The organism is Streptomyces sp. NPDC059897, assembly GCF_042730865.1.
In the GTDB taxonomy this organism is placed as follows: domain Bacteria; phylum Actinomycetota; class Actinomycetes; order Streptomycetales; family Streptomycetaceae; genus Streptomyces.
Genome location: NZ_JBHWKQ010000032.1, coordinates 1 through 55532 on the forward strand (window position 1 = coordinate 1; position 55532 = coordinate 55532).

Annotated in this window: 56 protein-coding genes and 1 pseudogene (1 of these 57 running past the window's edge); 27 read left to right on the top strand and 30 right to left on the bottom strand. The window is 70.8% G+C overall.

Annotated elements, in window-relative coordinates; translation table 11 throughout:
• The 6 genes and pseudogenes from ACFV9W_RS28515 to ACFV9W_RS28540 form a co-directional block, all read right to left on the bottom strand.
• A pseudogene (locus ACFV9W_RS28515) lies at positions 1–539 on the bottom strand (type VI secretion protein); the annotation flags it as partial.
• Positions 540–572: 33 nt separating this feature from the next.
• Positions 573–1985: an ATP-binding protein gene (locus ACFV9W_RS28520; protein WP_385766191.1), complete on the bottom strand. Its 1413-nt coding sequence runs from the start codon at positions 1983–1985 to the stop codon at positions 573–575.
• A gap of 96 nt (positions 1986–2081) precedes the next feature.
• A complete protein-coding gene (locus ACFV9W_RS28525; RefSeq protein ID WP_385766194.1) occupies positions 2082–3641 on the bottom strand; it encodes an SCO6880 family protein in 1560 nt (519 codons plus the stop codon).
• Positions 3638–4999 carry a hypothetical protein gene (locus ACFV9W_RS28530; RefSeq protein WP_385766197.1) on the bottom strand — a complete coding sequence of 454 codons (1362 nt, stop codon included), beginning with the start codon at positions 4997–4999 and terminating at the stop codon, positions 3638–3640. The genes ACFV9W_RS28525 and ACFV9W_RS28530 overlap by 4 nt, the downstream gene beginning before the upstream one ends.
• A complete protein-coding gene (locus ACFV9W_RS28535; protein WP_385766199.1) occupies positions 4989–5789 on the bottom strand; it encodes a hypothetical protein in 801 nt (266 codons plus the stop codon). Before ACFV9W_RS28535 ends, ACFV9W_RS28530 begins: the two co-directional genes overlap by 11 nt.
• Before the next feature lie 118 nt (positions 5790–5907).
• Complete coding sequence (locus tag ACFV9W_RS28540; RefSeq protein ID WP_327662290.1) at positions 5908–6216, bottom strand: hypothetical protein; 309 nt, start codon at positions 6214–6216, stop codon at positions 5908–5910.
• 340 nt (positions 6217–6556) lie between these two features.
• Here ACFV9W_RS28540 and ACFV9W_RS28545 point away from each other — a divergent pair, with 340 nt between their 5' ends.
• Positions 6557–7573, top strand: coding sequence for an NlpC/P60 family protein (locus ACFV9W_RS28545; protein ID WP_385766202.1), 1017 nt, complete (start codon positions 6557–6559; stop codon positions 7571–7573).
• A 197-nt stretch (positions 7574–7770) separates the two neighbouring features.
• Entirely contained in the window at positions 7771–8496 is a 726-nt protein-coding gene (locus ACFV9W_RS28550; protein ID WP_385766205.1) for a phosphatase PAP2 family protein, read from the top strand.
• A gap of 102 nt (positions 8497–8598) precedes the next feature.
• Here the strand turns inward: ACFV9W_RS28550 and ACFV9W_RS28555 are convergent, their stop codons facing one another.
• Both ACFV9W_RS28555 and ACFV9W_RS28560 read right to left on the bottom strand, forming a co-directional pair.
• On the bottom strand, positions 8599–10206 hold the full coding sequence (locus ACFV9W_RS28555; protein ID WP_385766209.1) for an FAD-binding oxidoreductase: 1608 nt from the start codon (positions 10204–10206) through the stop codon (positions 8599–8601).
• 69 nt (positions 10207–10275) lie between these two features.
• The gene (locus ACFV9W_RS28560) at positions 10276–10437 is read right to left on the bottom strand and encodes a hypothetical protein (RefSeq protein ID WP_385766212.1); all 162 of its coding nucleotides are present in this window, start codon (positions 10435–10437) and stop codon (positions 10276–10278) included.
• Between the two features lie 118 nt (positions 10438–10555).
• On the opposite strand from ACFV9W_RS28560, the gene ACFV9W_RS28565 reads away from it, so the two are divergent.
• Both ACFV9W_RS28565 and ACFV9W_RS28570 read left to right on the top strand, forming a co-directional pair.
• Complete coding sequence (locus ACFV9W_RS28565; RefSeq protein ID WP_385766215.1) at positions 10556–11401, top strand: hypothetical protein; 846 nt, start codon at positions 10556–10558, stop codon at positions 11399–11401.
• 151 nt (positions 11402–11552) lie between these two features.
• Entirely contained in the window at positions 11553–11747 is a 195-nt protein-coding gene (locus tag ACFV9W_RS28570; protein WP_385766218.1) for a hypothetical protein, read from the top strand.
• Positions 11748–11829: 82 nt separating this feature from the next.
• On the opposite strand, the gene ACFV9W_RS28575 is transcribed toward ACFV9W_RS28570, so the two are convergent.
• A complete protein-coding gene (locus tag ACFV9W_RS28575; RefSeq protein ID WP_385766221.1) occupies positions 11830–12189 on the bottom strand; it encodes a metal-sensitive transcriptional regulator in 360 nt (119 codons plus the stop codon).
• Positions 12190–12395: 206 nt separating this feature from the next.
• On the opposite strand from ACFV9W_RS28575, the gene ACFV9W_RS28580 reads away from it, so the two are divergent.
• Together ACFV9W_RS28580 and ACFV9W_RS28585 are read left to right on the top strand one after the other, a co-directional pair.
• The gene (locus ACFV9W_RS28580) at positions 12396–13016 is read left to right on the top strand and encodes a DUF47 domain-containing protein (RefSeq protein WP_306321513.1); all 621 of its coding nucleotides are present in this window, start codon (positions 12396–12398) and stop codon (positions 13014–13016) included.
• 7 nt (positions 13017–13023) lie between these two features.
• On the top strand, positions 13024–14022 hold the full coding sequence (locus ACFV9W_RS28585) for an anion permease (RefSeq protein ID WP_385766224.1): 999 nt from the start codon (positions 13024–13026) through the stop codon (positions 14020–14022).
• Between the two features lie 190 nt (positions 14023–14212).
• Here ACFV9W_RS28585 and pstB read toward each other — a convergent pair whose 3' ends face one another.
• The 12 genes from pstB to mshD form a co-directional block, all read right to left on the bottom strand.
• On the bottom strand, positions 14213–14989 hold the full coding sequence (pstB, locus tag ACFV9W_RS28590) for a phosphate ABC transporter ATP-binding protein PstB (protein ID WP_385766227.1): 777 nt from the start codon (positions 14987–14989) through the stop codon (positions 14213–14215).
• Positions 14990–15036: 47 nt separating this feature from the next.
• A complete protein-coding gene (pstA, locus tag ACFV9W_RS28595) occupies positions 15037–16119 on the bottom strand; it encodes a phosphate ABC transporter permease PstA (protein WP_385766229.1) in 1083 nt (360 codons plus the stop codon).
• A complete protein-coding gene (pstC, locus tag ACFV9W_RS28600) occupies positions 16116–17126 on the bottom strand; it encodes a phosphate ABC transporter permease subunit PstC (RefSeq protein WP_385766232.1) in 1011 nt (336 codons plus the stop codon). Before pstC ends, pstA begins: the two co-directional genes overlap by 4 nt.
• Before the next feature lie 109 nt (positions 17127–17235).
• Entirely contained in the window at positions 17236–18363 is a 1128-nt protein-coding gene (gene pstS / locus ACFV9W_RS28605; protein ID WP_385766234.1) for a phosphate ABC transporter substrate-binding protein PstS, read from the bottom strand.
• Between the two features lie 228 nt (positions 18364–18591).
• The gene (locus ACFV9W_RS28610) at positions 18592–19029 is read right to left on the bottom strand and encodes an NUDIX hydrolase (RefSeq protein WP_385766236.1); all 438 of its coding nucleotides are present in this window, start codon (positions 19027–19029) and stop codon (positions 18592–18594) included.
• Positions 19026–20114 (bottom strand): CHAD domain-containing protein, encoded by a 1089-nt coding sequence (locus ACFV9W_RS28615; RefSeq protein ID WP_385766238.1) that lies wholly within the window; start codon positions 20112–20114, stop codon positions 19026–19028. The genes ACFV9W_RS28610 and ACFV9W_RS28615 overlap by 4 nt, the downstream gene beginning before the upstream one ends.
• On the bottom strand, positions 20095–22521 hold the full coding sequence (locus ACFV9W_RS28620) for an RNA degradosome polyphosphate kinase (RefSeq protein ID WP_385766241.1): 2427 nt from the start codon (positions 22519–22521) through the stop codon (positions 20095–20097). Before ACFV9W_RS28620 ends, ACFV9W_RS28615 begins: the two co-directional genes overlap by 20 nt.
• 2307 nt (positions 22522–24828) lie before the next feature.
• Complete coding sequence (locus ACFV9W_RS28625; protein WP_385766243.1) at positions 24829–25773, bottom strand: ABC transporter permease; 945 nt, start codon at positions 25771–25773, stop codon at positions 24829–24831.
• Positions 25770–26768 (bottom strand): hypothetical protein, encoded by a 999-nt coding sequence (locus tag ACFV9W_RS28630; protein ID WP_385766246.1) that lies wholly within the window; start codon positions 26766–26768, stop codon positions 25770–25772. The genes ACFV9W_RS28625 and ACFV9W_RS28630 overlap by 4 nt, the downstream gene beginning before the upstream one ends.
• Positions 26765–27664: an ABC transporter ATP-binding protein gene (locus tag ACFV9W_RS28635; RefSeq protein ID WP_385766249.1), complete on the bottom strand. Its 900-nt coding sequence runs from the start codon at positions 27662–27664 to the stop codon at positions 26765–26767. The genes ACFV9W_RS28630 and ACFV9W_RS28635 overlap by 4 nt, the downstream gene beginning before the upstream one ends.
• Positions 27661–28071, bottom strand: coding sequence for a GntR family transcriptional regulator (locus ACFV9W_RS28640; RefSeq protein ID WP_385766251.1), 411 nt, complete (start codon positions 28069–28071; stop codon positions 27661–27663). Before ACFV9W_RS28640 ends, ACFV9W_RS28635 begins: the two co-directional genes overlap by 4 nt.
• A gap of 133 nt (positions 28072–28204) precedes the next feature.
• Positions 28205–29131, bottom strand: coding sequence for a mycothiol synthase (mshD, locus tag ACFV9W_RS28645; RefSeq protein WP_385766254.1), 927 nt, complete (start codon positions 29129–29131; stop codon positions 28205–28207).
• Between the two features lie 296 nt (positions 29132–29427).
• Here mshD and ACFV9W_RS28650 point away from each other — a divergent pair, with 296 nt between their 5' ends.
• Together ACFV9W_RS28650 and ACFV9W_RS28655 are read left to right on the top strand one after the other, a co-directional pair.
• On the top strand, positions 29428–31236 hold the full coding sequence (locus ACFV9W_RS28650; RefSeq protein ID WP_385766257.1) for a bifunctional metallophosphatase/5'-nucleotidase: 1809 nt from the start codon (positions 29428–29430) through the stop codon (positions 31234–31236).
• 117 nt (positions 31237–31353) lie between these two features.
• The gene (locus ACFV9W_RS28655; protein WP_385766260.1) at positions 31354–32574 is read left to right on the top strand and encodes a DUF2993 domain-containing protein; all 1221 of its coding nucleotides are present in this window, start codon (positions 31354–31356) and stop codon (positions 32572–32574) included.
• 19 nt (positions 32575–32593) lie between these two features.
• Here the strand turns inward: ACFV9W_RS28655 and ACFV9W_RS28660 are convergent, their stop codons facing one another.
• The 5 genes from ACFV9W_RS28660 to ACFV9W_RS28680 all read right to left on the bottom strand — a co-directional run bounded on the left by ACFV9W_RS28660 (position 32594) and on the right by ACFV9W_RS28680 (position 37888).
• Complete coding sequence (locus ACFV9W_RS28660; protein WP_385766262.1) at positions 32594–34015, bottom strand: ATP-binding protein; 1422 nt, start codon at positions 34013–34015, stop codon at positions 32594–32596.
• Positions 34012–34743, bottom strand: coding sequence for a response regulator transcription factor (locus ACFV9W_RS28665; protein WP_385766265.1), 732 nt, complete (start codon positions 34741–34743; stop codon positions 34012–34014). The genes ACFV9W_RS28660 and ACFV9W_RS28665 overlap by 4 nt, the downstream gene beginning before the upstream one ends.
• Positions 34744–34853: 110 nt before the next feature.
• A complete protein-coding gene (locus tag ACFV9W_RS28670) occupies positions 34854–35837 on the bottom strand; it encodes a S1C family serine protease (protein ID WP_385766268.1) in 984 nt (327 codons plus the stop codon).
• A gap of 112 nt (positions 35838–35949) precedes the next feature.
• On the bottom strand, positions 35950–36972 hold the full coding sequence (locus ACFV9W_RS28675) for a LacI family DNA-binding transcriptional regulator (RefSeq protein WP_385766271.1): 1023 nt from the start codon (positions 36970–36972) through the stop codon (positions 35950–35952).
• Between the two features lie 76 nt (positions 36973–37048).
• Complete coding sequence (locus ACFV9W_RS28680; RefSeq protein ID WP_385766274.1) at positions 37049–37888, bottom strand: response regulator transcription factor; 840 nt, start codon at positions 37886–37888, stop codon at positions 37049–37051.
• 249 nt (positions 37889–38137) lie between these two features.
• Here ACFV9W_RS28680 and ACFV9W_RS28685 point away from each other — a divergent pair, with 249 nt between their 5' ends.
• The 11 genes from ACFV9W_RS28685 (at position 38138) to ACFV9W_RS28735 (ending at position 45335) form a co-directional block, all read left to right on the top strand.
• On the top strand, positions 38138–38962 hold the full coding sequence (locus ACFV9W_RS28685; RefSeq protein WP_385766277.1) for an alpha/beta hydrolase: 825 nt from the start codon (positions 38138–38140) through the stop codon (positions 38960–38962).
• Between the two features lie 45 nt (positions 38963–39007).
• Positions 39008–39262: a MoaD/ThiS family protein gene (locus ACFV9W_RS28690; RefSeq protein WP_385766280.1), complete on the top strand. Its 255-nt coding sequence runs from the start codon at positions 39008–39010 to the stop codon at positions 39260–39262.
• A complete protein-coding gene (locus ACFV9W_RS28695; RefSeq protein WP_385766283.1) occupies positions 39198–40223 on the top strand; it encodes a hypothetical protein in 1026 nt (341 codons plus the stop codon). Before ACFV9W_RS28690 ends, ACFV9W_RS28695 begins: the two co-directional genes overlap by 65 nt.
• 97 nt (positions 40224–40320) lie before the next feature.
• Positions 40321–41067 carry a DUF2993 domain-containing protein gene (locus tag ACFV9W_RS28700; protein WP_385766286.1) on the top strand — a complete coding sequence of 249 codons (747 nt, stop codon included), beginning with the start codon at positions 40321–40323 and terminating at the stop codon, positions 41065–41067.
• A 212-nt stretch (positions 41068–41279) separates the two neighbouring features.
• Positions 41280–41360: a putative leader peptide gene (locus ACFV9W_RS28705; RefSeq protein ID WP_352133573.1), complete on the top strand. Its 81-nt coding sequence runs from the start codon at positions 41280–41282 to the stop codon at positions 41358–41360.
• A gap of 116 nt (positions 41361–41476) precedes the next feature.
• Positions 41477–42322 (top strand): sulfurtransferase, encoded by an 846-nt coding sequence (locus ACFV9W_RS28710; protein ID WP_385766289.1) that lies wholly within the window; start codon positions 41477–41479, stop codon positions 42320–42322.
• A gap of 32 nt (positions 42323–42354) precedes the next feature.
• A complete protein-coding gene (locus tag ACFV9W_RS28715) occupies positions 42355–42642 on the top strand; it encodes a DUF1416 domain-containing protein (RefSeq protein WP_266712503.1) in 288 nt (95 codons plus the stop codon).
• Between the two features lie 111 nt (positions 42643–42753).
• Entirely contained in the window at positions 42754–43014 is a 261-nt protein-coding gene (locus tag ACFV9W_RS28720) for a DUF3099 domain-containing protein (protein WP_385766293.1), read from the top strand.
• Between the two features lie 246 nt (positions 43015–43260).
• Positions 43261–43833 (top strand): FABP family protein, encoded by a 573-nt coding sequence (locus tag ACFV9W_RS28725; RefSeq protein ID WP_385766296.1) that lies wholly within the window; start codon positions 43261–43263, stop codon positions 43831–43833.
• A gap of 40 nt (positions 43834–43873) precedes the next feature.
• The gene (locus ACFV9W_RS28730) at positions 43874–44320 is read left to right on the top strand and encodes a Fur family transcriptional regulator (RefSeq protein ID WP_385766298.1); all 447 of its coding nucleotides are present in this window, start codon (positions 43874–43876) and stop codon (positions 44318–44320) included.
• 34 nt (positions 44321–44354) lie between these two features.
• Positions 44355–45335, top strand: a complete 981-nt coding sequence (locus tag ACFV9W_RS28735) for a YgfZ/GcvT domain-containing protein (protein WP_385766301.1) — start codon at positions 44355–44357, stop codon at positions 45333–45335.
• A 12-nt stretch (positions 45336–45347) separates the two neighbouring features.
• Here ACFV9W_RS28735 and dtd read toward each other — a convergent pair whose 3' ends face one another.
• A complete protein-coding gene (dtd, locus tag ACFV9W_RS28740; protein WP_266712508.1) occupies positions 45348–45773 on the bottom strand; it encodes a D-aminoacyl-tRNA deacylase in 426 nt (141 codons plus the stop codon).
• Positions 45774–45973: 200 nt separating this feature from the next.
• Between dtd and ACFV9W_RS28745 the strand changes: the two genes are divergently transcribed.
• Both ACFV9W_RS28745 and ACFV9W_RS28750 read left to right on the top strand, forming a co-directional pair.
• Complete coding sequence (locus tag ACFV9W_RS28745; RefSeq protein WP_385766305.1) at positions 45974–46582, top strand: ABC transporter substrate-binding protein; 609 nt, start codon at positions 45974–45976, stop codon at positions 46580–46582.
• Between the two features lie 183 nt (positions 46583–46765).
• Positions 46766–48049 (top strand): GNAT family N-acetyltransferase, encoded by a 1284-nt coding sequence (locus ACFV9W_RS28750; protein WP_385766308.1) that lies wholly within the window; start codon positions 46766–46768, stop codon positions 48047–48049.
• A 71-nt stretch (positions 48050–48120) separates the two neighbouring features.
• Here the strand turns inward: ACFV9W_RS28750 and ACFV9W_RS28755 are convergent, their stop codons facing one another.
• Positions 48121–48306: a hypothetical protein gene (locus ACFV9W_RS28755; RefSeq protein ID WP_385766310.1), complete on the bottom strand. Its 186-nt coding sequence runs from the start codon at positions 48304–48306 to the stop codon at positions 48121–48123.
• A 165-nt stretch (positions 48307–48471) separates the two neighbouring features.
• On the opposite strand from ACFV9W_RS28755, the gene ACFV9W_RS28760 reads away from it, so the two are divergent.
• Complete coding sequence (locus ACFV9W_RS28760) at positions 48472–49431, top strand: winged helix-turn-helix domain-containing protein (protein ID WP_385766313.1); 960 nt, start codon at positions 48472–48474, stop codon at positions 49429–49431.
• Positions 49432–49460: 29 nt separating this feature from the next.
• On the opposite strand, the gene ACFV9W_RS28765 is transcribed toward ACFV9W_RS28760, so the two are convergent.
• Positions 49461–49652 (bottom strand): hypothetical protein, encoded by a 192-nt coding sequence (locus ACFV9W_RS28765; protein ID WP_385766316.1) that lies wholly within the window; start codon positions 49650–49652, stop codon positions 49461–49463.
• Positions 49653–49866: 214 nt separating this feature from the next.
• On the opposite strand from ACFV9W_RS28765, the gene ACFV9W_RS28770 reads away from it, so the two are divergent.
• From ACFV9W_RS28770 to ACFV9W_RS28780, 3 genes are all read left to right on the top strand, one after another.
• Positions 49867–50754: a GntR family transcriptional regulator gene (locus tag ACFV9W_RS28770; protein WP_385766413.1), complete on the top strand. Its 888-nt coding sequence runs from the start codon at positions 49867–49869 to the stop codon at positions 50752–50754.
• Positions 50703–51539: an HAD family hydrolase gene (locus ACFV9W_RS28775; protein ID WP_385766319.1), complete on the top strand. Its 837-nt coding sequence runs from the start codon at positions 50703–50705 to the stop codon at positions 51537–51539. Before ACFV9W_RS28770 ends, ACFV9W_RS28775 begins: the two co-directional genes overlap by 52 nt.
• A 110-nt stretch (positions 51540–51649) precedes the next feature.
• Positions 51650–52537, top strand: a complete 888-nt coding sequence (locus tag ACFV9W_RS28780) for a winged helix-turn-helix domain-containing protein (RefSeq protein ID WP_385766322.1) — start codon at positions 51650–51652, stop codon at positions 52535–52537.
• A 1-nt stretch (position 52538) separates the two neighbouring features.
• Here the strand turns inward: ACFV9W_RS28780 and ACFV9W_RS28785 are convergent, their stop codons facing one another.
• Positions 52539–52730 carry a hypothetical protein gene (locus ACFV9W_RS28785; protein WP_385766324.1) on the bottom strand — a complete coding sequence of 64 codons (192 nt, stop codon included), beginning with the start codon at positions 52728–52730 and terminating at the stop codon, positions 52539–52541.
• Between the two features lie 160 nt (positions 52731–52890).
• Here ACFV9W_RS28785 and ACFV9W_RS28790 point away from each other — a divergent pair, with 160 nt between their 5' ends.
• Both ACFV9W_RS28790 and ACFV9W_RS28795 read left to right on the top strand, forming a co-directional pair.
• Positions 52891–53769: a GntR family transcriptional regulator gene (locus ACFV9W_RS28790; protein ID WP_385766327.1), complete on the top strand. Its 879-nt coding sequence runs from the start codon at positions 52891–52893 to the stop codon at positions 53767–53769.
• 214 nt (positions 53770–53983) lie between these two features.
• Positions 53984–55532, top strand: the 5' portion of a protein-coding gene (locus tag ACFV9W_RS28795) for a phosphotransferase (RefSeq protein ID WP_385766329.1). 638 nt of this gene lie beyond the right edge of the window; the window shows 1549 of its 2187 coding nt (coding positions 1–1549); it begins with the start codon at positions 53984–53986; the stop codon falls past the right edge of the window.

Consider the following 55532-nt stretch of genomic DNA (forward strand, 5'->3'; position numbering starts at 1 on the left):
GCGGCCTCGGGGCTCTGCCCCGGACCCCGCTGCTCAATCGCCGCAGGGGCTTGATACAGCCGCTCCGTGGCAGGAGGGGGCGTTTTTTCAAGCCCCGCCGGCGATTGAGGCGCGGGGTCCGGGGCAGAGCCCCGAGGCGTGGGCTTCGGCTCCCGCTGCTTACGGACCGCGCGCCAGCGGGCGAACGTTCCCGCTACGAAGACCGTGAGGACCACCAGGATCATCAGCTGGCCGATGACCAGGCCCCAGACGAGGCCGTAGCCGGAGAGCTCCGACGCGGGGGTGCTCGGCCAGGCGCCGGGGATGTCGTGCGGGCGGGTGATCAGGGAGCGCAGGGCCAGCGGCGTATGGCCGAACGTCACGCCGGTCGGCCACGCGCCCTTCGAGAAGAGCCCCGCGAGGCCCGTCGCCGTCCACACCAGGATCGTCATGCCCAGCAGAAACGCCAGGAGCCCGACCAGCAGCCCGTCGGGCACACCGCCCCGGCCGCGCCCCTCCCGGTAATCGCGCTCCATCCGGCGCCCCCGCTCGTCCCGCATAGCTGTCATGCCACCGTTCTCATGCCGCCGTTCTCACGCCACCGTGGACTCGGAGCCGCCCAGGCGCTGCTCCACGAACGCGGCCGCCCGCTCCTCGGCCTCGAGCTCGGCCGCGTACAGCGCGTCGTCCACGAGCGGCTCGGCGGACGCCTCCGTCATGGCCCGGTCGGTGAACACCAGTGGGCGTTCGGTCTCGGTGACCAGGTGTTTGACCACCTGTACGTTGCCGTTGACGTCCCAGACGGCGATGCCGGGGGAGAGCGTCGGGATGATCTCGACCGCCCAGCGGGGCAGGCCTAGAACCCGCCCTGTGGCCCGGGCCTCGTCCGCTTTCTGGGCGTAGATCGTTCTCGTGGAGGCCATCTTCAGAATCGCGGCCGCTTCCTTGGCCGCCGCCCCGTCGACCACGTCGGACAGGTGGTGGACGACCGCCACGAAGGACAGGCCGAGGCGGCGGCCGAACTTCAACAGGCGCTGGAACAGCTGGGCCACGAACGGGCTGTTGATGATGTGCCAGGCCTCCTCGACCAGGAAGATGCGCTTCTTCCGGTCGGGGCGGATCCAGGTGTGCTCCAGCCACACGCCCACGATCGCCATCAGGATCGGCATCGCGATGGAGTTGCGGTCGATGTGGGAGAGGTCGAAGACGATCAGCGGCGCGTCCAGGTCGATGCCCACCGTCGTCGGGCCGTCGAACATGCCGCGCAGGTCGCCGTCGACGAGCCGGTCGATGACGAGCGCCACGTCGAGGCCCCAGGCGCGGACGTCCTCCAGGGCCACGTTCATGGCCTCCGCGGACTCCGGTTCCGGGTGGCGCAGCTGCTCGACGATGTCGGTGAGCACCGGCTGCCGCTCGACGATCGTCTCGTTCACGTACGCGTGCGCGACCTTCAGGGCGAAGCCCGAGCGCTCGTCGAGGCCGTGCCCGAGCGCCACCTCGATGATGGTGCGCAGCAGTGCGAGCTGGCCGGTCGAGGTGATCGCCGGGTCCAGCGGGTTGAGGCGGATGCCCATGTCGAGCGCGGCCGTCGGGTCGAGCCGGATGGGAGTTATGCCCAGCTCCTCGGCGATGAGGTTCCACTCGCCGACGCCGTCCTCGCCCTGCGCGTCGAGGACGACGACCTGACGGTCCTTGAACCTCAACTGCCGCAGTACGTACGTCTTCTCCAGGGCCGACTTGCCGTTTCCGGACTCGCCGAGGACCAGCCAGTGGGGGGCCGGGAGCTGCTGACCGTAGAGCTGGAAGGGGTCGTAGATGTAGCCCTTGCCGGAATAGACCTCGCGGCCGATGATCACGCCGGAGTCGCCGAGGCCGGGCGCGGCCGTCGGCAGATAGACGGCCTGCGCCTGCCCCGTCGACGTACGCACCGGAAGCCGGGTCGTCTCCACCTTCCCGAAGAGGAACGCGGTGAAGGCGTCGGTGAGAGCGGTCAGCGGATCCCGCATAGTGCAGCGCCTACCTTCCGGCCGTGTCGGCGGACATCAGGAACATCGGGATCGTCGGGGGCGTAGGGGACATCGGGCTCGTGGGGACCATCGGGGTCACCGGCGGATGCCGGTGGCGAACGGCAGGGTGTTCACGAACGCCCGGTGGTGCTCGCGGTCGCACCACTCCAGCTTCAGGTACGACTTGCCCGCCGAGGCGCGGATGGTGCGCTTGTCGCGGGCGAGCGAGTCCGGGTTGCGGGAGGAGACCGTGATGTAGCCGACGAGGTTGACGCCGGCCGCGCCGCTCGCGAGGTCCTCGCCGCGCTGGTCGAGGCGGCCGTGGGCGGCGATGTCGCGGGGGTCGACGGTCCGGTTCATCTTGGCGGCGCGGGACGCCTCCGCCTCGTCGTTCGTCTTCTCGGTCAGCATCCGCTCGATGGCGACCTCGGTGGGTTCGAGGTCCATCGTCACCGCGACGGTCCGGATGACGTCCGGGGTGTGGACGAGGAGCGGGGCCAGGAAGTTCACGCCCACCGGCGTCATCGGCCACTCCTTCACCCACGCCGTGGCGTGGCACCAGGGCGCGCGGGTCGCCGACTCGCGCGTCTTGGCCTGCAGGTACGTCGGCTCCATGGCGTCGAGCTCGGCCGGCCAGGCGTTCCGCTTCGACATCGCCTGGATGTGGTCGATGGGGTGGTCCGGGTCGTACATGGAGTGGATCAGCGACGCGAGCCGGCCCTGCCCGAGCGGCTGGCGCACCCGGATGTCGGCCTCCTGCAACCGGGAGCAGATGTCGGTCAGTTCGCGCGCCATGACGACGGCGAGCCCGGCGTCCTTGTCGACCTTCTTGCCGCCCTTGGGGCGGGTGGCGCGGGCCATCGCGTTGGCCTCGGCCGCCAGGTCGCGGGTGTAGTGCATGCAGGCCACGAGGTACGCGCGGTGCTGCTCACTGCTCGTCGACACCATGGACTGGAGCTGGTCGTACGACTTCTGCAGCCAGCCCAGCGAGCGGTCGTCGCCGCGCACGGCGACGTCCTTGGCGTGCGCGTCCGGGTCGGCGGGCAGCGTGCGGGCCAGCATCTGGAGCCGGGTCACGAACCCGTCGCCGTTCGCCACGTGCTTGAGGAGTGTGCCGAACCGGTCGACCAGCGCCTCCTGGTCCTCGGAGTCGCGCAGGCCGACGCCGGGGCCCTCGATCTCGATGGCGGCGGTGACGGTGCGGCGGTCCGCGTGCAGCAGCACCGCGATCTCGTCCGGGCCGAACGGCGCGGCCAGCCACGTGAGCCGGCCGATGCCGGGCGGCGGGCCGATCTCGACCTCACGCCCGTCGAGCCGGGTGCCGGCCTCCATGGTGGAGGAACGGTAGGCGGTGCCGCGCTTGAGGGAGCGCTTGTAACTGCGGTTGATCTCGAACCACTTGTAGAAGGTGCGGCCCTTGAAGGGGACGTAGACCGCGGCCAGCGCGAGCATCGGGAAGCCGGTGAGCAGCACGATGCGCAGCGAAAGCACGGGGACGAGCAGTCCGCACATCATGCCGAGGAACGCGCCCACGACGATCATCGCGATCTCGCCGGACTCACGATTCTTGCCGACGATCGCGTTCGGCCGGGCGCGGCCGATCAGATATGTACGGCGGGGCGTGACCGGAGGGGACACGTGGGACTGGGTCGTCAACGCCCTGCACCTCCTTGCCAGTTGCCGTTCTTGCCGGTGTTACCGCTGTTGCTCCCGCGGTCGTTGCTCGCGTGCGGGGTCTTCGACGGGCTCGTACGGGGCGGGGGTGCGGCGGAGGGGACAGTTCCGCCGCCTCCCCCTGACGCGGCCGGGCGCGAACTGTGCGCGGCCACACCGCCGGACGCGGGGTTGGCGGGGCGGGCCTGGGACGCTCCGCCACCGCCCGAACCCCCGCCGTCCTGACGGCTGCTGTGGGTCTTGATGCCCTGCGAGACGAGGGCGGCGGGCGAGGACATGACGGCGGCCGCCTTGCCCTCGGCGCCCTGCATGAGCCGGTTCTTGCGCACGTTGGCCATCTCGTCGCCGAAGCCGGGCACGAAGCGGTAGATCATGCCGCTCGCGAAGATGGCGAGCAGCACGATGGCGAGGCCGGAGACGACCGCGGAGAGGGAGTCGGGGCTCTTGCCGCCGCTGGACAGGGCGCCGGCGAGCCCCAGCACGATCACGATGACCGGCTTCACGAGGATGACCGCGATCATGATTCCGACCCAGCGGCGGACGTGGCCCCACAGGTTCTTGTCGACGAGCCCCGCGTAGACGACGACGCCGAGCAGCGCGCCCACGTAGAGCAGGACGGCGCGCAGGTACAGCTCCAGGTAGAGCACGCCCGCCGCGACGATCGACACGAGCGACACGACGATCAGCATGATCGGTCCGCCGCCGATGTCGTCGCCCTTCTTCAGGGCCTCGGAGAACGTCCCGAAGAACGCGTCCGTCTGATTGCCCGTCGCCTTCGCCAGTACGTCACTGACCCCGTCGGCGGCCGACACCACCGTGTAGAGGATCAGCGGGGTGAAGGCCGACGCGAGCACGGTGAGCCAGAGGAAGCCCACGGCCTCCGAGACCGCGGTCATCAGCGGTACGCCGCGGACGGCGCGCTTGGCGACGGCGAGCAGCCACAGCACGAGCGTGAGGATCGTCGAGGCGGCGAACACCACGGCGTACTGCTGCAGGAACTTGGGGTTGGTGAAGTCGACGTCGGCCGTCTTCTGCACGGCGTTGCTGAGCTGGTCGACGGTCCAGGACGCGGCCTCGGCGCAGCCCTTGGCGAGGCTGGAGAGGGGGTCTAGGGGGTTGGAGACGTCGGACGTCCCGCCGTCACTGGGGCTTGTGCCGGAGGAGTCGTTGCCGCGTTCGCAGTACTTCCTCGCGGCGCCGCGGATGAGGTCGCAGGGGTTGTCCGACGGGTCGGGTTCCGGGGCGGCCCAGGCCCGGGAGGCCAGGAGGACCGCCGTGCCCTGCATGCCGGTGACCACGGCGGCGAGGGAGAGTGCGCGGCGTCGCCGGTTAGCGGGCATAGCTGAAGCCTCCGTACTCCTTCACGGCCTTCGCCATGTCGTCGGCCGTGGAGGCCCGCTGGTCGCGGCCGACCGGGACGGGGCCGTCCTTCTGCGAGAAGTCCTCCACCTTCCAGTCACCGTCCACCCAGCGCAGCTTGTAGCTGTTGGTGTACCAACTCTCGGACACCGGGTTCTGCGTGCCCTCGCCGGCGAGGCCGAACAGCGACGAGTACCAGATCGACACGGTCGCCGTGTCGCCCTTGTAGGCAGTCGCCTTGGTGCCGACCGGGATGACCCGGGAGACGAACGTGCTCCCGTTCGGAGCGGTGCCGTCCTTGTCGAGGCCGATGCCCGTCAGGAAGCTCTCGCTGGAGTAGACCTTGTCGAGGTCTCCCCGCCGGGCGTCGGCGGCCGACGGCGTATAGACGTCGTCCACGATGCCGTCCCGTTTCGCCTTGTCGAACATGTCGGCCGAACCGAGCCGCACCGCATAATTCGCCGCAGCCGACTGCGCGCCCTGTTCGTCGTGGGCGAAGCCGGAGGACACCGGCTTCGAACCGGTCGGCGCCGTGGGGGCCGCCGCCGGCTTCGTGCCGGTGGAATCGGACCCGGACCCGCCGGAGGCGTCCCCGCCGCGGTTCGCGAACGCGATCGCCGCGATGAGCAGCACCACGACGCCGACCACGGTCACCAGGGACCGGGACGACGACCGCCCCGGTCTGCGGGCGCCGGAGGTCTCCGGGAGCCGCGTCCGGGTCTGGCCGGTACCCCCGTAGAGCTCGTCGTCCTGTGGACCGTCAGGACTCATTGCGCGCACGCCCCCTCAACCTTTCGCCGAACCACCGCATACGACGGTAGCCGTGCTGGTTTCCGCGCGGGCGCGGTGTGGTGACTCGACATCAGGGAGACGCAACCTCAGCGGGGAGCTAGACGGCCATGCCGTACACGATGGTGAACAGCGTGCCTAGTGAGCCGATGATGAACACCCCGGTCAGGCCGGCGATGATGAGGCCCTTGCCTTGTTCGGCGCTGAAGGTGTCGCGCAGGGCCGTCGCCCCGATCCGTTGCTTCGCGGCGCCCCAGATCGCGATGCCGAGGCACAGCAGGATGGCGACCGCCATCACGACCTCGATCATCACGCGTGCCTCGTTGCCCAGGCTCCCGAACGGGCCCCAGTCCGGGGCGATCCCGCCGATGATGGTGGAGATATCGCCCTTTTCGGCTGCCAGCAGCATGTGTAACTCACCGCCCCATGTGGGTAGTTCTGTCGCCTCTGCCGCAGCGCAGAGGTCAGACCCATTCTTGCCCAGATTGGCTCCGATGCCTGCACACTTGGCGCCATTCCTTGGCCGAGTTCCTACGGTCCCATGCCTGAGGGACCGCCCCGGAGGGACGGTTCCGGATGCGAAGGAACGTACGGTTACTCTGTGTATCATGCCTGGTCACGCCGGGCAATGAAGGCTGGTCGCGGATAGTTCGGCACAGTCGCCGACGGGGTGGCCCACCCGACCGTAAACTGAGCGCTCGTGTGTCCGGCCGTGGGTCGTGCCCGGACTCCCCCGTGGCGAAGGGCGGTTGACGGTGCGTAAGGCGTGGATGATCGCGGGCTCGGCCGTCGCCGGGGGGACGGCGTTCGTGGCGCTGCTCGTCTTCGGGACGTACATGGCGGCGGGGAGCCTGAGCAGCGGGGCAGGCAAGGGTGCCGTGGGGCTCGCGAAGGGCGCCGTACCCGCCGCGTATCAGCCACTCGTACAGAAGTGGGGCAATCTGTGTCCCGCGATCAACCCGGCGCTGCTCGCGGCGCAGCTGTACCAGGAGAGCGGGTTCAACCCGAAGGCGACGTCGCCGGCGAAGGCGTACGGCATCGCGCAGTTCATCAGCGGGACCTGGGCCGCGCACGGCGTGGACGGGGACGGTGACGGGGACAGGGACATCTGGGACCCGAACGACGCGATCCCGTCCGCCGCTTCGTACGACTGCAAGCTCGCCTCGTACGTGAAGGACGCGCCGGGCGACAAGACGAAGAACATGCTCGCCGCCTACAACGCCGGTTCGTACGCGGTCATCAAGTACGGGGGCGTCCCGCCGTACCGCGAGACGCAGAACTACGTGAAGGTCATCACGACGCTCGAGAAGTCCTTCGCGAAGCCCGTCGGGCGCGTGCAGCCCTCGCAGCAGGCGGCGGCCGCCATCTACTTCGCACAGAAGAAGCTCGGCACCCCTTATCTGTGGGGCGGCAACGGCACGGCGGAGCAAGATGGCCGATTCGATTGCTCGGGTCTGACCAAGGCCGCGTACGAGACGGTGGACATCGAGCTGCCGCGCGTGGCCAACGACCAGTACAACGCGGGGCCGCATCCGAAGCGGGACGAGCTGCTTCCCGGGGACCTCGTGTTCTTCTCCAAGGACCTCAGCAACAGCCGGGCCATTCACCACGTGGGCCTTTACGTGGGCGGCGGGTACATGATCGACGCGCCGCGGACCGGTGCCGTCATCCGCTTCGACCCCATCGACACCGCCGAGTACTTCGGGGCGACCCGGGTCACGGAGGACGGCGCGAAGGCGCTGCCGACCGGATCGCCGGAGGTCTGAGCCCGGCGGTCCGAGGGCCGGGTTGGCTGGAACTCTCTGTTATCCCGTGGCCCTGAGCTGCGGGTTTGTGTTTCTCTTCGATAACGTCTGGGTGATCGTTCGGTGGATTGCGGAACGTGGAGGGTGGGACCGTGCGTTCCTCTACCTGAATCGAAAACAACCACGGGGGTGGCTGAAGACGAAGGGGCCGCTGAACTATGGCTGGACTCGTGGCACTCGAAGCGCCCGGGACATCCGGATCCAACCCCGACGTCACGCTGCTCTACGACATCAACGGCCTGGCCGATGACGCTCCGCGCTGGTTCGACCGGACCATGGAGTTCGTCGGCGAGTACGGGATCCTGCTCGCGCTCGTGCTCGTCGTGCTGTGGTGCTGGTGGGGCGCGAGGAAGCGCGGATCGCTCGACGACGCGGCGTCCGCCGTGGCCGCCGTGGTGTGGGCGCCGCTCGCCGCCGGCGTCGCCGTCCTCGTGAACGTGCCGATCCGGTCCTTCGTCGAGCGGCCGCGGCCCTTCATGGACCACGACGGGCTCGAGGTCCTGGTCAAGGGGAAGACCGACTTCTCGTTCGTCAGCGACCACGCGACGCTCGCGATGGCCATCGGGGCGGGCCTCTTCATCGCCCACCGCAAGCTCGGGCTCGCCGCCATAGGGCTCGCGGTGCTCGAAGGGTTCTGCCGGGTCTTCATGGGCGTGCACTACCCGACGGACGTCGTCGGCGGGTTCGCGCTCGGCACGGCCGTCGCGCTGCTGCTCTCGCCGCTCGCCTCGGCGCTGCTCACGCCGCTGGCGCGGGCGATCGGGCGGGCTTCCGGCTGGGTCTCCCGGCTCGTGTGGGCGCCCGGCGCGGTGGCGTCGGCGGTGGAGTTCTCCGGGGCCGGCGACTCGGCGGAGCAGCCGGAGGAGCGGGACCTGGCGGCGTAGCGCTCCGCGTGGGGCCGGTGCCGGTAAATCAAGCCCCGCCGGCGATTGAGGCGCGGGGTCCGGGGCGGAGCCCCGTGGCGTAGGGCCGGTGCGGGCTTCCGGTCACAGTGCCTGCGGAAAATCGAAGAAGCTCGACGGGTCGTACTGGCGCTTCACTTTGGCCAGCCGATGCGCCGCAGGCCCGTAGTAGGCCTGCTTCCAGTTCTTCAGGGTCGGGTCCGCGTAGTTCTGGTACGCCGCGCCCGAGGCGTACGGGCGCATCGCGGCGTGGGCCGAGGACAGCCAGCCGCGGGCCGCCGAGCCCGATGTGTTCGGCTGCCACGACACGATGTACTGCGCGAGCATCCGGGAGCGGCGGTGCACGAACGCCGTCGCCGTCGGGTCCACGCGGTTGATCGCGCCGCCGAGCGCCGTGAGCGCCACCGAGCCGGCTCCGGACGTCACGTTCTCCAGCTGCTTCAGGAGTGTGCGGGCGCCCGCGTCCGAGAGGTTCCGGTCGAAGAAGTCGGAGGCCGCCGCGTACGTCTCGCGCTGCAGCGCGCCCTGCGGGGAGCGGCCCGGAGCGGCGCCCGGCAGATGGCACTGGGCGTCCTCCGCGAAGGCCGAGCAGCCCGCGTACACCTCCATCGACTCCTCGTACGAGCGGCGCTTGAGGGAGACCGAGGCGGCCGGGCCCGGGCCGCCGGGGCCGTCGGCGAGGCGGTCGACCGCGTTCTGCAGCTCGGTGTACGAGCCGAGGGAGAACGCCGCGACCGAGACCGTCGGGTTGCCGCCGCGCGCGCCCGCGATGTGCAGCGAGGACCAGATCTCGTCGGCCTGCTCGGGGCCCCACTTCTGCCAGGCCTTGAGCACCGTCGCCGCCTTCGACCAGGGCCAGCTCATGTACGCGGAGACGGCCTGCGGCGCGGGGTGGGTCTTGAAGCGGAGCTCCGTCACGACGCCGAACTGGCCGTTGCCCGCGCCCCGCAGCGCCCAGAAGAGGTCCTTCTCGGACTTCGCGTTCGCGGTCAGTTCCCTGCCGTCGGCCGTGATGACCGTGGCCTGGGTGAGGCTGTCGCAGGTGAGTCCGTAGGCCCGCGAGACGACGCCGTGGCCGCCGCCGAGGGTGAGGCCGGAGACGCCGACCGTGGGGCAGGAGCCCGCCGGTATCGTCACGCCCTTGGCGGCCAGCGAGCGGTAGACGTCGATGAGCTTCGCGCCCGCGCCGACGACCGCCTCGCTCCCCGACGCGCGGACGGACTTCAGCCGGGAGACGTCGAGTATCAGGTGCCCGTCGCCCGAGGACCAGCCTCCGTAGGAGTGGCCCCCGTTGCGTATGGAGAGCGGGACCTTGTGCGCGCGGGCGTACGCGAGGGTCGTGCGGATGTCGTCGGGCCCCGCGACGTACGCGACGGCGCGCGGCTTCAACGTGTCGTAGCGGGTGTTGTAGAGCTGGCGGGCCGCCGCCCAGGCGGACTCTCCGGGGCGTACGAGGGAGCCGTCGAGGTCCTTGGCGAGACCGGCGAGGTTCGCCGCGGCCCGCGCCGTGCCGGACGCGCTCGCGCTGGTGGAGCGGATCGGGGTGGAGGAGCCGGCGGACGAGGACATGGAGGCCCCGCCCGTGGAGCCGGAGCCGGAGCCGGAGCCCGGTCCGGAGCAGGCGCTCACCGCGCCGCCCGCCATGACTGCCGCGACCGATGCCGATGCCGTGATGAACGTGCGGCGTTCCATGCGGTTGTCCCCTCGGTCACCCGTTCGCTTCCCGAGATACGAGACGTCATCCGGGAGGCGTGGGTTCCGTCAGGTGCCCTGGCCCGCCGAGCCGACGTGGTCGTCCGCGTCCGAACGGGCCTTGCTGCGGGCTCTCCTGGCCGGTCCCCGCCAGCCGCAGCTGCAGCGGGCCAGACAGAAACGTCCCTGTTCCACGACGGTGGTCGTATGCGAGTGCTGCTGTTGTGCCACGCGGCCACGGTAGCGACTCCATGTAAACCCCCCGTTCGCGTGACGGTCGACCCTACTCGTCGTTAACCCCGACGACAGGGGCCGCACACGCACGGAGAGGCTTGGGGGCGGACCAGCGATGGTGGTGCAGCACGGGAGCGCGGCCGCTTCGGCGCGGGCGGCGGTGGCGGCTGTCGCGGTCGCGTCGGTGGTGGCGGGCGCGGGCGGGTGCGGCGGTGGGGCCGCGGGCGGGGAGCGGAACGCGGACCCGACACAGACCGTGCGCGGGGCGGCCGACCGGCTGGTCCGCGAGGGCAGTTCACAGGCGCGTACGTCGATGGAGATGGCCAGCGGCGGGACCCGCGTCACCATCCACGGCGAGGGCGTCTACGACTACCGCAAGGGCGTCGGCGAGCTGCGGGTGCGGCTCCCGCAGGACGCGGCGGGCGGCGAGGAGCACCGGCCGATCACCGAACTGCTCGCGCCCGGCGCCCTGTACATGAAGAACCGGGGCGCCGGCGTCCCCGCCGACAAGTGGGTCCGCGTCGACGTCACGGCGTTGACGGACGGGAACCTGGTCACCGGCGGCGCCACCGATCCGCTCGCGGCGGCCGAACTGCTGCGCGGCGCGCGGAATGTGACGGAGCGGGGCGAGGGCGAGATCTCGGGCGTGCACACCCGGCGCTACCAGGGGAGCGTGGAGCTGAGCGCCGCCGCGAAGGCCGCGTCCGCGGGGCAGAAGGGGGCGCTCGCGGCGGCGGCGAAAGGGTTCCGCAAGGGGCGGGTGCCGTTCGTCGTCCACGTCGACGACCAGGGGCTGATCCGCAAGGTCGTGCACCGGTTCTCCTTCGCCAACGGGCAGCCGTCGAAGGACGTGGCCGTGACGTCGACGACCCTGTACCGGGGCTTCGGGAAGCCGGTGAAGGTGCGGCTTCCGGCCAAGGGGGACATCTTCGCCGGGAAGGTCGCCGAGCCCGGTCCGTAGGACCTGCCCGGATCGCGGAGCCCGGTGTCCGTAGGCCTGTCGGGGGCCGGAAATGGTTCTTCCGTGCCATGCGCGGGGCGTGAGCCGGTCCCTACTCTAGGAAGTCGGCCATCGCGGCCACCGGCTGATGGGTACGCGGCAGGAAGAGGTGATGAACGTGGCTCCCGTGGGTGGTACGGCGGTTCAGGACCACGTCGCCCTCGCCGAGATCGAGCTGTGCGGTGAGTTGATCATCGCTGCGTCCGCCGTCTCCGAGGGGCGGCTCAGCGTGGACCGGATCGACGAGGTGCTGCGGGTCGCCGAGGCGTTGCCCGGCGGGCCGGAGGGCGACCGGGACCGAACGTGAGGAACGAAAAGGGTGGGGCCGCCGGATCCGGCGGCCCCACCCTCACGTATGGCACGTGCGCGGACGGCACGTGTGCGAGATCTCAGGTGCGCAGCAGGCGCGCGATCGCCTTCGTGGCCTCTTCGACCTTCTCGTCGATCTCGTCCCCGCCCTTGAGGGCGGCGTCGGCGACGCAGTGCCGCAGGTGCTCCTCCAGGAGCTGGAGCGCGAAGGACTGCAGGCCCTTCGTGGAGGCCGACACCTGCGTGAGTATGTCGATGCAGTAGACGTCCTCGTCCACCATCCGCTGCAGGCCGCGGATCTGGCCCTCGATCCGGCGCAGCCGCTTGAGGTGTTCTTCCTTCTGATGGTGGTACCCGTGGATGCCGCGGTCGTGGTCGGTCACGATCTCGGCCTTGTCCGGCACAGCAGGCTTTTCCGTCTGTGTCGCGTCAGTCGTCATCGCGTCCGTCCTCCCGTGGTCTTATACCCCCAGTGGGTATATGGTACCGGATTTCCCTGGGATCGTTCCGGTTCGTCCCGGCTCGAGCGGGCCCAGTGCTGATCACTGTGCCCGATGGGCGACACTGGTGTAACGCCGGTTAGCCGTGGCCGGATGATGCGCCTAGCATCAGCCTGACCGAATCCAAAGCACCCCGAGGACCCCACGTGCGCTTTCGTCTGACCCCCAGGGAGACGAGCTTCTACGACATGTTCGCCGCGTCCGCGGACAACATCGTCACGGGCTCGAAGCTCCTGATGGAACTGCTCGGTGCGGACTCCTCCGCCCGGGCCGAGATCGCGGAGCGGATGCGGGCAGCCGAACACGCCGGTGACGACGCCACCCACGCGATCTTCCACCAGCTCAACTCCTCGTTCATCACGCCGTTCGACCGCGAGGACATCTACAACCTCGCGTCGTCCCTCGACGACATCATGGACTTCATGGAGGAGGCCGTCGACCTGGTCGTCCTGTACCAGGTCGAGGAGCTTCCCAAGGGTGTGGAGCAGCAGATCGAGGTCCTCAGCCGAGCCGCCGAGCTCACCGCCGAGGCCATGCCGAATCTGCGCACCATGGACAACCTCACCGAGTACTGGATCGAGGTCAACCGCCTGGAGAACCAGGCCGACCAGATCCACCGCAAGCTGCTCGCACAGCTCTTCAACGGCAAGTACGACGCCATCGAGGTGCTGAAGCTCAAGCAGATCGTCGATGTGCTGGAAGAGGCGGCCGACGCCTTCGAGCACGTGGCCAACACGGTGGAGACCATCGCCGTGAAGGAGTCCTGACCGGCTCATGGACACCTTCTCCCTGATCGTGACGATCGGCGTCGCGCTTGGATTCACGTATACGAACGGTTTCCACGACTCCGCGAACGCCATTGCCACTTCCGTTTCCACGCGTGCCCTGACGCCCCGTGCGGCGCTCGCCATGGCCGCGGTGATGAACCTTGCCGGTGCCTTCCTCGGCAGCGGCGTCGCCAAGACGGTGAGTGAGGGGATCATCGCGACCCCGGTGGGCGACAAGGGGATGGGAATCCTCTTCGCCGCGCTCGCGGGCGCGATCGTCTGGAACCTCATCACCTGGTACTTCGGGCTTCCCTCGTCCTCCTCGCACGCCCTGTTCGGTGGAATGGTGGGTGCCGCCCTCGCGGGCGGGACCACCGTCTACTGGTCCGGGGTGTGGGAGAAGATCGTCATCCCGATGTTCACCTCGCCGGTGATCGGGCTCATCGCCGGTTACCTGGTGATGACCCTCATCATGTGGATCTTCCGGCGCTCCAACCCGCACAAGGCCAAGCGCGGCTTCCGTATCGCGCAGACCGTCTCGGCCGCCGGTATGGCGCTCGGTCACGGTCTGCAGGACGCGCAGAAGACCATGGGCATCGTGGTCATGGCGCTCGTCATCGGCGGCCACGAGACCTTCGAGGACCCGATTCCGGTCTGGGTCAAGATCGTGTGTGCCGTGATGCTGTCCGCCGGTACGTACGCGGGCGGCTGGCGCATCATGCGGACGCTCGGGCGCAAGATCATCGAGCTCGACCCGCCGCAGGGCTTCGCCGCCGAGACCACGGGCGCGTCGATCATGTTCGGGTCGGCGTTCCTGTTCCACGCGCCGATCTCCACGACCCACGTCATCACCTCGGCGATCATGGGTGTGGGCGCCACGAAGCGGGTCAACGCGGTTCGCTGGGGTGTCGCCAAGAACATCATCCTGGGCTGGTTCATCACGATGCCGGCGGCCGCGCTTGTCGCTGCCGCGTCGTACGGGGTGGTCTGGCTGGCCTTCGGCTAGGCGGCCTTGCCGGTGGCCGGTCGTCGCCGGGTTTCGCTCGGCCGTGGCTGAGGTCGCGCAGTTCCCCGCGCCCCCAAGATGCCCACCCGGAAAACACCACATGAAAGGGCCCGCCCCATCCGGGGCGGGCCCTTTCTGGTCCCCGTGGTGGCACCGCCATGCAGCACCACGGGGCGTCGGGGGAGTCGGGTCAGCCGAAGCGGCCCGAGATGTAGTCCTCCGTGGCCTGGACCGACGGGTTGGAGAAGATGCGCTCCGTCTCGTCGATCTCGATCAGCTTGCCGGGCTGGCCGACCGCCGCCAGGTTGAAGAACGCGGTGCGGTCCGAGACACGGGCCGCCTGCTGCATGTTGTGCGTCACGATGACGATCGTGAAGCGCTCCTTCAGCTCCCCGATCAGGTCCTCGATCGCGAGGGTGGAGATCGGGTCGAGCGCCGAGCACGGCTCGTCCATGAGCAGCACGTCCGGCTCGACCGCGATGGCGCGGGCGATGCACAGACGCTGCTGCTGGCCACCGGACAGGCCCGACCCGGGCTTGTTCAGGCGGTCCTTGACCTCGTTCCAGAGGTTGGCGCCCTTCAGGGACTTCTCGACGACGTCGGCGAGCTCCGACTTCTTGTACTTGCCGTTGAGCTTCAGACCCGCCGCCACATTGTCGAAGATCGACATCGTGGGGAAGGGGTTGGGGCGCTGGAACACCATGCCGACCGTGCGGCGCACGGCCACCGGGTCGATGTGGGAGCCGTACAGGTCCTCGTCGTCCAGGAGCACCTTGCCCTCGACACGGCCGCCGGGGGTGACCTCGTGCATCCGGTTGAGGGTGCGCAGGAACGTCGACTTGCCGCAGCCGGACGGGCCGATGAAGGCCGTCACCGAACGGGGCTCGACGGTCATCGAGATGTCTTCGATCGCCTTGTGGGCGCTGTAGTAGGCGGTAAGTCCGCTTACGTCGATTCGCTTGGCCATGACTGTTACTTCACTTCCGATACGTCGCTGAGTTGGTGTGGGCCGCGTCAGCGACCGGCCTTCGGGGCCTTCCAGCGGGCTACGCCGCGGGCCGCGAGGTTGAGGATCATGATGAAGGCGATGAGCACCAGGGCCGCGGCCCAGGCGCGGTCGTACGCCGCCTGGCTGCCGCCGCTGCTCGCGTACTGCTGGTAGATGTACAGCGGCAGCGAGGCCTGCGGGCCTTCGAACGGGTTGCCGTTGATCAGCGGGTTGCCGAAGACCAGCAGCAGGACCGGGGCGGTCTCACCGGCGATACGGGCGACGGCCAGCATGACGCCGGTCGTGATGCCGCCGATCGACGTCGGCAGGACGACCTTGAGGATCGTGCGCCACTTCGGGACGCCGAGGGCGAGGGAGGCCTCGCGCAGCTCGTTCGGGACGAGCTTGAGCATCTCCTCGGTGGAGCGGACCACGACCGGGATCATCAGGATGGACAGGGCCATCGAGCCGGCGAAGCCGGAGAAGCCGAAGCCGAGGATCAGGATCCAGAAGGACAGGATGAACAGGCCGGCGACGATCGACGGGATGCCGGTCATGACATCCACGAAGAACGTGACCGCCTTCGCGAGCTTCCCGCGCCCGTACTCGACCAGGTAGATCGCCGTGAGGATGCCGATCGGCACCGAGATCACGGTGGCGATGCCGACCTGTTCGAGGGTGCCGAGGATGGCGTGGTAGATGCCGCCGCCCGGCTGGTACGAGGTGATGAAGCCCATCGAGTGGGACAGGAAGTACGGGTCCAGGACCTTGATGCCGCGCGCGATCGTCTCGTAGACGAGGGACGCGAGGGGAACCACGGCGAGGATGAAGGCGACCCACACCACGCTGGTCGCGAGGCGGTCCTTGGCCTGTCGGCCGCCCTCGACCTTGGCGGCGAGGACGTACGAGGCGAGGACGAACAGGAGGGCCGCGATGAGGCCCCACTGGATGCGGCTGCTGAGGCCCGCGCCGAGGCCGATGGCGCAGCCCGCGGCGACCGAGCCGATCGCGGTGGCCCAGGGGGCCCAGCGGGGCAGGCGCGCGGCGCTCAGCGAGCTCGGCGGCTTCGGCGCGTCCGGCTTCTGGACGGGAACGGTTGCGTTGCTCATGCGTTGGCCCCCGAGTACTCCTTGCGGCGGGCGATGATCATTCGGGCCGCACCGTTCACCAGCAGGGTGATGACGAAGAGGACCAGACCCGAGGCGATGAGGGCGTCGCGGCCCTGGTCGTTGGCCTCGGAGAACTTCGCGGCGATGTTCTGCGCGAAGGTGCCGCCGCCCGGGTCGAGCAGGCTGGTGTGGATCAGGAAGTCGGGGGAGAGGACCGTGGCGACGGCCATCGTCTCGCCGAGCGCGCGGCCGAGGCCCAGCATCGAGGCGGAGATGACGCCGGAGCGGCCGAAGGGGATCACCGACATCCGGATGACCTCCCAGCGGGTCGCGCCGAGCGCGAGGGCCGCCTCCTGGTGCATCTGGGGCGCCTGCCGGAAGACCTCACGGGAGACGTTGGTGATGATCGGCAGGATCATGATCGCCAGCAGGATGCCCACGGTGAGCAGGGTGCGCGGGGCGCCGCCCTGGTAGTCGAGGATGCCGGTCCAGCCGAAGTAGTCGTCGAGCCAGTGGAAGACACCGGTCATGTGCGGCACGAGGAAGAGCGCGCCCCACAGGCCGTAGACGATGGACGGCACGGCCGCCAGCAGGTCGATGACGTAGGCGATGATGCCGCTCAGCTTCTTCGGCGCGTAGTGCGTCAGGAAGAGCGCGATGCCGACGGCGATGGGCACGGCGATCACCATGGCGATGATCGAGGTGACGACCGTGCCGAAGGCGAGGACGGCGATGCCGAAGACGGGCGGGCTCGCGGTCGCGTTCCACTCGAAGGTGGTGAGGAAGTTGCCCTCGTTCTTCGAGAGGACCAGCGAGGCGCGGTAGGTCAGGAAGACCGCGATCGCGGCCATGATCACCAGCAGCAGGATGCCCGAGCCGCGCGAGAGGCCGAGGAAGACCCGGTCTCCGGGGCGGGTGGCGCCGCGGGCGGCGCGCTTCTGCTGTGCGGGCGAGGGGCGATCGGCGGGCGCCGGTGGGGGCGCCGGTGATTGAGTGGTTATGTCCATGGGGTTCTCCGGTCTGCGAAGTCCCGGTCCTGTGAAGGCGGGGCGGGGCTTCTGGCGGCGGTGCACCGGACGGTGCGGGCCGCTCCCTGGGAGCGGCCCGCACACTGGGTCAGCTGATGCCCGCGACGGTCTCGCGGACCTTCTTGTTGATTTCGGCGGGGATCGGGGCGTAGCCCAGGTCGGCGAGGGCGGCCTGGCCGTCCTCGGACGCGGTGTAGTTCAGGAAGGACTTGGTGGCGGCCAGGCTCTCCGCCTTGTTGCCCTTGTCGCAGACGATCTCGTACGTGACCAGGGTGATCGGGTACGCGCCCGCGGCCTGGGTCTTGTAGTTGAGGTCCAGGGCGAGGTCCTTGCCGGTGCCCACGACCTTGGCGTCGGCGATCGCCTTCGAGGCGTTCTCCGAGGTGGCCTTGACGGGCTGGTCGGCACCGGTGTCGATGTCGACGGTCTTCACGCCGTCCTTGGCGTAGGAGAGCTCGACATACGTGATGGCGCCGTCGGTCTGCTTCACCTGCTGGGCGAGGCCGGAGGAGCCCTGCGCGGACTGGCCGCCCTTGGCCTGCCAGGCCTTGCCGCCCTCGTACTTCCAGTCGCTCGGGGCGGCGGTCTTCAGGTACTTGGTGAAGTTGTCCGTGGTGCCGGACTCGTCGGAGCGGTGGAACGCCTGGATCTTGGTGGACGGCAGCTTGGCGTCCGGGTTCAGCTTCTTGATCGCCGGGTCGTTCCACTTGGTGATCTTCGAGTCGAAGATCTGGGCCAGCGTCTTGGCGTCCAGGGTCAGGTTGTCGACGCCCTGGACGTTGAACGCGACGGCGATCGGGCCGCCGACCATCGGCAGGTTGATGCCCTGGCCGCCCTTGCAGACCTTCTTCGAGGCGGCGACCTCTTCGGGCTTGAGCGCCGAGTCGGAGCCGGCGAAGGCGACCTGGCCCTGGTTGAAGGCGGTCACACCGGCGCCGGAGCCGTCGGGCTTGTAGTTGAGCTGCACCTCGGAGCACGCCTGGGCGTAGGCCTGACGCCAGGCGTCGATCGCGTTGGCCTGCGCGGACGAGCCGATGCCGAGGAGCTGGCCCTTGGCGTCGTCGCACTTGATGTTGCCCGCCTTGGCCGAGGCGCTGTTGCCGCCCGAGCCCCCGCTGGTGTCGTCGGAGCCGCACGCCGTGAGGGCCAGGGCGCCGGAGACGGCGAGAGCGCCGAAGGAAAGGGCGCGGAGCCGGTTCTTGCGCTGAAGCTTCACCTTGGATGTTCCTTCCGGGAGCCGCCGGCCTTCTCTGTCGCTGTGGCGGCGTGCGATGTCTGCGGTTGGTTTCAGTCGAGCGGTGGAGCGGTCCGGGGTTACGGGGACTCACCGCGTAAGGCTGAAATTAGGCAGATCAGGTGAAGCGGCCAATGGCCAAGAGTGAACGCCGGGTGAACCTAAGCGGGCGGTGCGGTTAGGTCACGGTACGGCTACGGAACGTGATCGTCAGGTGGTGTGGAGGGCGTCGAGGAGGGCGTCGACGAGTACGCGGTCCCGGGGCTGGGTGAGGCGGGCGCGGGCCTCGGGGGGTGAGAGCCAGGCGATGCGGTCGACTTCGCGGTTTGCCGCGAAGGTCCCGGAGGTCGCCTCCGCCGCCCAGTAGCTCACCTGCTTGGGGCGGCCGCTCGCGAGATAGCGGACCGTGGGGAGCACGGCGCCGAGCGCGCAGTCGTGGCCGGTTTCCTCACGTACCTCGCGCACCGCGCCGGCCGAGGCGTCCTCGCCGCGCTTCAGCTTGCCCTTGGGATGCGACCAGTCGTCGTACTTGGGCCTGTGGACCACGCAGATCTCGACTCCCCGGCCTTCGTGGGGAGTTGCCGGCCTGCGCCACAGGACGCAGCCTGCCGCGAGGACCGTTCCGGGGTCGTCCTGCCGCACGGTCATGGGGTTCCCACCGCCTGTCGTTGCCATGCCTGTCCGAACGCGAGTCTGGCGGCCGCGACCTCGTGGCGCTGGTCGGCGTGGAGCACGCCGAGGGCGTACGCGGTCGTGGGCGCGATGCGCGGGGTGCGGGCCGCGTGGGCCGCCGCGGCGGCGGCCTCGGCGGCGTCCCTGTGGGCGTTCAGGGCGTCCGCCGCGTCGAGGAGCCGTACGTCGACGGGGGTGCCCGGGACCACCTCGCGGGCGTAGCGGTGCAGGCGCAGCAGCAGGCGTACGTGGTGCCAGGAGGCGTCGGCGTCCGCGTTGTAGGGGTGGCTGGTGTGGTGGAGGGCGGTGGCGGCCTCGGTGAGGCGGGACTCGGCCTCCGCGGCAAGCTTCTCCAGCTCGGCGTCCGCGCTGGTGAGGGGGACGTCGCTGGCGAGCACGGCGACGTTGTCCGCGACCGCGTGGAAGCGGGCGGAGCCGAGGGCCTGGAGGGCGGTGCTGTGGGCCCTCGTGCGGGCGAGGGTGAGCTGGCGCTCCAGCAGGGCGGATGCCTTGGCGGCGCCGAGGGTGAGGGTTTCCCGCGGCTCGGGCTGCCGCTCCGGGGCGGGGGCCGGTGTTTCGGCGCGCGGCGCCGGGGCCGGGGCCGTCGTATCGGCGCGCGGCGCCGGGGGCCGCCGTGCGTGCGCAGGGCGGCCAAAATCGAGCCCCTGCGGCGATTGAGCAGCGGGGTCCGGGGCAGAGCCCCGAGGCATGGGAGCGGGGGGCGTCGACAAGGCGTGCAGGGCGGAAGACAACCGGTCCAGGCGGGACGCGTACGCGTGTTCGCGGGCCAATGTTCCTGACAGCCACGCCAGTTCGGGCCGGAGTGCATCGGACCACTCCGGGTCGAGGAGCGGCCGGAAGGTGTGCAGCGTGCCGCTGATACGGCGCGCGGCACGCCGCAGCGCACGCGCCGCGTCCGCGGTGTCGCCCGCCGCCCCGCTCTCGCGGTGCTGCCGCAGCGAGCGCAGGAACTCGGTGGCCCGGGACCGGAGATAGCACCCCAGGACATCGACGTCGTTCCTGTTCAGCGGCTCGCTGGACTCAAGGTGTCGCTGTGCCACGCCGGCGCCTCCGGGCGTCTATGAGCATCTCCTGTACGTTGCGCAGGGGCCGCCCGTCCGCGTCCTGCGCGTGCCGGGTCCAGTTGCCGTCCGCGCCCAGGTGCCAGGAGGCGGTGGCGTCGGACATCCCCGTTTCGAGCAGTCGGTTGAGCGCCGCGCGATGGGCCGGGTCCTCCACGCGGACCAGGGCCTCGATGCGGCGGTCGAGATTGCGGTGCATCATGTCGGCGCTGCCGATCCAGACCTCCGGCTCGCCCGCGTTGCCGAAGGCGAAGACGCGGGAGTGCTCCAGGAAGCGGCCGAGGACCGAGCGGACCCGGATGTTCTCGGACAGGCCCGCGACTCCGGGGCGTACGGCACAGATGCCGCGCACCCAGATGTCGACGGGGACGCCCGCCTGCGAGGCCCGGTAGAGCGCGTCGATGACGGCCTCGTCGACCATCGAGTTGACCTTGATGCGGACGTACGCGGGGCGGCCCGCACGGTGGTGCTGGACCTCCTTCTCGATCCGCGTGATCAGGCCCGTACGAAGGGACTTGGGGGCGACGAGGAGGCGGCGGTAGGTCTCGCGCCGCGAGTAGCCGGACAGCCGGTTGAAGAGGTCGGAGAGGTCGGCCCCGACTTCCTGATTGGCGGTCAGCAGGCCCAGGTCCTCGTACAGCCGTGCGGTCTTGGGGTGGTAGTTGCCCGTGCCGACGTGGCTGTAGCGGACGAGCTGGTCGCCCTCCTGGCGTACGACGAGCGACAGCTTGCAGTGCGTCTTCAGGCCGACGAGGCCGTAGACGACATGGCAGCCCGACTCCTCCAGCTTCCGCGCCCACTTGATGTTCGCCTGCTCGTCGAAACGGGCCTTGATCTCGACGAGGACCAGCACCTGCTTGCCGGCCTCCGCGGCCTCTATCAGCGCGTCCACGATCGGCGAGTCGCCCGAGGTCCGGTACAGCGTCTGTTTGATGGCGAGCACGTCCGGGTCTGCGGCGGCCTGTTCGAGGAAGGCCTGTACGGAGGTGGAGAACGAGTCGTACGGGTGGTGGAGCAGCACGTCGTGGCTGCGCAGCGCGGCGAAGACGTCGGGCGCCGAGGCCGATTCCACCTCGGCGAGGTCGCGGTGGGTGCCGGCCACGAACTTGGGGTACTTCAGCTCGGGGCGGTCGATGCCCGCGATGGAGAAGAGGCCGGTGAGGTCCAGGGGGCCCGGCAGCGGGTACACCTCGGCCTCGCTGATCTTCAGCTCCTTCACGAGGAGGCTGAGTATGTCCGAGTCGATGGTCTCCTCGACCTCGAGGCGCACCGGCGGCCCGAAGCGACGCCGCATCAGCTCCTTCTCCAGGGCCTGGAGCAGGTTCTCGGCGTCGTCCTCCTCCACTTCGAGGTCCTCGTTGCGGGTCAGCCGGAACATGTGGTGCTCCTCGACCTTCATGCCGGGGAACAGCTCGCCGAGGTGGCGGGGCGCGGCGATGACGTCCTCGATGGGGACGTAGCGCTGCGGCGAGGCCTCAAGGAAGCGGGAGAGCAGCGGCGGAACCTTCACCCGGGCGAAGTGCCGGTGGCCCGAGACGGGGTTCGAGACGACGACCGCGAGGTTGAGGGACAGCCCTGAGATGTACGGGAACGGGTGCGCGGGGTCGACGGCCAGCGGGGTGAGCACCGGGAAGATCTGCTGCATGTACAGCGTGTAGAGCCGGGCCTGCTCCTTGTCCGTGAGCTCGTTCCAGCGCACGACGTGGATGCCCTCGTCGGCGAGGGACGGGGCGACCTCGTCCTGGTAGCAGGCGGCGTGCCGGGCCATGAGCTCGCGGGACCGGTTCCAGATGAGTTCCAGCACTTCACGGGGTTGCAGGCCGGAGGCCGAACGGGTGGCGACGCCGGTCGCGATGCGGCGCTTCAGGCCGGCCACCCGGACCATGAAGAACTCGTCCAGGTTCGAGGCGAAGATCGCCAGGAAGTTCGCGCGCTCCAGGAGGGGCGTGTTCGGGTCCTCGGCGAGCTCCAGGACGCGTTCGTTGAACGCGAGCCAGCTGCGCTCGCGGTCCAGGAAGCGGCCCTGCGGGAGCTCCGCGCCCTCCTCGTTCGCGTAGTCCTCCGCGTAGTCGTCGGGATCCGCGTCGATGTCGGCGACGATTCCGGCGAGCTTGGCGGCCGTCCGGTCGAAATCGCCGCCGGCCACGGGGTGCGGCCGGTGCGCGGCGAGTGAGCCCACGGACGGCTGGGGCTGCGCGGCCGAGGGGGCCGGAGCCGTGTCGGTCGTCTGGTCCTGTGCGGCGTTCGGCTGACTCATGGCCCCATTCTTCCGCGTGGACGCCGCCCGGGGCGCGCCGACCGCGTCGACCGCGTCGGCGGGCGCGGGTGCGAGCGTGAGGCTGCCGCGACGGGCGGGCTCGGCGGGTTCGGGGGCGGGGGGCTGCATTCCGTGAGCGTCGCAAGTCCGTCTGAATCGACGGTTACGGCGACATGACGTACGGGCTATGGCCGTGCGGCCCGCCGGGGGTTTGGCGGGTGGGCGGGGGTGGTGTTGGCGTTCTGGGGCGGTGGTGGGTAGCGGCCAGGGCGAGGTGGGGTGGGGGTGTGGTTGCGGTGGTTCGGGGTGGGGTGGGTGTGTGCGGGGATGGGCTTGGGTGGAGGGAGACGGGGTGCGGGGGCCGGGGGTGGTGTGGGTGGAGGGAGGCGTGGTGACGGGGTGGTGCGGGGCGTCATTGTCGCGCGGGGCCGGGGTGGGCGTGTGCGGGGTGGGGGTTCCGGTTGTCGGTACGTGGGCCGGCTGTGCCGGGGCCCGGTCATCTCCCTCCCGCCCGCCCCCTCTGGGGGGGGCGTCGGCCCGTCCGGGGCGGGGGCCTGGGTTGTGTCGGGGCCGGGCGGCCGGGGGCTGGAGCGGGGCCGGGGTTGGCGCGTGTGGTGGGGCGGATGGGGTGCCGTGGCTGCGGCGGAGCCGGGGTCCGGTCACCTCCCACCCGCCGCCCGCTCCGGGGGCTTGGGCCTGTCCGGGGGCCGGGGCGGGTCCGGGGTTGGCGCGTGGGTGGGGCGGATGCGGTGCCGTGGTTCTGCGGCGGAGCCGGGGTCTGGTCATCTCCCACCCGCCGCCCGCTCCGGGGGCTTCGGCCCGTCCGAGGGCCGGGGAGCGTGTGGTGGGGCGGGTGCGGTGGTGGGGTTCTGAGGCCGGGTGGGGGTTGGCGTCTGTGGTGATGGTGGCGGGTGTTCTGGGCGTCGTCGGGCGGCCGGAGCGCCAGTGCGCCGAGGACCCGGGCACCGCCCCGGCGCGGCTCCGCCCCGGACGGGCCGCAACCCCCGTAGGGGCTGAGCGGGGGGCCTGCCGGGGCGCCCCCGCAACCGGCGGAGCAACGCCGCCGCGTACCCATGCCCCCGGGACACCGGCATCACGTACGCGGCGCCACCACGGGCCGGACTCCGGACGGGCCGAGGCCCCCGGAGGGGGCGGGCGGTGGGAGCTGGCCAGACGCCGGCGTGATCGGCGGAGAAATGGCGCCGCGCCGGGCTCTACCGCCACTCCCGGCTCCCCCGCCTCCTCCAGGGCACACCCCGATGGAACGGCGCCGCGCTGGGCGGAGTGGTGAGGTGTCCGCGATGGGTGGGGCTGGGGCGTGACGGCTGCCCGAGGGGCGGCACAACCGCGTGCCGGTGGGGTGGGGGATCGGCCCGGATCGAGCCCGTCCGGCGATTGAGGACGAGCCCGGAGGACGAACGGGGCGCAGCCCCAAGGCTCAGCCGCCGTGCGGGCCGCAAGGTTCTGGGCCGAGGGTGACGTTGACCGGGGCGGGGCGCAGATTCCCGACGGAGCCTGGCCCGGTGGCCCGGTGGCCCGGTGGCCCGGTGGCCCGGTGGCCCGGTGGCCGGGGGGCGTCGGGGGAGGGGACGGTCCGGGTCCGCAGCGGGACCGAGGGCGGCAGCGTGGTGGTGCGGTGGCTTGCTGGCCCCGGTGGTGTGGCAGCGGGGGGCCGGTCCGTAGCGCGACCGGAGGCGGCGATTGGGGCGTAGGCCCCAGGTGCAGCCACAGAGCGGATCGCAAGACCCGGACCCGGGCCTGCATCGGGCCGGAGCCCCCGGAGGGGGCGGGCGGGTGGGAGATGAGCGGGACACCGGGCTGGGAGGGATCGGTCCCGGTCCGTAGCGGGTCCGAGGGCGGCAGCGTGGTGGTGCGGTGGCCCGGTGGTCCGGCAGCCGGGGGGCGTCGGGCTGGGAGGGATCGGTCCGGGTCCGTAGGGGGACCGAGGGCGGCAGCGCGGTGGCCTGCTGGCCCGGTCGCGGCGGCGGGGCGTCGGGCTGGGAGGGATCGGTCCCGGTCCGTAGCGGGTCCGAGGGCGGCAGCGCGGTGGCCTGCTGGCCCGGTCGCGGCGGCGGGGGCGTCGGGCTGGGAGGGATCGGCCCCGGTCCGTAGCGCGGCCGGAGGCGGCGATTGGGGCGTAGGCCCCAGGCGCAACCACGGTGCGGATCGCAAGGCCCGGACCGGGGGCGCATAGGGCCGGAGCCCCTGGAGGGGGCAGGCGGGTGGGAGGTGAGCGGGATCCGGGGAAGGGTCCGGGGGCCGGAGTGGCCCGATGCCGTTCCGCCAACCCCCGGCAACTCCCAGCGACTCCCGGCAGGCCTCCCGTCAGACGCCCCCCGGCATCCGCCCCACCGGGCCCCCGCCCCACCGGGCCCCCGCCCCACCGGGCCCCCGCCCAAGCCAACCCACCCCACCCCGCTCCCCCGGAGAGAGCCGCTACTTCGCCCTGCGCCGCAGCAAGTAGAAGGCCGTCGCCGTCGCCGCGCCGGTGAGGGCGAGTGCCAGGCACGTTTCCATGAGCTGGAGGGGCCAGAAGTGGGACGGCGGGTGGCCCTCCCGGTAGAAGCCCGTGATGTTGTTCGAGGTCAGGCAGCCCTGGTCGTCGACGCACATCGGGTCCGCGACCCGCGCCCCGGAGCCGGTCAGCGCGCCCTCGGAGGTCATGGACCCCGCGAAGTACGGGTAGCCCTCGCGCAGGTTCCCGGTCACCGTGACCGTGGGCCACAGCCGGTCCCGGACCGCGTCGATCGCACCCACCACCACGACCGTGGCGATCAGGGAGTAGGCCGCCCCCGGCAACGTACGCCGGGTCAGGAGCGCGACCACCGCGCCGATGGCGAGGCCGAGCAGCGGCAGGGCCACGGCCGTCGGGCCGAGTGCGTCGAAGGTCGCCGTCAAGGAGTGCCAGCGGTTGTCGACGAGGCCGGGGGCCGCCGAGGCGACGAGTCGGCGGAGCAGGACCAGGAGGGTCGTGCCGAGGACCAGGAAGGCCGCGGGCACGGCCAGCTTGGCGGCCAGCCAGCGGGCGGGGGAGACGGACTGGGTCCATGCCAACTGGGCGGTGCCCCTGCCCAGTTCGCGCCCGATGAGCAGCCCGCCCGCGAACACCGATACCGCCACCGGCACCAGCGAGATCAGCATGTCGGTGAGGGTGAGCACGTAGTGGTACGTGTCGGCCGTCGCGCCCTTCGCGGTGCAGGAGTTCGCCACCGCGGCGTCGCAGTGTCCCGTGATGTCGAGCCCGGCCGTGCCGGGGCCCCACAGCCACAGCAGCAGCGCGCTCGTCAGGGCGACGAAGGCGATCCACAGCCAGGCGGCGACGCGGTGCAGTCGCAGGACGGTCCGGGGCAGGCCCAGGGGGAACGTGGTGGCGGCGCTCATGCGGCGGACTCCTTGGTGAGCGGGGCGACCGGCGGCTCCGGCCGGAACCGGCGCAGCACGAGGAACGCGGCGACGACGGCCAGCGCGGTGAGCCCCAGCAGGACGCCGGTCTCGGCGAGCTGGCGCGGCCAGTAGTCGGGCGAGGGGAGGTAGCTGCGGGTGAAGCCGGTGATGTCGTGCTTGTCGAGGCAGTGCTGGGTCATGCAGCCGGGGTCGCGGATCTCCGCCCCCGTCGACGTGATCGCCTTGCTGTGCACGGGGATCTCGGGCTGCTGGTAACTGCCTTGCAGTGGCCAGGAGTTGCCTCGGAACGCGCCCACCAGGTACGTCGCGATCCCGGCGACGGCCGCCGCCGGCAGCGTGCGGCGCAGCACCAGCGCGGCCAGTACCCCGATGGCCAGGCCGAACAGGGCGTTCGCCACCGTCGCGGGGCCGATGGAGAAGTTGAAGTCGCGCGGGCCGATGCCGGCGACCAGCAGATGGTTCCGGCCGTCCCACACCAGGCGGTACAGGATCACGACGAGCGTCGTGCCGACGGTGACGAGCAGCGCGGGCACGGCCAGCTTCGCGGCCAGCCAGCGGGCGGGCGAGACGGCCTGGGTCCACGCCAACTGGGCTGTGCCCTGCTCCAGTTCGCGGGCGATCAGCGGGCCCGCCGCGAAGACGGCGATGACGCAGGCGGCGATCCGGGTCAGGGAGAGCGGGTCGTAGAAGAGGGTGTCGAAGCCCGTGCCGACCATGGGGAGGAACGCGGAGATCGCGTCCTGGAACGCCTGGTCCTGCGCCCCTCCGTAGCCGAACTTGTCGAACGCCGCCTGGGCCTGGGAGGAGCCGGGGCCCCACAGCCACAGCAGCAGGCCGAGGCTGATCGCGACGTAGCCGATCCACACCCACATCGCGCCGCGGTGCAGTCGCAGGACCGTCCACACCAGGCCGTCGGCCCCGGGCTTCGTGCGGCGCACGGCGTCGGACTTTTCGAGGGTCGGGGTGCTCATGCGGTGACCTCCGTCCGGCGCGGGGCCGTGGTGCCCGGCGTGAGCAGGGGCGGGGCTTCGGGGGAGCGGAGGTGGGCGAGGAGCAGCTCCTCCAGGGAGGGCTCCTGGACCTGCCAGCCCTCGCCGACCGGTCCGTCCCTGCGGATCAGGGCGGTGACGCCGCGGCCGGAGGCGCGGGACTCGACCACCGTGTGCGGGGCGAGGTCGCCGCGGCCCGTGACCAGGCTGTGCGCGCCGATCAGGTCGTCGATGCCGCCGCCGAGCCGGATCCGGCCGCCGCCGAGCAGCAGCAGGTGGTCGCAGGCGTCGGCCAGTTCGGTCACGATGTGCGAGGACATCAGGACGGTCGTGCCGTGCTCGGCCGCGTCCGCCATCAGCGTGCCCATCATCTCGTGCCGCGCCAGCGGGTCGAGGTCGGCCATCGGCTCGTCGAGCAGCATCAGTTCGGGGCGCTTGCCGAGGGCGAGGGCGAGCGCGACGCGGGTGCGCTGGCCGCCGGAGAGCGAACGGATCTTCGCCTTCGGGTCGAGCTCGCCCTGTTCGACGATCTTCGAGGCGTACGCGGCGTCCCAGCGCTCGGGGTTGAGCGCGGCGCCCACCCGCAGGGTGTCGGCGACGGACAGCTGGGGGTACAGGGGCTTGCTCTGGGCGAGGTGGGAGACCTTCGCGCGGTGTGTGCCGGGGGCGGCGCCGAGCACGGAGATGCTTCCCGAGGTGGGGCGCGCCAGGCCGGCCGCGATGGTCAGCAGCGTCGACTTGCCCGCTCCGTTCGGCCCTACGAGCGCGCTGATCCGGCCCGCGGGCAGTCGGAACGAGCAGTCGTCCAGGGCCGCCGCAGCGCGCCTTCCGTAGCGCTTGACGAGGCCGTTCGCCTCGATGGCCGTGGCCGTGGTCATGAAGTCCCCTTGGGTCTGGTGCCGAAGTGCGCCTCCAGGGCGCTGCCGAACAGGGCCTCGACGTCCTCGCGGTCGAGGCCCGCCTCCTTCGCCCGGCCGGTCCACTCGTCGAGCTCCGCTCGCAGCGGTGAGTCGGCGGTGCCGGAGCCGAGCGTCGCGCGGACGAACGTGCCGAGCCCGCGGCGGGCCTCGACGAGTCCGGAGCGCTCCAGCTCCCGGTATGCCTTCAGCACGGTGTTCGGATTGATCGCCGTCGCCTCGACGACCTCGCGCGCCGTGGGCAGCTTGTCCCCGGGCTCGAGCAGACCGAGCCGCAGCGCGTGCTCGGTCTGGTGGACGATCTGGAGGTAGGTGGCGACACCGGTGTGGCGGTCGATGCGGAATTCGATGACCGGTTCGTGTGCCACGGTGTACCCCCTTTCACTAATCAAGTAGTGAAAGGGTGATGCAAGAGAGGGGGCGGCGTCAAGCGACGCCGCCCCCTCGTGTCCGCCCGGATGAGGAAAATCCCAGGTCAGGGGTGTTGCTGAGCTGGGAAAGTCAGGACTCGGTCCGGTACATCAGGTCCGTCTCGTACGTAGTGAAACCCAGTCGCTCGTACACGCTGACCGCCGCCTTGTTGTCGGCGTCGACGTAGAGCATCGCCGTCGGAAGGCCGGCCGCCGCCAGGTGGCGCAGGCCCGTCGCCGTCAGCGCCTTGCCGAGGCCGCCGCCCTGGCCGGCGGGCGCCACCCCGACGACGTACACCTCGCCGAGCCGTTCCTGCGCGTGCACCTTCGTCCAGTGGAAGCCGACCAGTTCGTCGCCCCGGAAGGCCAGGAAGAAGCCCGCCGGGTCGAACCACGGCTCGGCCTTGCGGTCGTCCAGGTCGCGCTGGGTGAGGGAGCCCTGCTCCGGGTGGTGGGCGAATGCCGCCGCGTTCACCACGAGCCACGCCGCGTCGTCCTGGCCGGGCACGAACGTACGGATCCGGACGCCCGCGGGCAGCACCGGCTCCGCGAGGTCGAGGTTCTCCAACGGGCGCCGCATCTGCCGCAGTTCACGGAACAGGGTCAGTCCGAGCACCTGCGCGAGGTGCCGTGCCGCGCTGTGCCCGCCGTGCGCCCACACCCGCAGCCGCTTGCCGGAGGCGGCGAGCAGCGCGCTGCCCAGCGCCCGGCCGTGACCGTGGCCGCGGTGTGCCGGGTGCACGACCAGTTCGGCGGCCGGGGCCTCGACGGGGTCGGTGTCCTCCAGCTGCGCGTAGCCGGCCAGTTCGTCGCCGACGCTGAGCAGCAGATGCCGTACGCCCTCCCGCTCGCCTCCCCGCAGTTGCAGCCGGCCCTGCTCGGACACGGCCTGCTGGCCGTCGGTGCGGGCGGCCTCGGTGAGCAGGTCGAGCACGGTGGTGGCCTGGGCGGCGGACAGGGTGGTGACGGTGTCGATCCGGCGGGGGGCGCTGGTGGTGGGGGCGGGGTCCGTGGTCATGGCTACGAGGGTACGGGTGGGCTCCGCCCGGGACGGGGCCCTGTTGCGCGGTGCCGTGGTTGACGCCTCGGGGCTCCGCCCCGGACCCCGCTGCTCAATCGCCGCAGGGGCTTGAAATGCGGATACCCGTGCTCTCGCCGTACGGGTTTGAAAGAGGGGTGGTGGTTACCAGGGCTTAACCCGCAACCCCCTGTCACGCTACGCGCGTTGACCATATGCTGCCCCCGCATTCGCAGTGACCGGCGTCCGTCGCAGGGACTGGCGTCGCATCGCACGGCATCCCCAGGGGGAACCACATGCACCTAACGACCAGGAGACCGGGGCGCCGTCTGCGTGCGGGTCTCGCCGGCGCCGCCACCCTCGTCACCGCCGGGGCGCTCATGGCCGCGCTGCCCGCCGGGGCGACGGCGCAGAAGAGCGTGGCGAGCAGCCGCTACCAGGACGTGCAGTTGCTGTCCTTCAACGACTTCCACGGCAACCTGGAGCCGCCGGCCGGGTCCTCCGGGCAGGTCACCGAGGACCAGGCCGACGGCACCACGAAGAAGATCGACGCGGGCGGGGTCGAGTACCTGGCGAACTCCCTGCGCACGGCCCGCAAGGGACACCCGTACAGCGTCACGGCCGCCGCGGGCGACCTGGTCGGCGCGAGCCCCCTGCTGTCCGGGCTGTTCCACGACGAGCCGACCGTCGAGGCCATGAACAAGCTGGACCTGGACGTGACCTCGGTCGGGAACCATGAATTCGACGAGGGGTCTCAGGAGTTGGCGCGGCTGCGGAAGGGCGGCTGTCACCCCAAGGACGGGTGTTACGAGGACGGGCGCACCTTCGAGGGCGCCGACTACCCGTACCTCGCCGCGAACGTCACCGACGAGAAGACCGGCAAGCCGGTCCTCGCCCCCTACTGGGTGTGGAAGCACAAGGGCGTGAAGGTCGGCTTCATCGGCGTCACCCTCGAAGGCACCCCGGACATCGTGTCGGCGGAGGGCGTCAAGGGGCTGAAGTTCCACGACGAGATCGAGACCGTCGACAAGTACGCGAAGATCCTCGACAAGCAGGGCGTGAAGTCGATCGTCGCGCTGGTCCATGAGGGCGGCGCCCCGGCCTCGGGCTCGTACAACTTCGACTGCGACTCACCGAGCGCGGGCAAGGGCGTCTCCGGGCCGATCGTCGACATCGCCAAGGGCATCACGCCGAAGGTCGACGCCCTGGTCACCGGGCACACCCACAACGCGTACGCGTGCACGATCCCGGACCCGTCGGGCAAGCCGAGGATGGTCACCTCCGCGTCCTCGTACGGAAAGCTCTACACGGACACGACGCTGACCTACGACCGTGCCACCAAGGACATCGTGCGCACGGCGGTGAAGTCGCCCACCTCCGCCAACCACGTCGTCACGCGGACGCAGCCGAAGGCCGCCGACATGACCGCGCTGATCGGGCGGTGGAACAAGCTGGCCGCGCCGATCGCCGGCCAGGCCGTCGGGCACATCTCCGCCGACCTGCCGGGACGCGGCGCCACCTCGCCGGAGTCCCCGCTCGGCGACCTGATCGCGGACGCGCAGCTCGCGCACGCCAAGACCCTCGACCCGAAGGCGAGCGTGGCCCTGATGAACCCGGGCGGGGTCCGCTCCGACCTGGTGTTCAAGGCGAGCGGGAGCGAGGGCGACGGGGTGGTGACGTACGGGGAGGCGTTCGCCGTGCAGCCGTTCAGCAACACCGTGAATCTGGCCGACCTGACCGGCGAGCAGCTCGTCACCGCGCTCAAGCAGCAGGTCAGCGGGCCGAACGCGGCGTCGCCGAAGATCCTTCAGCCCTCGGCAGGACTCACGTACACGCTCGACATGACCAAGTCGGGTGCCGACCGGGTCGTCGCCGACTCGATCAGGCTGAACGGGTCAGCCATCGACCCGGCGGCCACCTACCGCGTCGCGATGAACTCCTTCCTCGCGGGCGGAGGCGACGGCTTCGCGGCGCTCGGGGCGGGCAAGAACCCGCTGGTCGGAAGCGATGACCTCAAGGCGCTCAACGACTACCTGACGGCCAACTCCTCGGCGTCGAACCCGATCGCGCCGCCGAAGGCGGACCGCATCACGATCGTCAAGTAGGCGAAACACGGCTCACATTGGGGTGGCCTACGGTGGGCCCACGGGTGAACAGTGGGCCACCCCACACTTGTGAAGGTTGTTTGTGTGAGTGGTGGGGGTGTGTGATGGAATCGGCCGATGCGTACCCCCCACCGCATGGACGACGAGCCCATAGCCAACGACCGTACGGCGTTTGACGATTGGTTTGATGACGGGGCGGAGGATTTGGTTCCGCCGGACGGCGGCCGATTCGACGGTCGGTTCGACGACCAGCCCGACCACTGGTCCCCGCCGGACCACCGGCGCGCGGGACGGCGCAAGCGCCGGAGCCGCCTCGCCGGGCTCTCCTTCGCGCTGAAGGGCCTGATCGCCGTCGTCGTCCTGTGCGGTTTTCTGGCCATGGCCGACCGCTGGGCGGTGCTCTACGCGGAGAACAAGGCCGCGGAACAGATCAAGAAGCAGATGAAGCTGACGGCCGCGCCCGAGGTGGAGATCGGCGGCTTCCCGTTCCTCACCCAGCTCGCCGACCGCCGCATCGGCGAGATGAAGGTGACGGTCCCCGACGTCGCCGCCGACCGCGTCACCCTCGCCAAGGTCTCCGCGACCGCGCACAACGTACGGATCAAGGGCTCGGGCCTCACCGACATCAGCGGTGCCTACGCCGACCAGATGCACGGCGAGGTGCTGCTCAGCTTCGCCGACATGAACCGTGAACTGGGCGCGTCCCAGGTCACGTTCACCGGCCACGGCAAGAACAAGGTGCTCGCGCGCGGCACCCTGCCCGTCGCCGGGCACGACGTGAAGGTGCGGGCGGACGCGAACATCCAGCGGCTCGGCGCCTCCGGGATCTCCACCGACATCGACAACATGAGCCTGGCCGTCGGCGACCTCGCCACGTACCGGCCCGGCACCCGCGCCTCCGAGGGTCTGCACCTCACGCGCCAGTCCGTGGACAAGCTCACCCAGCAGGCGAACAAGGCGCGGCAGCTGCTGGCCGTCCCGGCGATCGTCAAGCGTCTCGGGGTGCCGGACAGCGCGGTGCAGCAGGCGCTCAACAGCGACGCGAAACTGCGCGAGCTGACCGGGACGCCGCGCTTCGTGAAGCAGCTGATGGGCACGAACCTGATCGACATCGCGCTCGCCCACCCCGAGGTCCTGAAGAAGATCGGCCTCGACCCCGCGCTGCTCGACGGCCTCACCCGCCTCACCCGCCCCGAACTCGCCGACCGCCTCTCCCTCGCCTTCCGGGTGCCGGAGCTGCCCGGCGGCTCCGGGTACGTACGGCTCCAGGACGTGACCGTGGAGAAGGAGGGCATCCGGGTCGACCTGTCGGGCGGCGGACTTTCGGTCGGCAAGTGACCGGTGACCGGCAGGTGCCCTAGGGGAGTTCCGGCGGCGGCGTCGGCGCTCCCGGCAGGACCAGCGTGGCGAGGGTGCCGCCGCCGTCCGCCGCCGAGAGCGCGACCTGTCCGCCGCTGGCCTCGACCGTGCGCGCCACGATCGACAGGCCGAGGCCCGAGCCCGGCAGGGCGCGTGCGGTCGGCGAGCGCCAGAACCGGTCGAAGACGTACGGGAGTTCATCGTCCGGGATGCCCGGCCCGTGGTCCCGCACGGTGAGCGTGCCGCGCATCAGCCGGACCTCCACGCGCCCCTTCTCAGGGCTGAACTTCACGGCGTTGTCCAGCAGGTTCACCACCGCCCGCTCCAGCGCGGCCGGCTCGGAGCGTACGTACCAGGGGGCCAGCTCCGCGTCGAAGGTCAGCTCGGGGCCGCGCAGCCGGGCGCGCTCGATGGCGCTGCGCACGGTGTCGTGCAGCGAGACCACCTTCATCGGCCCCTCCGCCCCGGTCAGCCCCGTGCGCGACAGCTCCTGAAGGTCGCCGATGAGCGCGGCCAGCTCGGTCATCTGGGCTTTCAGGGACGTCAGCAGCGCCTTGCGGTCCGCCGCGGGGATGGAGCGGCCGGTCTCCTCGATCCGGTTGAGCAGTTCGATGTTGGTACGCATCGAGGTCAGCGGCGTACGCAGCTCATGACCCGCGTCGGCGATGAGCTGCTGCTGGAGCTCGCGGGAGGAGGCGAGCGAGGCGGTCATCGCGTTGAAGGACTCCGCCAGGCGCGCGATCTCGTCGTCGCCCTCGACCGGGATGCGGACCGTGAGGTCCTCGGTCCTGGCGACGTGCTCGACGGTGTCGGTGAGTTCGTCGACCGGACGCAGTCCGGTGCGGGCGATCCACAGACCGGCGGCGGTCGAGCCGAGGACGCCGACGCCGCCGACGAGGAGCAGCAGCCAGGCCAGCGTGGTCAGCGGTTTGGTGATCTCGTCGAGGGGGGTGGCGACGGAGGCGGCGACGCCGGGGAGCCGGGTGTCGTCCTGCTTGATCGGAACTGTCAGGACCCGCATGGCCTGGCCCTTCACGTCGTCCGTGGTGTGCACCGAACTGTCCGAGGTACCCGCCGCGACCGCCCGGTCGGAGTGCTGAACCGGGATCCGGGGGTCGCCCTGCGAGGTGCAGGCCCTGCCGTCGGACTGGATGATCTGGATCGTCGGGCCCGGGAAGTTGTGCTGGGCCGCGGAGTCGCCGGACTGGCAGCCCGCGAGGACGTACTCCATCTGTTCGCGCTTCACCGAGTGCGCCTGCTGCACCAGGTCGTTGTCCAGCTGCGCGTACAGCTGCTTCATGGTGACGAACCAGCACGTCACCGCCACCGCGGCAACCGCCGCCGCCACCGCCGCGGCCACCAGCAGCGCGATCCGCGACCTCAGCGGCAGCGTCCGCAGCCGGCGTACGAGCTTGTTCACTCCGCCGCTCCACCGCTCCGCAGCACGTAGCCCACGCCCCGCACGGTGTGCACGAGGCGCGGTTCGCCGCCCGCCTCGGTCTTGCGGCGCAGGTACATCACGTAGACGTCCAGGGAGTTGGACGACGGCTCGAAGTCGAAGCCCCAGACGGCCTTGAGGATCTGCTCGCGGGTGAGGACCTGGCGGGGGTGGGCGAGGAACATCTCCAGGAGCGTGTACTCGGTGCGGGTCAGCTCGACCGCGCGGCCGCCGCGCGTGACCTCGCGGGTCGTCAGGTCCATGCGCAGGTCGGCGAAGGAGAGGGCGTCGGAGTCGGCGGCGGTGTCGTCGCCGGCCGCCGCGTACGAGCTGCGGCGCAGCAGGGCCCGTACGCGGGCGAACAGTTCGTCGAGCTCGAACGGCTTGACCAGGTAGTCGTCCGCGCCCGCGTCGAGGCCGGTGACGCGGTCGCCGACGGTGTCGCGGGCCGTGAGCATGAGGATCGGGGTGGTGGAGCCGGTGGCGCGCATCCGGCGGGCCGCGGTCAGGCCGTCCATGCGGGGCATCTGGATGTCGAGGACGACCAGGTCGGGGCGGTACGAGGCGACCTTCTCCAGGGCGTCGGCACCGTCGACCGCGACCTCGGTGGCGTAGCCCTCGAAGGCGAGGGAACGCTGGAGTGCCTCCAGTACCGCGGGCTCGTCGTCGACGATGAGGATGCGTTGCGGTTCGCCTTCGGCGGGGCTCATGGTCCGGGGCTTCCTGTCGGTCGATTACGGGTGGTTGGCCGGCGCTCCTCAGCGTCGCACGCTCACTCGGGGTGTGCGTTCCGTGGCGTGAATGGCGCGGCGGCGGTGCGTCAGCTGTCCGCGCCGCCGGAGCGCAACGTGTCCAGGTCCGCTTTCACCGCGTTGATCGGGATGGCGAAGCCGAGGCCCACGCTGCCGTTGCTGGAGGAGGTTCCCGAGGAGTCGGAAGCGGACGAGTACATCGCCGAGTTGATGCCGATGATGTTGCCGTTCATGTCGATGAGCGCGCCGCCGGAGTTGCCGGGGTTGAGGGACGCGTCCGTCTGGATCGCCTTGTACGTCGTCTTGGACGAGCCGGTGTCGCCGTTGAACTCCTGGCCGCCGAACTCGAAGGGCCACTGGCCGCTGCCGCCGCCCTGCTGCTGTTGCTGCCCCTCGTCGGTGGAGACGGTGACATCGCGCTGGAGCGCGGAGACGATGCCGCTGGTCACCGTGCCGGTCAGGCCCTCGGGCGAGCCGATCGCGACGACGTCGTCGCCGACCTTGACGCCCTCGGAGTCGCCGAGCGTCGCGGCCTTGAGGCCGGAGGCGTTCTTCAGCTTGATGAGCGCGAGGTCCTTCTTCGCGTCGGTGCCGACGACGTCCGCCGTGTATGTCTTGCCGTCGCTCGTCGAGACCTTGACGGAGGAGGCGCCGGACACGACGTGGTTGTTGGTGACGATCTCGCCGTCACTCGTGATGATCACGCCGGAGCCGGTCGAGGAACCGGAGCCGAGCGTCGCGTTGATCTCGACTATGGACGGGCTGACCGCCTCCGCGACCCCGGCCACGGTGCCCTTCTTGCTGCTGGGCACCACCGTGGTGCTGGTGGACGACGAGGCCGTGGCGGAGGAGCCGGTCAGCTCCTGGATGCCGTACGCGGTACCGCCGCCGACGGCCGCCGCCGCGATCGCCACCGCCGTGATCAGCCCGGCGGGGCCACGCAGCCGCTTCTTCTTCGGACTGCCGTGCTGCGGCTGCACGCCCGGCAGGTACGGGGGCTGCGGAGGGTAGGCCTGGGGGTCGTCGCCGCTTCGGCGGTAGCTGTCGGTCATGGCACCAAGCCTGTGGCGCGTTCATGAGAGCAGGCTGAGGGTGTCCTGAGAGTCCCGGCAGAACCCTGTTTGCCCGAAGTAAAGACCCGAAGCAAAGACGGGTCGGCGGAGCCTACGCGCAGCCGCAGGACTGCCGGACGACCAGCCGCGAGGGGAACAGCTTCAGCCGCTCGCGCCGCGACCCGGCCACCCGCAGCGAGTCGTCGAGCACGAGGTCCACGGCGGCCCGCGCCATCGCCGGACGGTCCGAGGCGACGGTGGTCAGCGGCGGATCGGTGAGCCCCGCCTCCTTCACGTCGTCGAACCCGGCCACCGCCAGCTCGCCCGGCACGTCGATGCGCAGCTCGCGCGCGGCCCGCAGCACACCGATGGCCTGGTCGTCCGTGGAGCAGAAGATCGCCGGCGGCCGGTCGGGCCCGGCCAGCAGGCCGAGCGCCACCTTGTACGCGTCGTAACGGTTGTACGGGGCCTCGAAGAGCCGGCCGTCGATGGACCGCCCCGCCTCCTTCATGGCGCGCCGCCAGCCCTCGACGTGGTCGGAGACCGGGTCGCCGACGGACGGGGTGTCCGCGGTGCCGCCGAGGCAGGCCACGTACTCGTTCCCGTGCTCCAGGAGGTGCCGGGTGGCGAGCTGGGCGCCGCCCACGTCGTCGGTCACCACCGCGACGTCGTCGATGGCCTCGGGCCGCTCGTGCAGCAGGACGACGCGGGCGTCCCAGGCCTCGATCTCGTTCGCCGCGAGGTCGTTGAAACCGTGGCTGACGAGGATCAGGCCCGAGACCCGCATGCCGAGGAAGGCGCGGACGTAGTGGACCTCGCGGTCGGGCACGTAGTCCGAGTTGCCGACCAGGACCATTTTCCCGCGCTCGGACGCCGCCTGTTCGACGGCGTGCGTCATCTCCGCGAAGAACGGCTGGCGCGCGTCCGGCACGATCATGCCTATGAGGTCGGTCCGCCGCGAGGCCATGGCCTGGGCGACCCGGTCGGGCCGGTACCCCAGCTCCTTGATCGCGGCGAGCACCCGCTCGCGCGTGGCCGGGGCGACCGGCCGGGGTCCGTTGTTGATCACGTAGGACACGACTGCGGTGGAGGTACCCGCCAGTCGCGCCACATCGTCCCGAGTCACCTTGGCCACGCGCGGAGTCTACGCGGATGGACCACCCTCTGGGCAGGGCGTGAGCCGCACCTTGGGCCGTCCTTCGGGTCAGGCCCTACCTGCGTACGGGAGCCGGGAGGCCCACTCCGTCCACGGCGGACGGGAGCTTGTCCGGGTTTCCCGCGTTATCCGCCTTGTTCGCGGCCGCGGCCCGCTGCCCGGCCTCCTGTTCCGCCCGCTTCTCGGCCCGCGCCTCGGCGTTCTTCTCCGCCTTCTTCTCCGGCTTCTCCGGCGTGACGAAGCGGTAGCCGACGTTGCGCACGGTGCCGATCAGCGACTCGTGCTCGGGCCCGAGCTTCGCGCGCAGCCGCCGTACGTGCACGTCCACGGTCCGGGTGCCGCCGAAGTAGTCGTAGCCCCAGACCTCCTGGAGCAGCTGGGCGCGCGTGAACACCCGGCCCGGGTGCTGCGCCAGGTACTTCAGGAGCTCGAACTCCTTGAAGGTCAGGTCGAGGACCCGGCCCTTGAGCTTCGCGCTGTACGTCGCCTCGTCCACCGACAGATCGCCGTTGCGGATCTCCATGGGGGAGTCGTCGGTGACGATCTGCTGCCGGCCCATGGCGAGCCGGAGGCGGGCCTCGACCTCGGCGGGGCCCGCCGTGTCGAGAAGTACGTCGTCGATGCCCCAGTCGGCGGTGACGGCCGCGAGGCCGCCCTCCGTCACGACGAGTACCAGCGGACAGCCGGGCCCCGTCGAGCGGAGCAGCTGACAGAGGCTGCGGACCTGCGGGAGATCCCGGCGGCCGTCGATGAGGATGACATCGGCGCCGGGGGTGTCGACGAGTGCGGGTCCCTCCGCGGGAGCCACTCGCACGTTGTGCAGGAGCAGGCCGAGAGCGGGAAGCACCTCCGTCGACGGCTGGAGGGCATTGGTGAGGAGCAGAAGAGAGCTCATCGGTCCCCACCTGCCCTGGGGGTCGTCATACGTTCGTGCACGGTTCGCTCGCCCATAACGTCTGGTTCCTCCTCGGTCCCTGCGAGGACGTTTGCGGCACTGCTTCGTACGTGGCCAGAACTCCGCGCCCCGGGGTCCTGACCTGCTGTTCTGTGCGTTCTTCCGGGTGGTCGTATACAACGCCCCAGAAAGCACAAAAGGACCCGGGGGCTGCATTGCCCGAGTCCTCTGCCCAGCAGAATAGCCCACATGAGTCGGGGTCCGGCAGGTGACGAGCGTGGATCTTCTGTGTGGCCGATCACCGAACGGAGACGGCGCGTGATGCTCCGGACACGTGACGGAGTCGCCATCGAGGCGGCCTACGAGCCGGGTCCCGGTGGCCCGGACAACCCGGCGATCGTGCTCGCGCACGGCTTCACCGGCGATCTGGAGCGGCCCCACGTGCGGCGCGCCGCGGCGGTGTTCGCGCAGCGTGCGGCCGTGGTCACGTTCTCCTTCCGGGGGCACGGGCGCTCCGGCGGGCGGTCCACGGTCGGCGACAAGGAAGTGCTCGATCTCGCGGCGGCCGTCGAGTGGGCGCGCTCGCTCGGCCACGCGCGCGTGGTGACGGTCGGCTTCTCCATGGGCGGATCCGTGGTGCTGCGGCAGGCCGCGCTGCACAGGGGGCGCATGGAAGCGCACGTTGACGGGGTCGTCGCGGTGAGCGCCCCCGCCCGGTGGTTCTACCGCGGCACGGCCCCGATGCGGCGGGTGCACTGGGCGGTGACCCGGCCCGCAGGGCGCCTCGTCAGCCGCTTCGGGCTGCGCACGCGGATCCACCCGTACGACTGGGACCCGGTCCCGCTCTCCCCGGTCGAGTCGGTCCCGCTGCTCGCGCCGACCCCGCTGCTCGTCGTGCACGGCGACCGCGACCCGTACTTTCCCGTCGACCACCCGCGGATGCTGATCGAGGCCTCCGGCGGGGCGGCGGAGCTGTGGCTGGAGCCGGGGATGGGCCACGCCGAGAACGCGGCGAGCGAGGAGCTGGTCGAGCGGATCGGGGCGTGGGTCGCGCGCACGCTTGGCGCACAATAGGACGCCGCACCGCGCAGCGGGGCGGGACCGAGAGAGGAGTCGGGAATGGCGCAGGGCACGATCCGCTTCTGGGCCGCGGCCAAGGCCGCCGCCGGCGTCGCGGAGGAGCCGTACGAGGCGGAGACGCTGGCCGCCGCGCTGGACGCGGTGCGCACGCGGCACCCCGGCGATCTCGTCCGGGTGCTCCAGCGCTCCTCGTTCCTGGTCGACGGGGACCCGGTCGGGACCCGCGGCCATGAGACGGTACGGCTTGCCGAGGGCGGCACGGTCGAGGTGCTCCCGCCGTTCGCAGGAGGATGACACCCCGATGAGCAACAACCAGCAGTACCCGTACCAGTACGACGCGCAGTACGACGCGTACGCGCAGCCGCAGCAGCAGCCGGTGCCGCAGCAGGCGTATGGCTACGATGCGGCGCCGCCGCAGCAGCAGTGGTCGTACGAGGACGTGCCTCAGGCTCCTGAGGCGCCCACGCCACGGGGCTCCGCCCCGGACCCCGCTGCTCAAACGCCGCAGGGGCTGGATCGTCGTGCTCAACGTCGCTCGCCGATCATCGAGCCCGGGCTTCAGCCCGCCGCGCTCACCGCCGTGCTCGGGCTCCTGCTCGCCGGGGGCGCCGCCCTCGGGTCGTACGCGCTGCTCGTCCCGCTCGTGCTGCTGCAGGCCGTCACGGCCGCCGGGTGGTTCCGGCTGAACGGGATGTGGCCCGCCCGGCAGGGCATCGCGCTCGCGTTCATGGGCGGCGTCGTCGCGGACATCGCGCTGCTCGTGGCGGGCCGCGACAACGGCCCCGCCGCGATCCTCGGCACGCTCGGCGTCTGGGTGCTGCTCACCCTCGTCCTCCAGCTGCGTTCGCACGCCGACCCGGACGAGCGGATGTACGGCCTGATGGCGACGGTCGCCTCGGCGGCGCTCGCGATCGTGGCGGCCGGTCACCTGGCGGCCGAGCCCGACGCGGTGACGGTCGGCGGGGTGGCCGTGGCGGTCGCGGTCCTGGCCCGCGCGCTGCCGCTGCCGACCGTCGCGTCCGTGATCGTCGCGCTGCTCGCGGCGACCGGAGCGGGCATCGCGGCCGGCGGCATCACGGACTTCGGCACGGGCGGCGCCCTCCTCGGCCTCGGCGCGGGCGCCTGCGCCGTCATCGGCCACCGCGTCGCGTCGTACGACTTCCCGTCCCGGTTCGTGCACATGACGGCCGGCGTGGCGCTTCCGCTGGCCGCGGCGGCTCCGGCCGTGTGGCTGCTGGGCCGCGCGTTCGGTTAGGCCCATCCGGCGTTGCGGTCCCGGGGCTCTGCCCCGGACCCCGCGCCTCAATCGCCGGCGGGGCTTGAGGGAGCTACGGTCGCGTACCCTCCGGGCCATGCGCGCACTGCGAATACTGCTCATATTTGTCGTCATCGTCGGCGGTCTTTTCGTGGCGGCCGACCGGGTCGCGGTCCACTTCGCCGAGAGCAAGGCCGCCGACAAGATCCGCACGAGCGAGGGGCTCGGGCAGACCCCCGACGTGTCGATCAACGGCTTCCCGTTCCTGACCCAGGTCGCGGGCGGCACCCTGGACGACGTCGAGCTCGGCATCCAGGACTTCGAGGCGAAGAGCGGCAAGAACGGCGAGAGCGGCGGCGAGGCCATCCGCATCGCCGACCTCAAGGCCGAGATGCACGGCGTGAAGTTCGACAGCAGCTACAGCTCCGCCACCGCCGACTCGGCCACCGGCACCGCCCGCATCGACTACGCCGAACTCCTCAAGGCCGTGAAGAAGCAGGGTCCCGCCCAGGTCGCCCCCGGCGTCACCGCGTGGATCGACGGGCTCGCGTACGGCGGCGACCACAAGGCCAAGGTCACGGTCGCGGTCAAGACCCCGCTCGGCACGGTGCGGCCCACGGTGCGCAGCACGGTCGACGTGAGCGGCGGCCAGGTCTCCGCGCACGCCGACAGCCTGCCGGACATCGGCGCGCTCAAGCCGGCCGAGGGCCCGCTCCGGGACGTCATCGACTTCAAGCAGGCGCTCGACGACCTGCCGGCGGGCATCAAGCTCGACCGGGTGCAGGCCGTCGACCAGGGCATCGAGATCACGGTGAAGGGTTCGAACCTCGACCTGGTCGGGTAGGCCGGAACGGGCGCCGATACGGGCCACGGACCGCGTTGGTCCGAACTGCGAGACGGCGGCGTCCGCAGAGCAGATGGCGACGGGCGTTCGGCGGTGCGGCGGCGGGGCCGGTGCCGCCCGGAGGCGCGATCGTTCCCACATTCCGGACGATCTCGTCTCATCATCCGACACACCGGTGACACGGCCGCCGGTACGTCCTTACGATCGGGTGCATGAAGCGACAGGCGGATCTCACGAAGCGGCGGGCAGTAGACCTGTGCCGCGTCGCCGCCATGCTCTGTCGCGCCGCCTGAGCGGGACGGCACAACTCCCGCTATTCCCGGACCCCTTGAGGCCTACGACTCGGGGTCCCCGTGCAGCCACGCACACCCCTTTCGCATACCCCCGCAACTGCCCCGGAGGAATCAGCATGAGCCGCAGCGACGTCCTGGTAGACGCCGACTGGGTCGAGGCCAACCTCGACAACGAGAACGTGGCGATCGTCGAGGTCGACGAGGACACGTCCGCGTACGACAAGAACCACATCAAGAACGCGATCCGGATCGACTGGACCAAGGACCTCCAGGACCCGGTCCGCCGTGACTTCATCGACCAGGCCGGCTTCGAGGAGCTGCTGTCGAAGAAGGGCATCGGCAACGACACGACCGTCGTCCTCTACGGCGGCAACAACAACTGGTTCGCCTCCTACGCGTTCTGGTACTTCAAGCTCTACGGCCACCAGGACGTCAAGCTCCTCGACGGCGGCCGCAAGAAGTGGGAGCTCGACTCCCGCGACCTGGTCGACGGCGCGCAGGTCCCGAACCGCCCGGCCACGCAGTACAAGGCCAAGCCGCAGGACACGTCGATCCGCGCCTTCCGCGACGACGTCGTGAACGCGATCGGCAACAAGAACCTCGTCGACGTGCGCTCGCCCGACGAGTTCTCCGGCAAGCTGCTCGCCCCGGCCCACCTCCCGCAGGAGCAGTCGCAGCGTCCGGGCCACGTCCCGTCCGCCCGCAACATCCCGTGGTCGAAGAACGCCAACGACGACGGCACCTTCAAGTCGGACGCCGAGCTCAAGGCCCTCTACGAGGACGAGCAGGTCGACCTGTCCAAGGACACCGTCGCGTACTGCCGCATCGGCGAGCGCTCCGCGCTCACCTGGTTCGTGCTGCACGAGCTGCTCGGCCAGGAGAACGTCAAGAACTACGACGGTTCGTGGACCGAGTACGGCTCCCTCGTCGGCGTGCCGATCGAGCTCGGCGCCAACAAGTAATCCAGCGACCTTTCACTTCCTAGGAGAGCGACATGTGCGGAGCGAAGGCCGGCGGCCCCGACGCCTCGACGATCAAGCCCGGTGAGACCACCATCCAGGGCCAGGTGACCAAGGACGGCGAGCCCGTCACCGGTTACGTGCGCCTCCTGGACTCGACCGGCGAGTTCACCGCCGAGGTCCCCACCTCGGCCACGGGCCAGTTCCGCTTCTACGCGGCCGAGGGCACGTGGACCCTGCGCGCCCTGGTCCCCGGCGGCCAGGCCGACCGTACGGTCGTCGCCCAGACCGGCGGGCTCGCCGAGGTCGCGATCGCCGTCTGAGCGGTCACACACGACGGCTGAAGGGCCGCACCCCGCCTGGGTTGGACGCCACTGGTACGGGTGCGGTCCTTCGGCATGTTTCCGGGGCTCGCGCGGGCTTACGCTGAAGGTATGTACGCGCGGCGAAAGCACGTCTACTTCGCCATGATGGGCGTCTGCGTCGGCCTGTTCGTGCTGGCCTGGGGCGTCGTGCGCCTCTGGTCCGTGCCGGCGGCCGTAGCGATGTGCGTCGTCGCCATGGTGATCCCGCCGGTCGCCGCCGTCGTCGCCAACCGGCGAGGGCCCGACGACCGCTGGTGGGACGACCCCTCCGGCGACCCGAAGTCCGACGAGTGGTGGGACGAACTGGACGGCAAGAAGCGTCGCCCCTGACACCCGCCCTGACACCCGCTGTGACCGACCTCGCCGAGAGCGCCGGTGCCCGGACGACTACAGTGGGGTCCGGCTCTGTTGTCCGCATACGTTCCGCTCACCGAGGAGCAATCCCGTGCTTGAGGCCTTCTTCTCCACCCTTCTCGTCCTGGTCTGCGTCGGCGTCGTCGCCTTCGCGGGCCTGACCGTGAAGAAGCTGTACCAGGGCCAGCGCTGACCCCCCACTGAGAGACGTCTGAACCGCTCATGATCCAGATTCCGTCCGACCTGAACCCGAAGCTCGTCCCCCTCGCCTTTCTGCTGGGCACCTGGGAGGGCGCGGGCGTCCACGACTTCCCCGGCTCCGAGAAGTGCAACTTCGGCCAGGAGGTCTCCTTCACCCACGACGGGCGGGACTTCCTCGAGTACCAGTCGCACACCTGGGTGCTCGACGAGAAGGGCGAGAAGGTCCGCCCCCTGGAATCGGAGTCCGGCTTCTGGCGGATCGACGACGACCGCAAGGTCGAGGTCGTCATGGTCCGCGACGACGGTGTCGTCGAGGTCTGGTACGGCGAGCTCGCCGACCAGAAGCCGCAGATCGACATCGCCACGGACGCGGTGGCCCGCACGGCGGCCTCCGGCCCGTACAGCGGCGGCAAGCGCCTCTACGGCTACGTCAAGAGCGACCTGATGTGGGTCGGCGAGAAGCAGACCCCCGAGGTCCCGCTGCGCCCCTACATGTCGGCCCAGCTCAAGAAGGTCGTCTCCCCGGAGGAGGTCGCCGACATGGCGCGCAACCTGCCGGACATGCCGGACGACGGCATCGCGTTCTTCAAGTAGGCCGGAACCGCTTCCCTCAAGTGGTTCTAGACTCGTCGGTGTGGTGAGCACCGAAGGCATCGACTGGAAGAGCGATCTGAGGCAGCGCGGCTACCGGCTGACGCCGCAGCGCCAGCTTGTCCTGGAAGCCGTGGACACCCTCGAGCATGCGACCCCCGACGACATCTTGTGCGAAGTGCGCAAGACGGCGTCGGGGGTCAACATTTCGACGGTCTACCGGACCCTTGAGCTCCTGGAGGAGCTCGGGCTCGTCTCGCACGCCCATCTCGGGCACGGCGCGCCCACGTACCACCTCGCCGACCGGCACCACCACATCCACATGGTGTGCCGGGACTGTACGAACGTGATCGAGGCGGACGTGGAGGTCGCGGCGGAGTTCACCGCGAAGCTGCGCGAGCAGTTCGGTTTCGACACCGACCTCAAGCACTTCGCGATCTTCGGACGCTGCGAGAACTGCGCCGAGGACAAGGGACGAACGCAGGAATAAGCGCGCCCGTCCACTCGTCGTAGTGTGTGTGACCATGCAGCGACATTCAACGAGCAGCCCTCTGCTGACCCTGCCCGGAGCCGTCCCCGGCGAGGGCGTGGACGAAGGCGTCGCCGCGCACTACGGCGACCTGTTCCGCGAGCAGCGCGCCCTCGCCGACGGGACGGGCGTCGTCGACCTCTCGCACCGCGGCGTGATCACGGTCACCGGTGACGACCGGCTGAGCTGGCTGCACCTGCTGCTGACCCAGCACATGGAGCAGCTGGAGCCGGACCGGGCCACCGAGGCCCTGATCCTGTCCGCCAACGGACACATCGAGCACGCCCTGTACCTCGTCGACGACGGCACGACGACGTGGGCGCACGTCGAGCCGGGCACGCAGGAGGCCCTCCTCGCGTACCTGGAGTCGATGAAGTTCTTCTACCGGGTCGAGACCGCCGACCGGACGGACGAGTTCGCCGTCGTGCACCTGCCGGCCGGTTCGATCGCGCCGGTGCCGGACGGGGCGGCGGTGCGCGAGACGCCGCACGGCCGCGACCTGTTCCTGCCGCGCGCCGGCCTGGAGTCGTACGTGGGGGAGAACGGCCCGGCGGTCGGCCTGCTCGCGTACGAGGCGCTGCGCGTCGAGCAGCACCGGCCGCGCTTCGGCTTCGAGACGGACCACCGCACGATCCCGCACGAGCTGGGCTGGATCGGCTCGGCCGTGCACCTGCAGAAGGGCTGCTACCGGGGGCAGGAGACCGTCGCCCGCGTGCAGAACCTGGGCAAGCCGCCGCGGCGGCTCGTCTTTCTGCACCTGGACGGCAGCGAGGTGCACCTGCCGCCGCACGGCGCCGAGGTGCGGCTCGCCGCGGACGGTCCCGAGGGCCGGAAGATCGGCTTCGTGACGACGTCCGTGCGCCACCACGAGCTGGGCCCGATCGCGCTCGCGGTCATCAAGCGGAACGTGCCGGCCGACGCGGAGCTCCTCGCGGAGGCCACGGCGGCGGCGCAGGAAGTCGTGGTCGAGCCGTAGCCACGCCCGGCACTACATCTCCAGCAGCACCGTGAACGGGCCGTCGTTCGTCAGGGACACCCGCATCTGCGCCCCGAACCGGCCCGTCGCCACGGTCGCGCCGAGCGCCCGCAGCTGCGCCACGACCTCGTCGACCAGCGGCTCGGCGACCGGGCCTGGGGCGGCGGCGTTCCAAGTGGGGCGGCGGCCCTTGCGGGCGTCCCCGTAGAGCGTGAACTGGCTGATGACCAGGAGCGGGGCGTCGATGTCGCTGCACGACTTCTCGTCGGCGAGCATCCGCACCGACCAGAGTTTGCGGGCCAGTTGGGCCGCCTTCTCCTTGGTGTCCTCGTGCGTGACCCCGACGAGGACGCACAGGCCCTCGCCCTTGATCTCGCCGACCGTCTCGTCGTCCACGACGACGCTCGCGCCGTCCACCCTCTGCACCACTGCTCGCATACGGCCATCATGCCGTGCGCCGATTTTCGTATCCCACAAGGGGTTTGAGCATGCTCCCCAACCCCCCATCCGGGGCGGATATGGGGCACTCGGGCACTAAGGGGCCATGGGGAGTGGCACCATGCTGACACGCGGTGCGTCGGTGGCGTGCGGCGCGGTCCGGTCGAGGGGACGGTAAGCAGACCATGGATACCCATGCCATGAGCCACACAACGAGTACGGGGCTGCCCGGGCAGCCCGTATCGCTGACGCACAGCGAGCGGGTGGCGCCGCTGACCCGCCCGCCGGCCCAGCGCACCGACAGCCCCGAGCTGCCGGCCGTGCCCGCCCCGGACCTGTCGGTCCTGCGCCTGCCGGAGCTGCGCACGCTGCGCCGCGACTCCCAGCAGAACGAGGCGGACCTGAGCTACGTACGGCGCCTGCTCCAGGGCCGGATCGACATCCTGCGGGCCGAGCTGGACCGCCGGAAGGACCCCGAGGGCCCGGTCGTGGACCGGCTCTCGGAGATCCTGCGGGACCAGCCGACGCGGCAGCGCTCCTCCGCCCGGCACGTCACGGTCGGCGTCCCGCACAGCGAGGAGTCCCGGCGCCTCGCCCAGGAGATGCTCGCCGAGGTCGAACTCTCGGACCTGGCCGCCCGCACGGACGCCGAGCTGCACACGGCGATGGGCCGCCTGGTCCGCTACGAGCAGCAGGTCTCGCGCCGCCGCCACCAGCTGCAGCGCACGGCGGACGACTGCAGCGCGGAAATCGCCCGCCGCTACCGCGCGGGCGAGGCGCAGGTGGACGACTTGCTGGGAAGCCCTTGAGGCGCCCTCTGGCGTTTGAGGCGCGGGTGGGCCAATCAAGCCCCGCCGGCGATTGAGGCGCGGGGTCCGGGGCAGAGCCCCGTGCGGTGCCGCGAGCGCACTCTCCGGACCCGGGCGGAACCCCACCGCGACGTAGGAAGAATCGGGGCGACACATACGTCCGCCCCCGCCTAGCGTGACCGCATGGACACCCGCCCCGCCGCCAGCGCAGCGCCCACCGTACGGACGGTGACCGAGGACGAGTTGCCCGACTGGTCCCGCGCCCTCAACACCGGTTTCCTCCGCCCGCCGACCGCCTCCCCGCAGACGGTCGCCAAACGCCGCGCCCACTTCGACCTCACCCGCACCCGCGCCGCCTTCGCCCCCGCCGGAGCCCCCGGCCCGCGGCAGGTCGCCACGTTCCGCTCCTTCGCGCAGGAGCTCACCGTCCCGGGCGGCGCCACCGTGCCCACGGACGCGGTCACCAACGTCACCGTCAGCCCCACCCACCGCCGCCGCGGGCTGCTCAGCCGCATGATGGCGGCCGACCTCGCCGAGGCGAAGGAGCGCGGCGACGTCGCGGCGACGCTGATCGCGGCGGAGTACCCGATCTACGGCCGGTTCGGCTTCGGCCCCGCGGCCACCGCCACCGTGTGGGAGATCGACGTACCGCGAGCCGGCCTCGACCCGCGCCGCTCGGGCCCGGACGACGGCGGCCGCGTGGACCTGGCGGACCCGGAGGAGGTGCGCAAGGTCGGCCCGGAGCTGCACGAGCGGCTGCGCGCCCGGGTCGCGGGCGTGGTGTCGCGGGACACGCACTGGTGGGAGTACAACACCGGACTGTGGCCGACCCTGGAGGACCCGTGGACGGAGCCGTTCCACGCGGTGTACCGCAACGCGCGCGGCGAGGTCGAGGGCCTGGTCGCGTACCGGGCCGACAACCACTGGAGCGACGGCAAGCAGCCGCGGAACACGGCGCAGGTGCAGCAGTTGATCGCCGTCACGCCGGCCGCCGAGCGCGCCCTGTGGACGTATGTCTGCTCCGTGGACTGGATCACCACGGTGCGCTCCGGGCTGCGCGCCCCCGACGACCTGCTGCCGCACCTGCTGCCCGACCCGCGCGCCGCCCGCGTCGTGACGCAGGCCGACTTCCTGTGGGTGCGGATCCTGGATGTCGTACGGGCCCTGGAGGCGCGCTCGTACGAGACGAGCGGGGAGTTCGCGTTCGAGGTGCTCGACCCGGCGGGGCTCGCGGGCGGGCGGTTCACGCTGACGGCGGCGCCCGGCGGGGCGGTTTGTTCGCCGGGCGCCGCCTCCCCGCAACTCACGGTCGACGTACGTGAGTTGGGGGCGCTGTGGCTGGGCGACGAGTCCGCGGTGCGGCTCGCGGCCCTGGGGCGGCTCGTGGAGCACGAGGCGGGCGCCGCCGCCGGGTTCGGCGCCCTGCTGCGTACGGCGCGGCGGCCGTGGTGCCCCGACGTGTTCTGAGCCGCGGCCCCGCGCGCGTACGGACGTTCTGACCGACCGGGCTCCCGGCTCCCCTCCGGAAGGGAGCCCGGTCAGCCGCTCTGGGCGAGCAGCATGACGAGGACGACGGCCCCGATGCCGCTGATCAAGGTGTTCTTGGCCTTGAGGCCGACGGAGAGGGCGATGAAGCCGATGATGCCCATCGGCCCGTACTTCCACTGGATGAGCTGCTCGAACCCGATGGCGAGTGCGGCGACGACGATGGCGAAGAGCGGCATTGTCCTACCTCCTTCAGGACCAGTGGTCCTCGTGGTCACCAACTTCAGGTCCCCCGACCATGTCCGGGAAGTTGGTCACCAACTCAAAGGTAGTTATCTCCGTTGAAGGGCGGCTCATAACCACCTTCACGTCAACTCCCCAAAGATGGCGGGAAGTTGTAGGGTTTGGTTGTGAGTGGGGAGCATGCCGCCGTCAACGGACGGCCCAGGTCACAGCGGGAACGACCCACGTACCGCGAAGTGGCCGACGCGCTGCGCGACCGGATCACGTCCGGTCGCCTGAGTCCCGGCCAACGGATGCCTACACAGGCGCAGTTGGCGGGCGAGTTCGGTGTGGAGCGCTCCGCCGTACGCCAGGCGCTGCGCATTCTGCAGACCGAGCATCTGTTGGTGAACGCCTCGAAGGGCAGCCCGGCCACGGTCGCGCGGCACCCGCGGCCCGCGGTCCTCGGCCCCGAGGCGCCGCCGCAGCCGACCATGGTGGCGCTCGCCCCGCGCATCGCCGAGGCCTTCGAGCGGGCCGACGTGGAGATCGACGCGCTGTGCCTGACGGCGGTCTCGCTGACGCTCGCGATGGGCGAGCCGCTGCGCCTCATCCACGAGGGGCGCCCGAAACCGGCCAGGGTGCGGGTGCGGGTGCTGCTGCCGAGCCGGGACATCGACCTCGCGTTTCCCGCGCCCGCGCCACCGCCGGCCGCCGCGCCCGTGTCGCGGGCCGCGGAGGCCTCGCGGACGGAGGCGGCGGTGGGCGGCCGGCTCCGGCGCGACTGGCTGGCGCAGCGCAACGCGCAGGGGCAGGTGCTGCGCCACAACCTGCTGGCCCTGCGGGCCACGCACAAGATGGACGTCACGGTGGAGTTCCGCGCGCTGCCGTTCACGCCCCCGGTCAAGCTCTACCTGCTCAACAGCAACGAGGCGCTGTTCGCGTACTACACGCTGAGCAGACGCGGTGAGCAGATCGACCACGAGCGGGTGGACGTGTACGACGCCGCGGGCGTGCAGCAGATGCTCTTCGCGTTCGAGCAAGGGGCGGGGCTGCGCGACACGACGTTCGTGGAGCAGTCCCACCTGTGGTTCAACGGCCTGTGGAACACGATCAGCCAGGACCTGACGCTCAGTACGTGAGGCGCGTCAGGCCGTGCAGCGCGGGCCGGTCAGTGCAGCGCGGGCCCGGCCACCGTGAGCGCGAGCAGCACGCCGCCCATCGAACTGCAGGTGGCGTTCCTGGCCTTGGCGCCGATGGCGAGCAGGAGCAGGCCCGCGACTCCGGCCGGACCGTAGTGCCACTGGGCGAGCTGCTCGAAGGTGATCACGACCACCGCGGAGAGGAGGCTCAGAACGGACATGGTGGTTCCCCCTGCTTCGGCGTTGCTGCGCTGATGGGCCTTACCTGGTCTCCTTCGCTGCCACCATTGGCCACCTTCTTCCAAGTTGGCGACCAACTGCACTGGAGTTGTCCCCACTTGGTCGTGGTATATAAACGGGAGGACGACAACTCTTGCCAAATCAGGGCGAGTTGTGCGGTTTGGTCGGGATCCAGGGGAGCAGGGCGTGGCGGACATGGCAGACGCGACACTGAACGGCAGGAGAAGGCTCACGGCCCAGGAGATCGCCGACCAGCTCCGCGAGCGGATCAGGGAGGGCGCGCTGCGACCGGGCGACCAACTGCCCACGCAGGCCACGCTCGCCGACGAGTTCGGCGTCGAGCGCGGCACGGTCCGTCAGGCGCTGCAGCTCCTGGAGACGGACGGCCTGCTGAGCAAGCGCAGCAAGGGCAGCCCGCCGCGCATCGCCCCGGGATCCGCCGCCCGCGACGAGCCGCAGCCCTCCATGGTCGCCCTCGCGCCCCGGCTGGTGGAGGCCTTCCACGCCCCCCACGTCCGTATCGACGCGGTCTGCATGACCTCGGAGACCCTGATGCTGGCCCTCGGCGAGCCGCTGCGCCACATCCACGAGGGCCGGATCCGCCCCGACTCCCTCGACGTGCGCATCCTGCTGCCCAGCCGCGACATCGACCTCGCCTTCCCGGTGCCGGTCCCGGACGACAGCGACGGCGTCGACCAGGAGGAGTCGGTCGCGGTGCACAACCGCTGGCTCGCCACGCGCAACGCGCAGGGCCAGGTGCTGCGCCACAACCTGCGCTCCCTGCGCTCCTCGCACGACATCGACGTACGGGTGACCTTCCGCGCCCTCCCGTTCACCCCGCCGGTCAAGCTCTATCTGCTGAACCAGTCCGAGGCGCTCCTCTCGTACTACATGGTCACGCGGCGCGAGGAGGAGATCGACAACGACACCAAGCTGGAGATGTTCTCGGCCACCGGCACGCAGGCGCTGCTCTTCTCCTTCGAGGAGCGGGCGGGCCAACGGGACCGGACGTTCGTGGAGGAGTCGCAGAAGTGGTTCGACGCGCTATGGGAAACCATCACCTCCGACCTGACACTCTCCTAGTGACTTCAGAGACGACGAAGCAGACTGTTCCGGTGGCAGAAGAGACCGAATCGCATCGGGAAACGACCGAAGCGGGTGACGCCCGCGAGTCGGGCACCCTCGCCGAGCTGATCGCGGGCGCCCGCCATGTGCTCTTCGACTTCGACGGGCCGATCTGCCGGCTGTTCGCGGGCCGCCCGGCGTCGGGGATCGCGCGGCAGCAGGTGGAGTGGCTGGACGCGCAGGGCCTCGGCGACGTACTGACGGACGAGGAACGCGCCGACGTGGACCCGCACGCGGCGCTGCGCCGCCTCGGCCGGGCGCGGCCGGACAGCGACCTGGTCCTGGAGATGGAGAGCCGGCTCACCGAGCAGGAGCTGCGCGCCGTCGCCTCGGCCTGGCCGACCCAGCACGCGGACCCGCTGATCCGCACCTGGACGGCGGTCGGCGCGCGCCTCGCCATCACCACCAACAACTCGGCGGAGGCGGCCCGCCGCTACATCGCGAGCCGCGGCCTGTCCGACTGCTTCGAACCGCACATCTACGGCCGCACCCGCGACCTGGCCCACCTCAAGCCGGACCCGTACTGCCTCAACCGCGCCATGTCGGCGATGGGGGCGGCGCCCGGGACCACGCTGATGATCGGCGACGCGGCGACCGACCTGGTGGCGGCGCGGGAGGCGGGAGTCGCGTTTCTGGGCTACGCGCGTCACGCCCGCAAGGAGAGCGTGCTGCGGGAGGCGGGGGCGCGGCAGGTGACCGGTTCCCTGGAGCCGATCATCGACATCCTGCGGGACCGCGGCTGACCTGCGCTTCCCTCATCCATCCCCACATCCCTTCCCGCATATCGGGTGGAGTTGGCAGCCAACTGCCGTAGAGTTGTACGGACTTGGTCGGGGGGTGAGGGGAGATCGTCGTGGCGAACGTCCCAACGGGGAACGCCCCCAGAGCGACCGCCGAAGACATCGCCGAGGCCCTGCGGAAGCGGATCGTCGGCGGCGACCTCAGGCCCGGCGAGCGCCTCCCGACACAGGCCGCGCTCGCCCGCGAATTCGGCGTCGAACGCGGCACGGTCCGCAACGCGCTCCAACTCCTGCGCGCGGACGGCCTGTTGACCAACCTGGGCAAGGGCAGCCCACCTACGGTGTCCCGCCCGGAGGGGCATTCTCTCCCCGGCGCACAGACGGCCAGAAGCATCCTCGGGCCACGCCTGGTGGCGGCGTTCGAGGCGCCGCACGTGTACGTGGACGTGGCGAGCCTGACCGGGGAGACGCTGGTGACGGCCCTGGGCGAGCCGCTGGGGAAGGTGTACGAGGGGGTGCTGCGGCCCGAGTCGGTGCGGGTGCGGATGGTGGTGCCGAGGCCGGGCGAGAACGCCGACTACCCCGCGCCGGTGGCCGGCTGGGGACCGGACGAGAAGCTCGACGAGGCGGTGCGGCGGCGCGGCCGCGTCCAGTGGGCCTCGCAGCGCATGGTGCTGGACAACGCCTTCAGGGGCCTGCGCGACCACGGCATCGACGCGAGCTTCGAGTTCCGCTTCGTCTCCGGCGTACCGACTCGGAAGGTCTACCTCCTGAACCGGCAGGAGGTGCTGGTCGGGCACTACGTGCCGGGCCGGTTCGAGCGGGAGATCGACGACTACGAGGGCGGGGACACGGTGGAGCTCGTGGACGTGGAGGGCTTTGAAACCGAGATGTTCCCCTTCGCCCGCTCCAGCGGCCGGGACCAGGCGGCCTTCGTGGACGGGGAGCAGGCGATGTTCGACGGCTTGTGGGAGCACGTCGCGCGGCGGGGGCGGGCTTGAGTCAGGCCTGAGCCAGGGCGAGGAGCACCAGCGCCGCCCCGGTCAACGCCCAGGCCGTCGACCTCCGCTCGGCGGACAGGAGCAGGGTGAGGGCGGCGAGGGCCAGAAGTCCGAGGCCCCCGTACTCGGACCGGAGGAACAGCTCCAGGCCGTAGCCGAGCACGGTCGCCAGCAACTGCGGTATCGGATTCACGGGTCCCCACCCTTCAACTGTCGGGCCAACCAGTCCAATTGGACTGCTGGACTTGGATTGGGCTTCCCCGGCCCGGCAGATCGTTAATCAACACCCCACATAGGCGCGGAAGTTGACTGAAACCGGTGTGCCGTTGGGCTGACGGAGGTACGTTCCTTCCGTGACGAGCAGCCGGAGCGGGGCCAGCGGCGGCAAGGAGGTCTTCCGTGTCGTGGAGGAGCTGCGCGCGCGGATGGCCGGCGGCGTGTACTCGTTGGGGTCCCTGCTGCCGGCCCAGCGGCCCCTGGCCGATGAGTTCGACGTGTCCCGGGACACGGTGCAGCGCGCGCTCAAGCAGCTGCGCGCCGAGGGCTGGATAGAGTCGAAGCAGGGCAGCGGGACCCGTGTCGTCCGGGCGCAGGAGGCGCAGTCGTACACGGCGCGGGCGGCGATAGAGGGCCGGGTGACGCTGCGCGGATTCTTCGACGAGGCGTTCGCGGGGCCCGAGGTCCTGCTCGACGTGTTCACCCTGACGTCGGAGTCGCTCGACATGCAGGTGAAGAGCCAGATCGAGCGGATCAGGTCGGGGGAGGTGCGGCCCGACCGCATCGCCATCCGGATGCTGATTCCCGACGAGTCCCTCGACCTGCCCTACCCGCGGGCCCTGGACGATCCGGACGGGCGTCTGACCGCGGAGCTGAAGGACCGGCTGCTGGAGATCACGCGTCGGCACAGCTCGTCCATGCAGGCGGAGCTGCGACAGCTGGAGGCCGAGGGGCTCGTCGAGTCCGCGAGCATCGAGATCCGGCATGTGATGCTCACGCCGACGTCGAAGCTGTACCTGGTTGGCGGCGACCAGGCGCTGCACGGCCCGTACGAGGTCATCGAGCGGCCCATCGTCCTGGACGACGAGGTGACGGTCCGAGCGCTGGACGTCCTGGGCCTCGGCGCCAAGCTCACGCACTACGTCAAGGACGGCAACCAGGATTCGCGGGGGACGGTCTTCCTGGAGAGCTGGCAGGCGTGGTTCGACTCGGTGTGGGACCACTTGGCGCGCTGAAGGAGCGCTGAAGGCGCACCGAAAGACGGACTGAGTCGATCGGGGTTCGAACGCCATACCCCTCTGCGTGTTTCTTTACACCTCCTAGACCGCTCACTCTGCTCACTCCGGTCGTGAGGCGCCCGCACGGGCGTTACTGTGTGGCCCTGTTACGGCCCGTTGCATGAGTATTCAGGAGCGGCCTGTGGGCGCTGTCATCGCCCCGAGTGCCCCGATGCCGGATGTTGTTGCCGGTGTGGGAGTGGCGGACGTCTGGCGCCGCGTCGTGGAGCGGGCGCAGCGCAGCGGCGAGCGGACGAGCGGTCACCACAATCTCAACCATGTGGTGCGGCTGACCGACGAGGAGGCGCTCGCCCTCGAACGTCCCCTCGGCTCGAAGGTCATGGTCCGGCAGCGCATGACGGGCGTGGCCCCCGTGGTGATCAGGACCTGGGGTGACGAACAGGGCGTCCTCGAGGCATTACGCGGCAGTGGGCGCCCGGTGCCGCAGTGCCTCGACCGGTTCGAGGGCGGCGCGGTCCACAGCTATCTGGAGGGCGCCCCCCTCTCCAGCATCTGCCGGAACGGCGACCGGGTCGATCCGCAGCTGATCCAGGCCTTCGCCGAACTGCTCGCGGACATGGCGCGGGTGCCCGAGGTCTCCCTGCCGGCCCGCCCCGACTACTGGCCGAAGGACGGGGACAGCAGGGGTTTCCTGAGGATGCTCCTGACGCAGGCGGAGGAGCAGATCCGGCGGCCCAATTGGCCTGAGTTCGGTGGGCTGTTCGTGGCGCTCGGCGTTCCGGAGAACACGCTGCGGCTCTACCAGCACTGGGCGCCGCGGATGACCCCCCGCCCGTTCCACCTCCTCCACGGGGACCTGCACCGGGGGAACGTGATCGTCACGCACGACGGTGAGCCCTTGCTGCTCTGGGTGGACTGGGAGCTGGCGACGTACGGGGACCCGCTGCACGATCTGGCCGTGCACCTGGTGCGCATGGACTACCCCCGTGACCAGCGCAACGAGGTCGTGGAGCTCTGGCACAAGGCCATGTGGAGCGTCCGGCCCGAGGCGGTCGAAGGCCTCGATTCCGACCTGCGGCACTACATCGACTTCGAGCACGCGCAATCCGTGTACCCGGACGTGATCCGGGCGGCCGGATCGCTCGAGGAGCGGTTCAGCCAGAGCGACCTGGAGCGGGCGGCCGCCGAGGTCCACCGCGCCCTGAAGGTGGCCTCGCGGCCGCTGCGGTTGCGCAACGTACTGACGTCCTCCGCGATCGAACCGCTGCTCTACCGGTGGCGGGTGGCCAGGGGCGGCCGGCACCGGGGCAAGCTCTTCTCTGCGGCCATCCACTGGGAGCCGGACACGCGGCTCCCGCTGTTGGACGACTTCCCTCCGGAACACGTCGAGGAGGCCCTGTGGGCGGAGGGCGTCGCCCCGGCGTCGCACGTCTTCAAGGGAACGTCGCACCTGGGGACGTTCGTCGAGGTCCGCGGCTTCGGCCGGGTCATGGTGCGCCGGAAGGTGGCGGACGCCGTCAACCCGATCGAGCCGAGGTTCCTCAACGAACACACGGTGCTCCGGGCGATCGAGGAATCAGGCGCCAAGGTCAGCATCTCCCGAGTGCTCGCGCTGGGGACGAGCGACCTGGAGGACCAGTTCACCATCCAGTCGTACGCCGGGCACCACCGAGCCCGCGGCGGCCCGCAGCACCCGGAGCACGGGCTGCTGCCCGGCGAAGTGATTGATCTGGTCGACCAGTTGTGCCAACTCGCCGAGG

Bases quoted from the DNA above. Each gene is read 5' to 3' on its own strand.
- pstC (WP_385766232.1), bottom strand. From the start codon at position 17,126: ATGGACATAACCACTCAATCACCGGCGCCCCCACCGGCGCCCGCCGAT.
- ACFV9W_RS28755 (WP_385766310.1), bottom strand. From the start codon at position 48,306: ATGCCGCTCTTCGCCATCGTCGTCGCCGCACTCGCCATCGGGTTCGAG.
- ACFV9W_RS28700 (WP_385766286.1), top strand. From the start codon at position 40,321: ATGCGCGCACTGCGAATACTGCTCATATTTGTCGTCATCGTCGGCGGT.
- ACFV9W_RS28690 (WP_385766280.1), top strand. From the start codon at position 39,008: ATGGCGCAGGGCACGATCCGCTTCTGGGCCGCGGCCAAGGCCGCCGCC.
- ACFV9W_RS28570 (WP_385766218.1), top strand. From the start codon at position 11,553: ATGAACGTGGCTCCCGTGGGTGGTACGGCGGTTCAGGACCACGTCGCC.
- ACFV9W_RS28665 (WP_385766265.1), bottom strand. From the start codon at position 34,743: ATGAGCCCCGCCGAAGGCGAACCGCAACGCATCCTCATCGTCGACGAC.
- ACFV9W_RS28745 (WP_385766305.1), top strand. From the start codon at position 45,974: ATGAGCCACACAACGAGTACGGGGCTGCCCGGGCAGCCCGTATCGCTG.
- ACFV9W_RS28620 (WP_385766241.1), bottom strand. From the start codon at position 22,521: ATGCAGCCCCCCGCCCCCGAACCCGCCGAGCCCGCCCGTCGCGGCAGC.
- ACFV9W_RS28685 (WP_385766277.1), top strand. From the start codon at position 38,138: ATGAGTCGGGGTCCGGCAGGTGACGAGCGTGGATCTTCTGTGTGGCCG.
- ACFV9W_RS28705 (WP_352133573.1), top strand. From the start codon at position 41,280: ATGAAGCGACAGGCGGATCTCACGAAGCGGCGGGCAGTAGACCTGTGC.
- ACFV9W_RS28650 (WP_385766257.1), top strand. From the start codon at position 29,428: ATGCACCTAACGACCAGGAGACCGGGGCGCCGTCTGCGTGCGGGTCTC.
- ACFV9W_RS28585 (WP_385766224.1), top strand. From the start codon at position 13,024: ATGGACACCTTCTCCCTGATCGTGACGATCGGCGTCGCGCTTGGATTC.
- mshD (WP_385766254.1), bottom strand. From the start codon at position 29,131: ATGACCACGGACCCCGCCCCCACCACCAGCGCCCCCCGCCGGATCGAC.
- ACFV9W_RS28735 (WP_385766301.1), top strand. From the start codon at position 44,355: ATGCAGCGACATTCAACGAGCAGCCCTCTGCTGACCCTGCCCGGAGCC.
- ACFV9W_RS28695 (WP_385766283.1), top strand. From the start codon at position 39,198: ATGAGACGGTACGGCTTGCCGAGGGCGGCACGGTCGAGGTGCTCCCGC.
- pstB (WP_385766227.1), bottom strand. From the start codon at position 14,989: ATGGCCAAGCGAATCGACGTAAGCGGACTTACCGCCTACTACAGCGCC.
- ACFV9W_RS28535 (WP_385766199.1), bottom strand. From the start codon at position 5,789: ATGAGTCCTGACGGTCCACAGGACGACGAGCTCTACGGGGGTACCGGC.
- ACFV9W_RS28520 (WP_385766191.1), bottom strand. From the start codon at position 1,985: ATGCGGGATCCGCTGACCGCTCTCACCGACGCCTTCACCGCGTTCCTC.
- ACFV9W_RS28550 (WP_385766205.1), top strand. From the start codon at position 7,771: ATGGCTGGACTCGTGGCACTCGAAGCGCCCGGGACATCCGGATCCAAC.
- ACFV9W_RS28555 (WP_385766209.1), bottom strand. From the start codon at position 10,206: ATGGAACGCCGCACGTTCATCACGGCATCGGCATCGGTCGCGGCAGTC.
- dtd (WP_266712508.1), bottom strand. From the start codon at position 45,773: ATGCGAGCAGTGGTGCAGAGGGTGGACGGCGCGAGCGTCGTCGTGGAC.
- ACFV9W_RS28625 (WP_385766243.1), bottom strand. From the start codon at position 25,773: ATGAGCGCCGCCACCACGTTCCCCCTGGGCCTGCCCCGGACCGTCCTG.
- ACFV9W_RS28530 (WP_385766197.1), bottom strand. From the start codon at position 4,999: ATGCCCGCTAACCGGCGACGCCGCGCACTCTCCCTCGCCGCCGTGGTC.
- ACFV9W_RS28610 (WP_385766236.1), bottom strand. From the start codon at position 19,029: ATGACCGTGCGGCAGGACGACCCCGGAACGGTCCTCGCGGCAGGCTGC.
- ACFV9W_RS28655 (WP_385766260.1), top strand. From the start codon at position 31,354: ATGCGTACCCCCCACCGCATGGACGACGAGCCCATAGCCAACGACCGT.
- ACFV9W_RS28720 (WP_385766293.1), top strand. From the start codon at position 42,754: ATGTACGCGCGGCGAAAGCACGTCTACTTCGCCATGATGGGCGTCTGC.
- pstA (WP_385766229.1), bottom strand. From the start codon at position 16,119: ATGAGCAACGCAACCGTTCCCGTCCAGAAGCCGGACGCGCCGAAGCCG.
- ACFV9W_RS28565 (WP_385766215.1), top strand. From the start codon at position 10,556: ATGGTGGTGCAGCACGGGAGCGCGGCCGCTTCGGCGCGGGCGGCGGTG.
- ACFV9W_RS28770 (WP_385766413.1), top strand. From the start codon at position 49,867: ATGGCAGACGCGACACTGAACGGCAGGAGAAGGCTCACGGCCCAGGAG.
- ACFV9W_RS28680 (WP_385766274.1), bottom strand. From the start codon at position 37,888: ATGAGCTCTCTTCTGCTCCTCACCAATGCCCTCCAGCCGTCGACGGAG.
- ACFV9W_RS28670 (WP_385766268.1), bottom strand. From the start codon at position 35,837: ATGACCGACAGCTACCGCCGAAGCGGCGACGACCCCCAGGCCTACCCT.
- ACFV9W_RS28725 (WP_385766296.1), top strand. From the start codon at position 43,261: ATGATCCAGATTCCGTCCGACCTGAACCCGAAGCTCGTCCCCCTCGCC.
- ACFV9W_RS28630 (WP_385766246.1), bottom strand. From the start codon at position 26,768: ATGAGCACCCCGACCCTCGAAAAGTCCGACGCCGTGCGCCGCACGAAG.
- ACFV9W_RS28635 (WP_385766249.1), bottom strand. From the start codon at position 27,664: ATGACCACGGCCACGGCCATCGAGGCGAACGGCCTCGTCAAGCGCTAC.
- ACFV9W_RS28750 (WP_385766308.1), top strand. From the start codon at position 46,766: ATGGACACCCGCCCCGCCGCCAGCGCAGCGCCCACCGTACGGACGGTG.
- ACFV9W_RS28715 (WP_266712503.1), top strand. From the start codon at position 42,355: ATGTGCGGAGCGAAGGCCGGCGGCCCCGACGCCTCGACGATCAAGCCC.
- ACFV9W_RS28765 (WP_385766316.1), bottom strand. From the start codon at position 49,652: ATGTCCGTTCTGAGCCTCCTCTCCGCGGTGGTCGTGATCACCTTCGAG.
- ACFV9W_RS28540 (WP_327662290.1), bottom strand. From the start codon at position 6,216: ATGCTGCTGGCAGCCGAAAAGGGCGATATCTCCACCATCATCGGCGGG.
- ACFV9W_RS28710 (WP_385766289.1), top strand. From the start codon at position 41,477: ATGAGCCGCAGCGACGTCCTGGTAGACGCCGACTGGGTCGAGGCCAAC.
- ACFV9W_RS28575 (WP_385766221.1), bottom strand. From the start codon at position 12,189: ATGACGACTGACGCGACACAGACGGAAAAGCCTGCTGTGCCGGACAAG.